We start from the raw sequence: 57,671 nt of genomic DNA, 5'->3' as shown, positions 1-57,671 counted from the left end.
AAATAACAAACGGTCAGCCTTCTGACACTACACTGCGCTTAGTTGGATATCCCGATGCTGTCGAGTTTGTTCATCCGCAACCCTTGATCATTACCACCCATCAAGGAAAAAATTTGAGCTTGTCAGATTTATTTGCGGAAAAATCCCCCGCCCCCAATGTCGGACAATATAGACTCAGCGAAATTTTACCCGATCTCCCCAGTGATTTTGTTACTTTTTCCATTCCCCTGAAAAAAGGCTCAGTGCACCTAAGAATACCGCCATTTGTCGTTGAAGATTGGCAGAAAATAGCCACAACCCAGCCAAATTAAAACAGAAAAGAAGGGAACTTTGCAGCAGACACAACAATCAAACCAACTTTAATTTTTACCCCTAGGAAATAACCCACCATGAAAACAGCAACCGCTTTTTCCTCAGTTTATGGGCCGGTGATCTCATGGAGATACGGCACATCTTTAGGAATTGACCCCATCGGGCCGGTTTCTACCTGTAGCTTTAATTGTGTTTACTGCCAGCTAGGAGAAATTAAACACCAAACGCAAGAGAGAAAAGTATATATTCCCACCGGCCACATTTTGCAAAACCTAGAAAACTTTGCCCCAGAGAAAGTAGACATCATCACCCTAAGCGGTAGCGGAGAACCCACCCAAGCAGCCAACTTAGGAGAAATCATAACATCAGTTAAAGCCCTAACAAACCGGCCCATATTAGTATTAACCAACGGCTCATTATTAAATTTATCCGCAGTCAGGGCAGCCTTAGCTTGTGCCGATAAAGTTTCTGTCAAACTCGATGGAATTACTCAAGATAAAATTAAGCGAATTAATAGACCCCTAGACAGCATCGAATTCCTAGGAATTTGGGAAGGCTTACAAGACTTTCGCAGCGAATACGAAGGAGAATTAGGCATTCAAACGATGATTTTAAGCGCCTGGGACGAAACAACCAAAGCCGAATATATTCGCGCAATCAAAGCCATTATGCCGGCAGAAATTCAACTCAACACCCCCACCCGTCCCAAACCCCTAAAACACCAACTAGACGGACGCGGAAACCACAGCCCAGACTGCCGAGACTATCCAGTGCAACAACTCAAATGCGTGCCGGTCGAAGTTTTGAAAGCCTTTGCCCAAGAAATCACTCAAGAAACCGGCATCTTAGTACGCTGTGCCCCCTTATAGATATCAGCCCCTCCCCAATTGTAAATTTTTGTTAAGCAAGATAGGGGGTGTCACCCCCCACCGTGCTATATTAATTTCATGTAGATGCACCCTGATGGACGCGCCCAAGTTTTGGGCGTTTTTTGTTTTCGGGGGGTACGACAAGGGGCCGGAGGTCAAAGTACCATAAAACAAAAGCCGCCCTATTCTGGCAAACCCAGACAAAAAGAACCCTCTGGAACCTCTGCGTTTTAAAAAAGCCACCCAAAAATATGAAAATTTTTACTAAAAAACATCTTTTAACATTCCTGCTTACCCTAGCCCTAGCCAGCCTGCCAAGCTGCCTAAGCCAAACCTCAACCCCCGCCACAACAGACACCGGCCTGCGCCTCAGCCTTCCCATAGACTGCACCCTAGGCAAAGACTGCCATATCCTCTCCTACACAGACAGAGATCCCAGCAAACAATTTATAGACTTTGGCTGCGGAAGGCAAACCTACGACGGACACGACGGCACAGACTTCGGCATACCCGACGAAAAAACCATGAAAAAAGGAGTAGCCGTCAAAGCAGCCGCCGCCGGCAAAATTCAAAACATCCGAGACGGCGTACCAGACAAACGCATCGAAAACCCCCAACAAGCCGAAGCCATCTCAAACATTGGCTGCGGAAACGCCGTCGTCATCGACCACCCCAACGGCTGGCGAACCTACTATTGCCATTTGCGAAACGGCAGCGTCACCGTCAAACCAGGAATGCAAGTCGAAAAAGGCACAACTCTCGGCATGGTTGGCTCCTCCGGTTTAGCCTCCTTTCCCCACGTCCACCTAGGAGTCCTCTACAAAGGCAAAGAAATCGACCCCTTTCTGGGCCCGGACGTCGAAAAAGGCTGCAACATCAAAGGCCGGCCCCTCTGGGAACAAGCAATCAGCTACACACCCACCGGCCTGATCAAAGCCGGCTTTACCAGCGAAAAACCAGACATCAACACCATCTGGCAAGGAAGCCTCACAGACAGCCAACCAACCACCCAAAGTCCCGCCTTAATTTTTTGGGTACATCCCTTTGGCATCCTCAAAGGAGACATGGAACAGCACCGGCTGATCGCCCCTGACGGCACCATCGCCGTCGAAAACAAAAACGAACTCAAAAGCCCCAACCGCATTAACGGCTTTAGCTTCATTGGCAAACGCAACACCGCCGACAAACCCCTCACCGCCGGCACCTGGCGCGGAGAATATCAACTCAGACGCGGCGAAAAAATTCTCATCGACATTCAGCAACAAATAGAACTGCGTTAAAAATCAGCTTTCTGGGTTTCCAAACGCTGCCAAGCATCACTAACAACCTCACTCAACCACCGGCGCTTCGACTTATCCAACAACTGATCATCAGCCAGCACCTCCGCTTTGAGATCCTCAAGCGACCGGCCCTGCTGACGAGTCACCATTACCACACCGACGATCACAGCCGCCACCAACTCTTCACTCACCGCCTGCTCTCGCAGGGCCACAAACTCTTGAGGCTTATTTGGGATGGGATAATTCATCACGACTTTACACCAATAGAATAAATAGGAGATTAGGCATAAAAAAGCTGTTGGCAACTTTTTTTTAGCTTTTTAAGGCAGTATAAATCAGAGGATAACTACAAAAACTCTGTTTTTAGGGAATTTATGAAAGACAACCCAACCGAGATCAAAGAACTGTTATATCTGGAAATACCCACCCCAGATAAAGATGCAGTCCGAACCTGGCTGCACCAACAATTCCAACCGAGCGTCGGCCATAAAATCCTCACCCCAGAGGGAATTCGCCTTTGCCTGAGCAAGCAAACCGAACTGAAAAACCCAACTAACCCAGACAGTGGAACTGCGACACCGGCACCAGGAGAAAACGAACTTTCCATATTTTTGTGGTCACTACAGCGAACCACCTACATCAAAGTTTTTCGCTGCTCCTCTAAACCGGTTGTTGCGGAAAAACAAATCCTCGACCAACTGACCACCGGCCTGAGAAGCAGGTTCCCTTATCAATATCCTGAACCCCCAGAAATTGATTTATCCAAACAATCAATTTTTGAAGCGTTGCATTCATCATACCCCCGCACCGTCGAATTTTTTAAAAAATTTCCCAACGGCGAATACGATCTAACACGCGCTTACTGGTGGGAAAAGCGCTGGCGTTCCTCTGTTCGCAACCCCACACAACCAAACCCAGTTGTTTTTTCTCGCACAGACGGGCCCCCTTCTTCAACCACCAAACCCACCTATGATTTAATTTACATTGGTGGCGCCTTAGGAGTCATTCATGCGGCTGTCATGGCCAAATTAGGCTATCGTGTTTTGCTCATTGAACGCTTACCCTTTGGCCGAATGAACCGCGAATGGAACATTTCCCGCACCGAACTCCAAAGCTTAATAGATTTGGGTTTATTCAGTTCCCAACAAGAAGTAGACAGCCTGATTGCCAGAGAATACAAAGATGGCTTTCACAAATTTTTTGATAGCAATAACCCCCCTTATGCCAAAGCAGCAATTCTTCACACCCCAACCGTGTTAAATATTGCCATAGATGCTGATAAACTTTTGCGAGTTTGCGGCGAAAAGCTAAAAGCAGCCGGCGGAGAAATTTGGGATGAAACAGAATTTAATTCTGTCAATATTGAAGCAAATCAAGTTATCCTTGACCTTAAACATTTACCAACAAACACTGAGCGGCAAGCCACCGGCAGGCTGTTGGTAGATGCAATGGGAACAGCTTCTCCGATTGCATGGCAACTCAATGGCGGCAGGGCTTTTGACAGTGTTTGCCCAACAGTTGGGGCTGTAATTTCTGGAGGTTTTGAGCCGGAAGTTTGGGATAAAAATTATGGCGATGTGCTGAATTCTCACGGCGATATTTCGCGGGGCCGGCAGTTAATCTGGGAATTATTTCCCGGCGCCGATGATGACCTAACAATTTATCTTTTCCACTATCATCAAGTGCATCCAGAAAATCCGGGTTCTTTGTTAGAAATGTATGAAGATTTTTTTACAATTCTCCCCGAATACCGGCGCTGTGATATGGAAAAATTGGTGTGGAAAAAAGCCACATTTGGTTATATTCCGGGGCATTTTAGCAGCAACAAAAGTGACCGGAAAATAGCTTTTGATAGGCTGGTTTGTATCGGAGATGCGGCTTCCTTGCAATCGCCTTTAGTCTTCACCGGCTTTGGTTCTTTGGTGCGAAATTTACCGCGTTTAACTCAACTTTTGGATACCGCCCTCAAACACGACTTATTAAAAGCCGAAGATTTAAACAAGATTCGCGCTTATCAAAGTAATGTAGCTGTGACGTGGCTATTTTCTAAAGGGATGATGGTACCAACGGGCCGGTTTATTGAACCCCAAAAAATAAACGCCATCCTAAACACATTCTTTGGAATTTTAGCAGAAACAGATCGAGGCATTGCCGAAACATTTATCAAAGACCGAGTAGACTGGCTAACATTCAACCGATTGGCCCTTGAAGCAGCCTGGAAAAACCCCTCACTTCTAGTATGGATTTTAGAATTTGTCAATCTGACAGATATGATCAACTGGCTGGGAAGCTACCTAACCTTTACCATTGCCTCTCTTAACAGTCTGCTTTGGGGATGGATACCCTCCCTAACTCGCAAGCTTCAACCTTGGCTAGAAACCCGCTATCCGGCTCTTTGGTTTAAGCTTTTAGCCACCTCCTATGACTTAACAGATGGAGTTGGAAAACCTCAACAAAGCTCCTAAGATCAAGGGTGTTTAATTAGGGTTAATTCTCTGATTTGTAGTAAGCCTTTCAGGGCTATTTTATTAGGAATAAGCTCTGAAGGGTTTACTACCGGCTTACTCAGACAGACGAGGAAAAGAGGGTAAATCAATCGCCGCCAGAGAAGAGCGTTTTTTAGCAAGCTGCTGGGGGTAAACTACAGGCGCCGGCCAGTTAGGCTTAGGCGTTGGGCTTTCTATGTTTTCAGAGTTGAGCGAGGGGGCCGGTTCTGCTGTTCTGGCTGTTTGAGTTGCATCAATAAGATGGGTAATGTTATCCCACAAAACAGCATCCCCTGATGGCACCGTGCTGCTGTCGGCACTTGTCATCTCATTGTTAGACTCGGCGAAAATCTCCAGCGCGTTTGTGGTGGCGGTTTCTGCGCTTGTCTGTGCCGGTGCTCCCCAAGGCTTGATCGGCTCTGTTTTGGGAGTTAGGCTTGTTGTGTCGGCATTTGTTGCCCCTATTCCAGAGCTTTCGGAAACCTCTGTTGCTACCAGAGTATTTTCAATCACATCTAATTTTTTATCTCTCATAGTATCTGGGATTTCCAGACATTTTTCGAGCGCCGCTTTAAATTGTAAGGTGTGACGCTGTTGCCGGTGTAGACGAGAACGCAAGTCTCGACAAGTGTTTTCTACTTGTAAGAGTTGCTGAGTTTGTTCGCTGTAGCGTTGTTGGGTAAGAGTGCATTCCCTCTCCATCTGCGCGAGCCGGTGTTGGCTTGTTTCTAACTCTTCGCTTAAAGTTTGAATTAAAATTTGCTGTCTTTGAGCGTTTTGGCTGGTGGCTTCCAGTTCGTGGGTGAGGCGCTGGTTTTTAGTTTGTACCGTTTCTAATTCTTGCGTCCGTTCCGCTAAAAGTTCTTCTTGTGTTTGGCTGCGGTTTTGGGTAATATCCAGGGCAATTTGACATTCGTGCAGAGCGTTTTCTAGGGTTGCAACCCGGTGAGTTAATTCGTTATTGCGCTGGCGAACTTGCTGGATTAAGGCAATTAGTTCGGCTATTTGCGAAATTCCTGCATTATTTCCTGGGGCTGAGGTTGGGGAGGGTTGGGGAGGTTGTGTTGGCGTCAGCGGCGCTTGGGTGTCTGGGGCTGATGCCGCAGCCTCAAGTTCTTTTATGCTTAGGGCATTAGGAAAATTGACTGTTTCCCATTCATCCTCATCAAACTCTGATGGCTGTTTGCCAGTGAGGGCAGAGTTTTCTCTTTTTTCTCCAGGCTCAGGCTTATGGGAGGATGGATTTTGGGCTGTTGGTTGGTTAGGGTTTTCAAGGGGCCGGTTTTTGTCCATGTCCGCTTCGCTCATTGCTTTAATGGGGAACGTTACAAATTTATCTAAAGGTTTTTTAAATTTTGTGAACTTTCTCAAGTTATCGTTGTTATTGAGAAAGGCTATCAAAACAAAAAATTTTATAGGATACAGTAACAATTGTTACTGGCTATGCCGCTTATGTGCCGGCCTCGCCTTGAAGGCTTAGGAACAATTTACATCATTTTCTTAATTGTTATGACATTAAATTTTCGTTTTGCAGTAGTCAGCGATCCGCACATTGCCTTGCCTCAAACCATCTGGGATCATCCGACAAGATTTCACTTAGTAGAAGTCAGTATCGAAGCCCTTGAGAAAGTTTTTGAACACTTAGCTACGCTCGATCTGGATTTTTTACTGCTACCCGGAGACTTAACGCAGCACGGAGAGCCGGTTAATCACGCTTGGTTGGCAGAACGCTTGACAAAATTGCCTTTTCCTGCTTACGTTATTCCGGGCAACCATGATGTGCCGGTGGTTTTGCCAAACGCGCAATCAATTGGATTTGCCGACTTTCCCAAATATTATCACCGCCAAGGATATAACGACAGCAGCCAACCGTATTACACTTGTGAAATTTTCCCCAATGTTAGACTTATTGCTTTAAACTCTAACCAATTTGACAATGCTGGAAAACAATTACCTTTTGGCCGGTTGGATGAAAAACAATTAACTTGGTTAGAGGATGTATTAAATAGCAGCAAAAATGAATTAACTTTTGTGATGGTGCATCATAATGTTTTAGAACATTTACCCAATCAATCAAAGCACAGTTTAGGCCGGCGCTATATGCTAGAAAACGCACCCATTTTATTAAAAATGCTGCGAGAAGCCGGAGTGCAGTTAATTTTCACCGGCCATTTGCACGTTCAAGATATCGCCTATCAAGACAACATTTATGAAATCACCACCGGCTCACTTGTTAGCTATCCTCACCCCTACCGCATTTGTGAATTTTCTCGTCAAAAAGAAGGCAAAACTAGCCTCAAAATAGAATCCCATCAAATCAAATCTGTTTCTAATTTTTCGCAGCTTCACGAACATTCCCGCGAGTGGATTGGCGAACGAAGTTATCCTTTTATGATGAAACTTTTAACGGAACCGCCTTTAAGTTTATCAGCCTCGAAAGCCGAGGAATTAGTGGGAAGTTTACGTTATTTTTGGGCAGATATTGCGGGGGGGGATGCTCGGTTTAATTTTCCTGATTTTCCCCCGGAGGCTCGCCGATATTTTGAGGCGTTTGGTTGTGGAGATACAAAGGAGGCTCAGGAGTTAATTGATAATCAGGCGACTTTGTTTTTTTAGCTAAGCAGATGATTAACAGAGGAGTGATTTTTTTTCAAGGCGAGGCTCCACAGTATGCTCAGAGGGACACAGGGGGTTTTTTCTGTGTTTCCTCTGGGTTTAAAAAAGCATTTTTTTATAAGAGAAGTTTGTTTTAAATTAATGGTTGATTCGCTCAACTTCTGTGAGTAAAATTTCTAGGGGGTCAACCATGAAAAATAAGATCAGGCTTGCTTTTGATTGGAGTTGTTCAATGTGAAATTCGGCTTTGCCAAATAAAACAGTGCTGTTTGGGTTGATTTCGTTGGCGTATATTAGGTCTTTAAGTGGGCCTTCTTTATAGCTAGGAGCCATGTAGGTTATACCGCCTTTAATGATGTTACTGAGGGAACCCATTAAGCCGTTTAAAAAGATGTTTCCGACTTCGCTTAGGGTTTTCATTTTTACGCTGTCTTGGTCTAGGGTTCTGCGTTGTTCGTCGGCGAGGGTTTCTACGAGGGTGGCGGCGGTTTTGGCGGGGAATACTAAGAGGGCAATTCCTTCAAATTCTCCTCGATAAATAAGTTCCATTGCTGCTACTTTGACGCTTCCGACGGGTTCTTCCATTTTTTTGTGTAGTTGTCGAGGCGTTAGCAGTTCTATGGGGGCCATTTGGACATAAACCGGCCATTCCGTGAGGTAATTTAACATGGTATTGGCTCGGTCTACCCCTGTGTCAAAGAGGGTTTGTAAGGCTTCTTTTTGTTCGGATGTTGGCTGAATAGTCATTGTCATGGGGTTGTTGAAGTTTGTTTTTTTTCGGTTTGGGGTTGGGAATTATTTTTAATAATTTAGGATGTTTGTTTGATGGGGTGTTTTGATGTTTTGGGGATGGTATGAAGCGGGTTTAAGGATGAAAAAGTTTTCTCAATTTGTCCCGCTTTCTTAGTTAAAAGTCTCCGTTTAGGGTTGCCGGCAAATGGCAAAAACAGAGGTGTATCCGTGTAAAAATGTTGTGCCGCCGACTGGGCCAATTTCTCCGTTACAGAAGAATCCACTGAGGGGGATGTTTCCTAGGTAGCTTCTAAATAAGGCTGAGTCAAAGTTGGCTTGCTCGTAGAGTCCTTGTCCTCGTCCCAGACAAGAGAACATTAAGGCGCCCATTGGCGGTGTGGAGATGTCGGTTTCGTTTTGATAGCGTTGCAAAAGCATTTCTAGGTCTTCGGCTGAGGTGTTGGCATCTCGAAGGTGAAATTGGATGCGCTGGCCTGTCCTCACGCGGTCGCCGATGGCGATGGCTCCGGCTTTGGGGTCTACTCCTAAGAGTTGGCGGATCAGAAAGTCTCCTTGGTTGAGGGTTTGTTGGAATTCGTCTCTGGCAATGCCTACAAAAAGTGAATGTTGAGCAAGCTGCCGGTCTTTTTCGCTGAGGGTTTGAATGAGTTCTCTTAATACTTCGAGGGGGGGACGGGATGTGCCGATGGGTTTGTTGGGTTCTTCAAGCCCGATGACGATGTTTCTCTCTCCTTCACTGATGCGGTAAGGTTCTCCTATGGGCCGGCATCCTTGGGCGACTATGGTTTCTAAGATGATGTTGCCGCTGAGGGCTACTCCGACGCTTCCTTCTCGGTACAGTTGATAGTTGCAAAATAGGCCGGTGGGGCTGCCGCCAAGGGTGGATGCTAAACCACCGACTTTCGGTGAGCCTGGGTAGGCGTAGTCTAGTCCTTGCAGCAGGTCGTTTATGGCGGTGCTAAAGGGGTCTGCTAGTAAGATAAATTGGGGATTTTCTGCTGGGTTGACTTGTAGCATTTCTACCCAGGGGCCGGGTGGCCCATCGAGGTCTGGTAAGCCTTGGCCGTTGATGTGGAAGGTTTGGATGTTGACTCCGGGGAGTTGCGCGACTGTGAGGCTGAGGGCGGGTTCTCCTTCAATTTCTTCTGTGGCTTCTCCGGAGTTGGTGCCGGTGATGCCTCCACCGCTACACCCAATTATGGCTCTGGCTTTTAGTTGTTCTCGCAATAGGGGCATTAATCGGCTATATTCGCTGGCAAAGGCTGATGAGATGAATACCATTGCTAGGTCTGCCGGTTCGTCTAGCCCGCAGTGGGCTTGCTCTACAACTTCTTTAACGGCGGCTTCTAGGGAAGCGCGTTTTGATATGGCGTTTGTCCACTTCCATTGCTTTGCCATCATCGTTTTTTAGATTTTATATTTTAGATTAAATAGTTTAAAGTCTTTACTGGTACTGGTTGAGGTCAGTTTCTTGTTGCTTTTATTTTGACAATTGTTCCTCCTTTATTAGTCAACTGAGTGGTTTTGGCCGATTGATTGCTTTTTTCGGCTTTGACGCTTTTTGTCTGAGTCTCTACTTTGCTGCTGTTTAGCTTTAGTCTACCTTGCCGGTGCATTCCCCGATGCTGTTTGAATGGTACAATCTTGCTGCACTGTGACATTACAGTTTCCTAGGCGGTATAAATCGCTTAACATGAGTTAACATGGTAGCGAGACTCAACGCTCAGGTGTGGGCCAGCGGCGTGCGTGCTGACGAACGACAAAACCTTTAAATATCCAGGGTGATGAGCGTCTGTATGCTGTAGCTTGGTGCCTTAATTATAGATAAGCACCCACTCAAACGTTAGTTGAAATGCCGGTGAGTTTGTAGGACGTGAGCGTTTAAAAAATGTCAGCGTTCTTGGTGGCAAACTTATCTGATTTTTTTAACAAATGTTGGGTAAACACCTGAGTGAACTTTCCAAACTTTTTAAAGTTGAAAAAGAGCCGCTACTAAAAAAAACGTTGTTCAAACCAGAAAATCCATGAGCGACATCCAAAAGCAAATTGAAGTTGAACGTGACGAAGCACGCGCTGTCTGTGATATCCAGGGCGCTACTTCTCCTGAGTGTGCGGCTGCGTGGGATGCGGTCGAAGAATTGCAAGCAGAAGCTTCCCACCAACGCTCTGTTAAGCCTAAGAATTCTTTTGAAAAATACTGCGATGATAACCCTGATGCCGCTGAGTGCCGGATCTATGATGAATAAGGCCGGTCGAGTAGGCATGAAATTTCCGGTTTGAGATTGTATCGAGATCAAAACCAGCTATTTCGCTTCTCTATCTCAAGTGTGTCAACCGCACCGGCAAGCAACTGGAATGCTAATTATTAAGTTTTCCAGTTGCTTGTATTTTTTCTATTATATTTAGGGGATGGCAAAGCAATTTTGCCGTTTTTTGCTTGGCAGCACCGGCTTCTATTTAAGTATTGTTGTGTTTATTGAGGATATTTTTTGTGGAACCTTGGTTTAAATCTCTTGTTTGGTTAGACTACCGCTTGGCAGTGTTGTTTACTGTTATTATTCCCCTGATTTTGTTGATTTGGGCCTTTGTTCAAAAAAATGAGCCGATCCAACGTTTATTAATTATTTATTGGCGAGTGGCTAGTTTGCTTGCTGTTACGCTTTATTTAATGATAGCAGCATTGCCCATTAGTTTTATTTCTAGTTTGATGGCGCGGGTTTTAATACCGCTCTGCTTATGGTTTTGGGTGGATATTAATGAAGAAATCGATGATATGTCGCCCACTCCTCTTAAGTATAGTTTAACATCTTGGCGCTGGGCAGTAACGATTTACAATCTTTTAGGGGCAATATTGTTCGTTCCTTTCCTACGCTGTGCCCTAGATTCGCAATTGTTAGCAAGCCGGTTTTGTCAGGTTTGGTTTGATCCGGCTCTGCTTTATAAGCAATATTTCCACGCTAATACGAGTATTGCTTTACTGGGTTTTTTGGGAGTTGTTGGTTTAATTGCTTATGTTCTTTGCATCGGCTATTTTACCTTTTTCCGTCTAGGCAAACAAGGACGCTCTGCCACCGGCCATTAGGGGTATTTTAGGACGGGGAATTGTTGAGTTGGCAATAAAATCTATGACAGAATTAATAACAAAACGTCTGGAAAAATATACCGAAAAATATCCTAAAGAAGTTTTACTCGTTACGGCAGAAATTAATGGGGAAGAAGACGAAATCGCCATTTTTAAGGGTTTTTCGAGTTCTTTGATGCGTTCAACTGCTTTTGATCCTGATGTGCCGGTGTTACCAGATACGGCTAAGATTATTAGCATCGACCGGCTCACCGGCCCCTATAATCCTGCTAATCCCCAATATATTGAACGCGGATTAAGTTGGGAAACTATGCAAGCTTTACTGCTCAAGTGCGGTGTTTAAATCATCTAAATGATAGCGTTTTTCTGATCGCTTGGTACTCTTAAAACCTCAAACCCGGTTTCTTTAAGGAATCGGGTTTTTAAGAAAGTTTTTAAAGTTGAGGCTGTGTATTTCAGCTAATCGAAAAGCGCTCGAAACCGGCCCCAATAATGTAAATTATTCTTTTAGTAAAGCTTCTGGCGTTTCATTTTTAGAGAAGCGGAAAAATGCTAAGAGATGAGAGAGAGAAGATCCGCGAGGTTCTTTAACAAAAATCAAAGGAAAAAGAGCCAGCAATCGCATCATTGCAGAGAGAGCAAAAAGTCCGCTAATTCCGCCGGTGAGAGGAATTTCTGCTAGGAAACCGCCGGCGGTGGTTCCCAGAGCACCTGTTAAACCGGCAACAGCAGCAGCAACTCCAAAGTAAGTAGAAGGTTGTTGTTTGGCCGCAATTTCCATTTGGATATTATTGTTGCACAAATCAATAGCAGCCCAAGTGCTGCCGGTGAAAATATGAATTAAAGGCAGTAATAACCACACAGAAAGAGAGTAATTGCCGGTGCCTAACCAAAATAAAGGAGTAATAGCAACTAAAATCCCCACTAAAAGCAATAGAGGGCGATTGCCAATTCGGTCTGCTAATTTGCCCCAAAAAAGTAAAGCGACAAGGTTGGCGGCGGCGCTGAGACTGTTGTACACCGTAACTGAGCTAATATTAACGTCTAAGTTTTTTAATAAATAAATATTAAAATAAGGGCTGCTAAGATTGACAGCAAATGTCCAAAAACCAAAGTAAAGAAGAAACCTTAAAAAATTCTCGTCTTGGAAGACAGACATAAAATTTTTCGGTTGGGGAGGCGAGTCATCTTCGGGAGAGTGTTCGTCTGGTGTTTGGGGGTTAACATCAGCTTGGAAGCTTTGACAAACTAAACCCATAATGCCGGCAAATACGCCCACAAATAAAACAATGGCATAGCCTTTGAGGTCGGCACCGGCGCGGCTGACGGCTAACCCCATGAGGGGCACACAGAGTAAGCTTGTTAAACTGGCGGCGCTGTTGCGAAAGCCAAAGTAACGTCCGCGCAGCCGGTGGGGGACAATAAGCATCATCCAACTCAGCCAGGAGGCGCATCCGAGTGCTGAGAGTAGGTTGGCGGCGAAGACAATGCCAACTGTCCAAAAAATAAGCTGGTGGGAGTTGGTGCCAAACCAACTGGCAAGGGCGATACCGGCCACCAATAACAGCCATAACAGTCGGGAACAACCAAACATCAAAAGGTTGTAAGATTTGCGGCTGGTTTGCTGATCAGCAATGTAGGCTCCGACCGGCTGAAGAAAATTCATCATCATCGGCAAGGCTGACAAAAGACCGATTTCAACATTCGTGGCACCTATATGAAGTAAGAAATCGGTGAGTAAGACTCCGCCGGTGACGCAACCAAAAATGCTGGAAAAAATGCTATCTATAGTTGAGGCTTTTAGACTGCTGCGGATCGATTGTTTGGATAGTTTGTTAACAGCTATCGGGGCAAGCGATGCTTCGGAAGGGATATTTTCTTGAATTTTTATTGATGGCGGGGAAACTCTGACGGTGGAGGGAAAATCTAGCACAGGTTTAAACATATTCCAAAGGGATGTTGTTGAGTTTTTTTGGTTGCAAGGCGGTTGGGAAGAATCGGTTATTTGTCACAAGTTTAAAAGCTAAAAGTCTTGGAGGATAAGGCTTTTACCAGAGATAAATTTTTAAAGGGGCGATTTTAGGCGGTGTTTATTTTGGCGTGACAAGACTTTTCAATCATAAATTTTGAGGGCGGAATAAAGCTAACCTCAGTTTTCATAATCTTTATTCAGGCGAGCGTCGCATGAGTGGGTAATGATTTGTAGGATAAATACTGGAAGCCAGAAAAGTTATCACCCAGCGGGGAGATTCTCTTGAGGGATTTTTTTTTGATGAATGGCAAATTATATCTTAAGCGATAGGTTGAGTTTTAAGGAAGCTGGGTTTGAACTATCAACAGTTACAATAAAGACTTTGACGATAATAATTGATGAGAGTTGCTTGGGTTAGGAAAAGGAAATGCAATGGTGAACAGGTAATTGCCGGTTTTTATAAGGTCGGGATGGTAAAATCTTTGTCATCATTGTAGAAAAAAGTAGAAAATTTCTTTTTTCTCGATAAAAGCCTGAAGAGACCGCTGTGAGGGGCATAGCGTTGCCAGAGGCGCTAACGTCATTCAACGGAGATGCGTGTGGAGATGTTAGGACTGATAACCCTCTCCCCCTGTTGCTTTTCGGTGGTTATGATAGAGAAAACGCCTATCGACTTGTTTGAGACGAACCATCAGGAGAAGGATTTATTTTAAAGTTTCTGTTGCCAATATTAGCGCCGGCACTTAACCACCCCCCTATCACTGTATAATCCCTTGTCTAATTATGACTTATAAAGTCTACGCTCCCAATGTTCACTTGTTTGCTTTTCATCTGCGGACTCCTTTAGCTACAAGCCTTTATCGGGATGAGCCGGCAGACAATCTGTTGTGGCAAAAATGCGATCAAATTTTTGATAAACTTCACATCGACAATCTCAATCTCACTGATAAATTATCGCAAAATCCCTCAGATAGTCCGCGTGTTGATTTGCTGTTTGAAGAAATGAAGGAGAATAAGTTTTCTCTGCCTTTTGATAGCCATATTTCTCTGACAGAAAGCCAAGCATTGAAAATTGCTGGTTTTGTTTACCCGCTGCAAACTCACGATAGTTATGCACTGTGGTTAAATTTACGCCGGCCTGAACGGGAAAATGGCAAAAGAACCGATTATGTAGATATTTCTCTGCTGGGAAAACTGAACCCCGAAAACTGTTTATTGCCGGCTTTTGTAGAATCTTCTCTGGGTCAAACGCTGTTGATTACGCTGTGGCTAACAGAAGGGCAAAATTACCAAGATAAACACTTTTTAAAAGAGCTATCTGACCAATGTATTAATCATTTTATTTCTGACCCAAACTGCCGGCCAAAGTTCAACAGAGAGGGTTTATTATTCGGCAGTCCAATTTTTGAATATGGCATTATCAACCAGCCGCCGCCCTATCAGCATATCCTTGTTTGGTTATTTTCTCACAGTGTCACAGATACCAAGTTTGAAAAATGTTATAAAGAATTAATGGATTTATTTTATTATCGTAACAAAATTATCCAAGCTTATAAAACCAGCCGGGATGTGTACAATTTTCTTTATGAAGAATACACAAAAGTTGAGCAAGAAGTTCACAGCATTGAGGATTTGTCGGAAGGTAGCAATTTAAATTTAAGCGATATGAGGAAATTTAAAAAACTCCTCAAACGTCTTCCAAAAACAGCCCTTGAGTATTCCCGGTTGATGAGAGATTTAGATCAATGCCAGCATACAATTAGGCTGAATACCCAAAATTATGAAGAAAAAGTCGCCAGAATCCAAGCCAAACTGCAATCGGATAATTTAGTTTTTTTAGAGACTTTTAGCCAAAAAAATTGTGTTTATCTTCAAGAAGAAATTCAGGCAGATTTGAGATACTTGGGGCATGGCTCAAAGTTGCTGGAAAAAATGCTGAGTGCGATTAGAGGCATGGTTGAAATTGAACAAGCAGAACGATATGGCGACCGGCAACAGACAATTAAATGGTTAGGAATTGGCTTAGGGACAGCCGTTCTCACAGCTTCGAGTTCGGCACATATTACGCCGACAAATCCACTTCGTCCGCCTTTGAGTACCAAATCTTTGCATCCGTTTACGATAGCAGTTTTTACGAGTATTTTGGTAGGAATTTTGGCGGCCTTAACGGCTCGTTGGTTGTTGCAAAGGAGCCGAGATTAAAGGAAAATTGTCAATGAAAATTGAAAATTAACAATTGACAATTAACCCCATCTAAACCAAACTTACCTCCGGCACCGCACCCTGCATCTTGGTAAACCAATCAATCAAATAATCTAACTGCTGATTTGACTTCAAAACCCCCAAACCGCGAACTGTTACCCGACCGCGACTGTAAGCAAACTTGGAATGTAAATGATCAGGCAAATTACCCATAAGCAAATTCCAAGCCGGCTCCTCCATTGGAGTCTCTAAAACAATGTGCTGTTTACCTTCTGGTTTAATACGAGAAAAACCCAACTTTTTACCAAGTTGTTTAAGTTCCATCACCCGCAATAACTGATGCGCTGATACGGGTATGAGCCCATAACGATCTCGCCAGTCTAGCTCAATTTGTAACAATTCCTGCTTAGACTGCGCCGTTGCCACAGCCCGATAAGCACTCATTTTTTGATCTAAATCGGGAATATAATCAGCAGGGATAAACGCCACCAAATGTAAATCAATTTGCGTATCCTCAACTTTGGGAATTTCTTGGCCCTTAATTTCCCGAATCGCTTCCTCCAACATCTCCATATATAAATCAAAGCCAATTGCTTCCATTTGCCCCGATTGTTCGGCGCCCAAAAGATTGCCGACGCCGCGAATTTCCATATCTCGCACCGCCAATTGATAGCCCGAACCCAACTGCGTAAATTCTTGAATTGCTCGCAACCGCTGACGCGCCGCCTCTGAAAGCATATTTTGCTTGCTATAAAACATCCAAGCATGAGCTTGAATTCCCGACCGGCCCACCCGTCCACGCAATTGATACAACTGCGCCAAACCAAACCGGTGTGCATCTTCTATCAAAATCGTATTCACCCTGGGGATATCCAACCCCGACTCAATAATAGTCGTACACAATAAAATATCCGCCTCACCGCTACTAAAAGATAACATCGTTGATTCCAATTCCGAATCATCCATTTGCCCATGTGCCACCGCAATTCTTGCCCCCGGAATTAACAGCCGTAACATTTCTGCCGTTTCCTCAATTCCCTCCACCAAACGCACTACATAAAACACCTGTCCGCCACGATCCAATTCTTGCCGAATCGCACTTCTTATTGTTTCTGTATTGTATGCCGCTAAGTGAGTTTGAATCGGTCTCCGAGACGCCGGAGGTGTAGAAATTAAACTCATTTCTCGCACCCCAGAAAGGGACATATATAAAGTTCTAGGAATAGGAGTAGCACTCAGAGTTAGGACATCAACCAGAGTTTTCATGGCTTTAATTTTTTCTTTTTGATTGACGCCAAAACGCTGTTCTTCATCAACCACCAATAATCCTAAATTCCGAATTTCCATATTTTTGCTTAAAAGTGCCTGCGTACCCACAACGATATCTAATTCTCCGGTAGCAAGCCGGCGTTGAATATCGCGGCGTTCTTCAGCACTACGGAAACGGTTAAGCAAACCAATTTGAATGGGATAAGGGGCAAAACGTTCTTTTAAAGTGTGATAATGCTGTTGAGTTAAAATTGTAGTCGGAGCCATAAAAGCTACTTGTTTACCGGCAGTTACGGCTTTAAAAATTGCCCTAATTGCTACTTCGGTTTTGCCAAATCCTACATCCCCACAAACTAAACGATCCATTGGTCTTTCGCTTTCCATGTCGCGTTTAATATCTTGGGTTGCTTTTAGCTGGTCAGCGGTTGGTTTATAGGGGAAAGAATCTTCCATTTCTTGCTGCCAGGGAGAATCTGGGGGATAAGCAAAACCTTGTTGTTGGGTACGTTTTGCGTAGAGTTTGAGAAGGTCGAGGGCGAGTTTTTTAACGCTTTTGCGGACTTTGTTTTTAACTGATTCCCAAGATTTGCCGGTGAGTTTATGAAGTTCTGGCGGTTGGCCGTCGGTGGTGCGATAACGGGATAAGGAGCTTAGTTGATCTGCCGGCACTCGTAAGACGCCATCGGCATATTGCACAACTAAATATTCGCGGTTTTGAAATGGTTCAAGTTTGGTGAATTTGCCGACTCCGTGATGCCGGTGTACGACAAAATCGCCGGCTTGCAGTTTGTTGGGGTCAATTTGTTTGAAGGCAGATGAGCGGCGTTTGCGGACATAACTCGGTGTGGCTAAGGTGTGCTGACCAAAAAATTCTCGGTCTGTGACAACCATGAGCCGAAAAGTTGGCAAAATAAAGCCTTCGAGTTCTGCTAAACCGTTATATCTTAAGGCAACTGGGGTATGAGAAATGGCGAGTTTATCGATGGTTTTGAAGTCTCTGGGGTTGGCGACAAATTGTGCAGGACAGTCGTGTTCTTGTAATAAGGAAACGGAGCGAGATGGCTGTGCAGAAATGAGAAAAACGGCAAAGCCTCGGTCTTTTTCTGAGCGGGTAATTTCGGCAAGTTTGGCGAATTGATGGGGTGTGACCGGCACGCTGCGACTGGCTAAGTTTAGGGATGGGGAGGTAGCGCTTTGTTCGCTTTTTTGATGGGTGTTTTCTGTGCTATCGGTGAGTTCGGAAACAGCGAGGTATTCAAATTTTTGAATGTCTATAAAAGATTGGTTAAAGGGCCGGTGAATTTTAATTAAGTTTTGTTGTTTTCCTACGGTTTGCCAGTGTTGCTCTACTTGCTCCAACCATCTTTGACTGTGGGCTTTGCATTGTTCGGGTTCATCAATAACAATTAAGGTGTTTTCGGCGAGGTAGTCTAATAGGGAGGCCGGTTTTTCAAAGGCAAGTCCTAGATATCTTTTTACTCCTGTCTTTGGTTCGTCTTCTTGGAGGGGGAGGTTGTCTTGGAGGGCTTCGCGGATTAAGTGGCCGAAGTCTGTGGGGGTTAAGATGACGTGATCGGTTTTTTCGAGGGAGCGTTGGGTGGCTGGATCGAATTCGCGGATGTCTTCGAGTTCGTCTCCAAACCAATTGAGGCGCACTGGCAATTCTGCGGAGACTGCAAAGATGTCTACGATATCGCCGCGCCGGCTCCATTGGCCTTCCATTTCTACTTGGGGGACGCGCTCATACCCCATTTTGGCGAGTTTTTGGCTGAGTTGTTCTAAGTTCCAGGTCTGGTTGGTTTGTGTTTGCTCTTGGCTATGATTTTGCTTGTTGATGGTGAGGCAATAGGGTTTGAAGGTTTCGAGGGGGGGTAAATGGGGTTGAAGGGCTCGTTCGGTGGCGACGATGGCGATGTTTTTTTGGCTGGAGTTTTGGTTTTGTAAGAGGTCTGCTAGGGCTTGCATTTGTCCCCAGGTGGTTTCGGCTTCTGAGTCGAAGGGTTCGTAGGGGGAGGCTTCGGAGGTGGGGTAAAAGTGGACTGTGGGCCAGCCCATTGCTTCGAGTTGGGCTGCCCAGCGACCGGCTTCTTCAAGGGTGGCGGTGATGACGAGAATGTTCCGGTTTTCGGTTTGGGCGAGGGCGGTGGAGACTAAGCCTTTGGGTAGGCGGGGGATGCCGGTGAGGGTCAGTTGGCGGTGCCGGTGAAGTTTGGTGAGCAGTTCGCTGGCAAGCTGGGTTCGTCCGATGGCGCGTGTAATGGCAGAAAAAGACATGAGACTTTGTTGATTTTGGATGTAGGGGCGGGTTCTCCCATATTTACGCTTTTATCATAGATTTTGCTGAATCGGCGTTTATTTTTAGATGAGGTGGAGAGATTGTATTCGTTTGTCTGCTTTGATTTGGGGCTTTTTTTTTAGATTATACTCATGGTTGCTCTTGGGTGGTTGTGGCCGGTAGGGGCCATAAGTTGAGATATTCAATTTTTGAGAAAAAATGTTAATTTAGTGTCAATTGTCCTTTGTACGATTGTCCTTTTTCTTTGGTCTGCCTGTTTTTTGTCTGTGGCAAATGACAGATGACAAATGACAAATGACAAATGGCAAATTCCTAATTCCTAATTCCTAATTTCTAATGTCTCCACCTGTTGAAATTTTAATAGTTTTTCTGCTGATTTTGGCAAATGGTGTGTTTGTGATGTCCGAGATGGCGATTGTTTCGGCGCGGAAGGCCCGCCTACAACAATTGGCGAATCAAGGGGATAGAAAGGCTCGTTGGGCTTTGGAGTTGGCCAATGCTCCGAATATGTTTTTGCCGACGGTTCAGGTCGGGATTACTTTGTTGGCGATTTTGTCGGGTGCGTTTGGGGAATCGACGTTTTCAAAAATGGTTTTGCCGGTGTTGAAGCGGATTCCGGCTCTGGAAAAGTATAGTGAGACAATTGCGACGATTATTGCGGTTTTATTGATTACTTATTTAACGTTGATTGTTGGGGAGTTGGTGCCAAAACGTTTGGCTTTGAATAATGCTGAACCGATTGCTTCTGTGGTGGCTTTCCCGATGCGAATGTTGGCAAAAATTACTTCGCCGGTGGTGAAATTTTTGGGTTATTCGACGGATGTGGTGGTGAAGTTGATGGGGATTAAACCTTCTACGGAACCGCAGGTTACTGAGGAGGAAATTAAGGTTTTGATTGAGCAAGGTACGGAGGCGGGTACCTTTGAGGAGGCGGAACAGGATATGTTTGAGCGGGTGTTGCGTTTGGGTGATAGGCCGGTGAGTGCTTTGATGACGCCCCGCCCGGAAATTGTCTGGTTAGATTTGGAGGATTCGGCGGAAGCAAACCGGCAAAAGATGATTACGAGTGCTCATTCGCGTTTGCTGGTTTGTCAGGGTGAGTTGGATAATGTTTTGGGTGTGGTGCAGGTGACGGATTTGTTATCGCGGGCTTTGTCTGGGGATTCTTTGGATTTAACTACTCTTTTGCGTCGGCCTTTGTTTGTGCCAGAAAGTACGCGGGGTTTGAAGGTTTTGGAGTCTTTTAAGCAGTCGAGTACGCATATTGTTTTGGTGGTTGATGAGTATGGGGTAATTCAAGGTTTGGTTACGGTTAATGATATTTTGATTGAGTTGGTGGGGGATATTCCTTCGATTTATGAGCCGGAGGAACCGATGGCTGTTCAGCGGGATGATGGTTCTTGGTTGCTTGATGGGATGTTGCCGGTTGAGGATTTTTTTGAGTTGTTTGATAGGTCAAAAATTGGTGAGGCACACGAGCGGAATTATAATACGATGGGTGGTTTTGTGATTACGCAGTTGGGTAGAATTCCTACTGCTGCTGATAATTTTGAGTGGAATGGGTTACGGTTGGAGGTGATGGATATGGATGGTAATCGGGTGGATAAGGTGATGGTTAGCCGGTTGCCTGATGATTCTGTTGAGGATGTTAAGGGTGAGTGATTTTTTAACCGCAGATATAAAGCAGGCAAGATGCCTGCTCCACAGATGAATAGGATGGGTTTATGAGTGGTGTTTCGGATGGTGAGCGTGAGGTTTTGTTGGGGTTGGCTAGGGATGTTTTGGGTAAGGCTTATGCTCGGTATTCTGGGTTTCGGGTGGGGGCTGCTATTTTGACTGAGGCTGGTAATTTTTTTGTGGGTTGTAATGTTGAGAATGCTTCTTATGGGTTGACTATTTGTGCGGAACGTGCTGCTATTTGTGCTGGGGTTGCTGTTGAGGGTGAGGGGTTACGTTTGCGGGGGGTTGCTGTTGTTAATGAGCGGGGGGTTGCTTGTTCTCCTTGTGGGGCTTGCCGGCAGGTTTTGTTTGAGTTTGGTAAGGATGCTGTGGTGTTTTTTTTGGGGAAAGATGGGGTTGAGGAACGGTTGGTTTCTGAGTTTTTGCCGGCTGGGTTTGAGTTGAGGGATGGGTGTTGATATAACCTAGAAGGATTAGTCAAATAAATTGCGAGAGTTTTTTAAACAAATTACTCCCTATTACTCCCTAACAACCTCTGACTTCAGCGAGTCTTTGTCATGCTTGCATTTCACTAAATTAGGGTAGTCTTTATTGTCCAATCCCCCCGACCGGATTTGTTACAAACCGGCCACCTATCCAGAGCACCCTCTACAGGTAAACATCGCAAACCACCTCGCCCCCTTAGTCCACCGGCCTCAAAAAACTGTTGACAAAACCCAACGCTTGGGTTAGACTAAAAGAAGTAAAAATATTAATCGGCAGTAACCGAATAGACACTATGGTGCGATTCAAAAAGGTTTTGCGAAATTCGCTGGCCCGTAAGAGGAGCCGGCGTAAAGCGATTTATCGCCCTACTACTAGATAAATCTCTTAAAAATTTGCCGTTTTTTTTATTTTTATATATAAAGCCCTATAATTAAAACCTAACAAATATGCCCAAAGTTCTCGAAGATTTGGAAAACAATCTTTTTGTATATATTTACACAAATGACCATGTACCGGCTCATGTTCATGTTTTTAAAGGTAGGAAAAATGATAGCAATCAAAAGGAGGTGAAGATAAATATCGGCAATCAAATGGAAATACCTTCTGTAGTGAATGACAGGGACGATATGGAAAATAAACATATCATACCGGCGGCACTCAAGTTAGTAACGGCACATCGAGAAACTTTATTGAGGAAATGGCAAAAAATACATGGCACATCCTAACTGGGAATTTGAGTTTACTGAGGAAAATTTAGCTTCAGAAATTGCTAGAGCTAAAAAAGCCGGCAAAGAAGTCGATGCTACGGAAATTCGCGCCGAGTCTGCCGGTTATGATGTGGCGAATGATTTAATCGTTATTCGCCTAAAAAATGGAGCTATTTTCAGCTTTCCACCTCGACTTGGACAGGGTTTAAGAGATGCGACTCCTGAGCAATTAGCTGATATTTGGATATCGGCTTCTGGGAGTAGCATTCACTGGGAAAGTTTAGATGTTGATTTCGGTATTCCTGAATTGGTAGCCGGCATTTTTGGAACAAAAGTTTGGATGAGTGAGCTAGGGAAAAAGGGAGGAGAAATAACTTCTCCTGCTAAAGCAAAGGCGGCGCGGGAAAATGGTAAAAAAGGGGGAAGACCTAAAAAAATGCTCATGTAATCTAACAAGAAAGATTATGAGACCAGAAACCGGGTTTTTCCCTATTACCGCCCAATAGGATTTAGCCATGAAAAACCCCGTTTCTAACCTCTCCTTTTGTCCTGAAATACCCAACCTATTTTTTAATATTAAAATTGCTAAAAAACTCCCATTAAAAAATATCTAAGCTTCAGGCAAAAATTAGAAAAAGCAGAAAAAACCCAAACCCTAAAGCCCTATTGCAAACGCACAGACGTCGGCAACATAGTCCGCTCCAAATTTGCCCCAGCCAACGTTTCTCGCACCACATCCGCCCCCCGTAAATCTGCTCGCAACAAATTAGCATTTACCAAACTTGCTCCGCGTAAATCTGCGCCACTTAACAAACTAAATGCTAAATTTGCATTCGTCAATTCTGCACTATTTAAATAACTATTGCGTAAATTTGCGCTCTCTAAATTAGCCCCGCGCAGATCCGCACCTTCTAAATTTGCAGATTCCAGATTAGCCCCTGCCAAATTTGCACCCCGCAGATCAGCCCCAATAATATGAGTGCCTTTCAAATTAGCACCGGCCAAATTACACCCAGCGCAAAGATTCGTTTCTAGCAACCTTTTGACATCAGCAGGATTTTCTGCCAATGCCGGCACCGACAACCACCGGCACCCACAACCACCGGCACCCACAACCACCGGCACCGACAACCACCGGCACCCACAACCACCGGCATCCACAACCACCGGCACCCACAACCACCGGCATTCTTAACCCCCGCCGTCACCGGTTAAAACCGGCGTCTACACGAAATAAACCCCCTTGGTAGTTGAGCTTGTCGAAACTCCGGGGGTTATGAAACTTTAACAAAAAACCCCAACCATCCCAACCCCACACAAAACCGGCAACCCTCCTAACCCCGGAGGGGTTTTCTTCATGTAATCACCGATTTTAATCGGTGCTATAATCATCCAAAAAACCACCCCCCAAACCCCCGCAATGTTTCGCAAAATTTGGCAAAAAATCCTCACATTCATCCGCAACCTTTTCGGCAAAAACCAAACCCCACCGCCACCCCCAGCCAAACCCAAAACCGAACTACCACCCCTCACCGACATCGAATACGAAACCCAATTTTTAGAAACACTCGACGGCGTAAACCGAGGAATGGGACGCGGGTATATTAAAGCCTATTTAACAACCGTCAACAAACAACATTTAACCGCCTGGTTACAACGCTTTGGCGAAAGATTATTAGAAACCCCAGAAAATCATGCAGAAATTGCGGGCCGGTTGCTAAAATTTGGCAATCTTTGTGATGATGAAATTGGACAAATTGCCCTAAAAATTGGCCAGAAAATTACGGGACAATTACCCCCGCCGCCGGAGGAAGAGTGGCCGGTGATTGATGCAGAATTTAGAGGAAATGGGTTAGAAACTGGCGGAAAAAATGCTGAGGTTAAAGCGTGGTTAGTGCGAGGTTATGATGAATTTAGGCGGGGAGAGTATGAAGAAGCCATCGAGTCTTTAAACCAAGCCATTGCTATTCAACCTGACAATTACTTAGCCTTTTCTTTGCGGGCTGTTTCGCAAGATAAGTTAGGCCGATATGAAGAAGCCATCGAGTCTTTAAACCAAGCCATTGCTATTCAACCTGACGATCACGAAGCCTTTTATAACCGGGCTATTTTGCAAGCTAATTTAGGCCGGTATGAAGAAGCCATCGACTCTTATAACCAAGCCATTGCTATTCAACCTGACTTTCACGAAGCCTTTTATAACCGGGGTGTTTCGCAAGCAAAATTAGGCCGGTATGAAGAAGCCATCGACTCTTTTAACCAAGCCATTACTATTAAACCTGACAAACACGAAGCCTTTTATAACCGGGGTATTTCGCAAAATAATTTAGGCCGATATGAAGAAGCCATCGACTCTTATAACCAAGCCATTGCTATTCAACCTGACAAACACGAAGCCTTTAATAACCGGGGTAATTTGCAAAATAATTTAGGCCGGTATGAAGAAGCCATCGACTCTTTTAACCAAGCCATTGCTATTCAACCTGACTTTCACCAACCCTTTAATAACCGGGGTGTTTCGCAAGCAAAATTAGGCCGGTATGAAGAAGCCATCGACTCTTTTAACCAAGCCATTGCTATTCAACCTGACTTTCACGAAGCCTGGCTAATGCGAGGTCAAGTTGTCGGCCTTATAAACCGAGAAACCCTATTAACTTTCACCACAAATATTGGATCAAACGCACTCTTTTATACCCATTACTCCCACCTCAACAAAGCCGGCTATGAGGGAGAAATAGCCAACTATCAACAAGGCATAAAAAACTGTCCCCAAGACACCCACCCCCTCGGCTGGGGAATGCTACATTACGCAATGGGTATTGCTCAATTTAATCGGGGACGCGAACTGCAACAAAAAACCTACATTCATCAAGCCAAAAACAGTTATGAAACTGCCTTACAAACCCTTACAGAAACCGGCTATCCCGAAGAACATTTAAAAGTCCTCCAAGAATTAATTCCCCTCTTATTGCAACTCCAAGAAACCACCCAAGCCGAAAAATACCAACTCCAAGGACTACAAGTTTTGCAAACCTTACTCAATCAACCAATTTCCTCCTACAAAAAACAACAACTCTACGAAAAATTCTGGTCAATACGTCAACTCCGCGTTGATATTCTCATCCAAAAAAACCTCCCCATCGAAGCCATCCAAACCGCCGAAACCGACAAAAATATTTACCTGACTTGGATACTCGACACCTACCAAGAAACCACCCTCAGTCCCACATGGCAACAAATGCAGCAAATGCTGACAGAAACCACCGCCATTATCTATTGGCACCAAAGCCAATACAGCCTCACCACCTTTATCCTCAAAGCCAACCAACCCGAACCCATCCTATTAGAAACAACCCCAGAAATTGACACCCTCGAAACCTGGATAAAAAACTGGAAAACCGAATATCAAAACTATTGCAACCTACCCAAAACTAAACAACAAGACACAACCGAAGAAGAAAACAAAAACCATCCCTGGCGACAACAAATGCCAGAAAAAATCAGCCAACTCGCCAACCTCCTCAACATCCCCACCCTCCTCAACCACCTACAAAACATCTCCAACCTCATCCTCATTCCCCACCGAGACTTACACAACCTCCCCCTAGAAACTCTCTTTCCCACCCCCTACCACCTTACCCGACTTCCCAGCCTCCAAACCGGCAAAAACCTCCGCACCCCCAACCCAAACCCCAACCATATCCTCTGTATAGAAAACCCCACAAAAGACCTCCGTTTTGCCCCCATTGAGTCCGCAAGCATTTGCCGAAAATTTCCCACCTCAAAACGCATTTCCGAAGCCAATGCCACCGCAAATAACATCATCCCAGAACTGCAAAAAAACCACGATATTTTACACTTCACTTGCCACGCAGGACACGACTTTTATCAACCCAAAAAATCCTGCTTATATCTCGCAGAAAACGACGAACTCACCCTGGAACAAATCAGCAAAATTCCCCTAGAAACCACCCATCTTGTTACCCTTTCCGCCTGCGAAACCGCCATCACCAAAGAAGAAATTAAAATTGACTATGTAGGCTTAGTCAGCGCCTTTTTAAAACACCGCATCCCCTACATTCTCACCACCCTTTGGCGAGTCCCCGAAGAAGCCTCAATGCTAATGATGGTTAAATTTTATGAACTGCGGGAAACCCAACCCGAAACCATCGCCTTAGCCCAAGCAAAAACCTGGCTGCAAAATCAAACTTGGCAAGACATCCACCAATTTTATCAAAGCCTAGAAACCGAATTAAAAACCGAACCCTACCGTACTCAGAAAGCCGTAGAAGATGCTATAAATAGAACTAGCAAACAACCGGCAAACATTCAACCTTACGCAAACCCCTATTATTGGGCAGCTTTTATCATCAACGGTTGTCATCCTACCGCCTAGAAATTTTCCAAAAAGATGAATAACAAAGACATCATCCAAGCCTTCCTCACCTCCATAAAACAACAGCAAAACCCTCTCCCCCCGGAAGAGCAAAGCAAACTCAACCAAATCGGCAACATTTTACGGGAAAACATCGATCTTGGTTTAGAAGAACTCGATAAATTTGCCCGTAAATCTTCAGTGCTGCAAGTTATCTATAGAAACGAATGCGCCAACCTTCAAAACGCCGCCGCCGAACGCCAAAAAAACCGAGAAATTGGTATTAAGATTACCGAGGATAATTTTGATAAAACCCTCATAAACCTAGCCTCCATTTGTCAAGCCACCGACTCGGTAAATGCTGCAAAAGCCCCCGAACAAAAAAACATCCTGCAAAAATTTCTCGGTATTTTTAACCGCCAATAATTCCTAAAAATTTTCCATGACTCCACCCATAAACAAACCCACAATTCAAATATTTCTCTATGACTTACAAGAAGGCTTAGGGCAAGATAACGAGGCTATTAATCAAAACCGCCTCAAATTTTGGCAAAGAATCAACAAAGACATCACCATCAAAGACATTGAAAACTACCAAGCCTACGAAAAACCAGAATCAACAAACTTAGTTAGCCTCGGTGGCGAAACACGGAAATCTTTTGAAAATAACCTCCTTGATGGTTGGTATGCCCCCTTTCAATTTGGCGATAATTACATTTTAGTTATCTCTAATTGTGGAGATGAAAAAAAAGAAAACTCCCTGGAAAAAATTAAACAACAAATCACCAACAAATTTGACATAGAAAAACCCACCCTTGGAAAAACCTGGTTAATTTTACGGCAATTGCCAGCGAATTTCTCAATCGAAGAAATTGCTAAAGATTGTTACACAAAAATTCAGCCAAACTACTCAGAAAACGACAAAGTAAAAACCGCAAAACCCAATCAACTTTTAGGCGGCTATCTTGTTGAATATTGGCGTCCGCCCCAAAACTGGCTATCCCTTGATAAAGAAACCGCCCGAAAACAAACAGAAATCCTTAAAGAAAAAGCACAACTCCACACTTTAGAAAACCACCATTATCTGATCTGGCTATTTCCCAACGACATCCCCACAAAGGACATTACCGACATTAATCAATATCTCATCCGCCTGTTGTGTCACCGGCACAAAATCATCTGGGCATATTATCAAAGCCGGCAACTTAAAGACAACCTCAAACAAAGCTACACCCAAATAGAAAAAATCATCGCCACCTTCATCGCTGACAAAAACAAGCCGCAAAAAATGCAACAAAACCTCACCACAACCCTTGACATTTTAGCCACTTTTGCGGTAAGACTAAATCAATTATTCCTGCAAAAAAGAACCGTAGAAATTAACCTAGAAAGCTACAAAGAACAACTACAAAAACTGATCAAAGAACTGCCCGAAGGATCGCCGCAGCCTCACCTCGAAAACTTCCAACAATTCAGCAAATTAGCCAAGGAAAAATATCTCCGACAAATCGAATCAGACTACACCAGTTTAAGCCCAGGAATGACCCTTTTAGAAAACCTGATTAAAACCATCGAAGGATTCAACCAAATAGAGCAAACGCGAACCGAACAAAACCTCACCCTAACCATCGGAATCACCGGCGCCGCATTAGCCGCCAGCGGAGTCACCGCCACCCTAATTTCAACGCAAATCCCTAACCCTCAACCACACACAAAAGAAGGCATTTCCTTAACCTCTGCCTTCTTCGGAAGCTTTAGCTTGGTAATATTGTTCGCCTTTGTAATAGGAGGAATTTTAGCTTGGAGGCGTCCATCAACTCCAAAAAAACCAAAAAACCGCTCCTAAATCTAAAGCCCTCTCCTCGCTCATTTTTAGACGGTTGGGGGGGTTTTAGACACCGGCTCACCCCAAAAAATCGGCAACTAACCGGCGTTCAATTTCCGAAGCATCCGCACATTCAAAAAACAACTCCAAAGCCTCAATAAGATTCCGCCGCGCCTCCTCCACAGTCTCACCCTGACTTGCGATATCAAGTTCAGGACAAAGCGCCACATAACCATCCCCTTCCTTTTCAATAATGCCAGTGAACTGTTGCCGCATCTTCCTACATCCCAAAAAACACTTCAAAAATTACCTTAACATTAACTTATTTTCTAGCCTTATTCACCCCATCAAAACCGGCCCCTCGAAACACCTTAGAACCCACATCACCCCCCTTTCTAACCGGCCTCCCAGACTCACGCAACAAAAGCAAAGGAACACTCAACAAACCCAAAACCATAACAAAACAAGCAGTCACCCAAACAAACAAACGATTAGGCCGGTAATCGTCCCTTTCAATCTGCCAAAAAACCTGATTATATCGCAACGCCCCCAAAGCAATTAAACTCACCCCAACCACAACCAAACCCACCCCCAAAGTCTGCGAACTCAAAAACGAACGATCCGGCAAACTTTCCCCCGTCACACTCGCCTGTAACTGACGCAAAAACAACCCAAAACGAGCAGTAGCAAACCCAAAACCAATCAAAGCAATAGAAGTCCTCAACCAAGCCAAAAACGTCCTTTCATTCGCCTGATGTTGCTGCTGCCGGTCTACCTTCTTCCTCCCAATTTCCTCATTATTACTCATCCCCAAAAACCCCACCGGCTAACCACAACATCTTTGCACCCACATCTTGCCACAATAACATCCTAATACCAAACTCCATTTAAAAAATAACCTATCTGTGGGGCAGGCATCTTGCCTGCCATACATCATCACCCCCTAGAAACCCCCCCAAAAAAAGCCCAATTCCCATCAGAAACCAGGCAAAAAATCAACCCAAACTAGAACGAGCCTCAGCCAACCCAGCCAAAGCCATCTCATTCTCAGAATCCAAAGTCAAAGCCACCTCAAAAGCCGTAATCGCCTCCTCATAACGACCCAAATTATTCAAAATAGCACCCCTACCCAACCAAGAAGGAAAATGAGCAGCACTCAAAGACAAAGCCTGATCATAACAACCCAAAGCCTCCTCATATCTCCCCAAAAGCCCCAAAACCTGACCCTTATTAAACCAAATATCCGCATCCCCCTTCTCAAACTCAAGAGCCTTATCATAACAATCCAAAGCCTCATCATACCGGCCCAAACCAACAAAAACATCCCCCTTATTCATCCAACTCAAAACAAAACCAGGCTCAATAAGCAGCGCCCGATCATAACAACTCAAAGCCTCATTCAACCGGCCCACCTTCATCAAAGCAACCCCCCGATTATGCCAAGCCGCAGAAAAATCAGGCTGCAACTCAATAGCCTTCTCATAAGAATCCAACTCCTCATCCCGCCGCTCCAAAGCAGACAAACACAAACCCCGAATATACCAAGCATTAGCATTATGAGACTCAAGCCCAAGAGCCACATCAAAACAACTAATCGCCTCCTCAAACCGGCTCAAATAAAACAACCCAGCCCCCCGATTCAACCAAGCCCCAGCAAACTGAGGATCTAACTCCAGAGCCCGATCATAAGAAGCAATCGCCCCCCCCACATCCCCAGAACCCAACTGCTGATTACCCTGCTCCCACCAACCCTGAGCATCCTGCGGTTGTGGAGGCGGCGGCGGTAACTCCCGCGCATAAAGCTGAGAACCAATCTCATAAGCCACATCCGACAAAACACCACAACCCATCTGACCCAAACCTAACAACTGCCGAGCCAACTCAGGATTAGGGGCCGGTGAAACCAAAAACCGATCCCCATACCGGCGCAACCACCCAGCCCAAAGATCATAACTTCCCCTCTCCCCCAAATCCTCAAAAAAACGCTGAACCCGCACCGCATCCCAACCCCGTTGAACCCCCTCCAACAACTGCTTAAACAACAACTGATAATCAGCATCCTCCAAAGGCGGAACAGGGCCAGCCGAAGCCACCGGCCTCACCACCACCTTCTCATCCCCACCAAACAACCGCCGAAACAAATCTTTAATCATTTTTCGCACCCGCGAACACAACATCTAAATTTTAGACACCCACAGGATCACTTAAACAAAGCCAAACCCAACATCTTCCCCTCCACCCCTCCTTTCCCACCCCACACCTTCGAGAAAAGCATTACCACAAAAAACCCCCAACCAGCAAAAAAAATATTCACCTTAAAAAAGCAGCTTATAAAACCTTCAAAACCTTACCCCCAAAGAAACCAACCAACAGCAAAACAAAAATAAAACATACTTTATCCACCCATCCAAAAACTAAAATAAAATAAGGCCGGTCAATAACCTACAATCAAAAACCCAACCCAAAAACAGCCAACATCCCCATGACCTACGAACCCCTACACCACAAATACCGGCCCCAAACCTTCGCCGACCTAATCGGACAAGACGCCATATCCACAACCCTAATCAACGCCATCCACACCGGCAGAATCGCCCCAGCCTACCTATTCACCGGCCCAAGAGGAACCGGCAAAACCTCCAGCGCCCGAATCCTCGCCAAATCCCTAAACTGCCAAAACAGCCCCAACCCAACAGACACCCCCTGCGGAACCTGCGAAGTTTGCCGAACCGTCACCCTCGGCAACTCCCTAGACATAATCGAAATCGACGCCGCCAGCAACACCGGCGTAGACAACATCAGAGAACTCATCGAAAAAGCCCAATTCGCACCCGTACAATGTAGAACAAAAGTATATATAGTGGACGAATGCCATATGTTGAGTACGGCAGCCTTCAACTCACTACTAAAAACCTTAGAAGAACCACCATCTCACGTCGTATTTATACTAGCCACCACCGACCCCCAAAGAGTCCTTCCCACCATCATCTCCCGCTGTCAAAGATTTGACTTTCGGCGCATCCCCCTAGACGCCATGACAAACCATCTCAAAGACATCGCCCAAAAAGAAAACATAGAAATTCAAAACGAAGCCCTCACCCTCATCGCCCAAATAGCCCAAGGTGGACTCCGAGACGCCGAAAGCCTCCTCGATCAACTCAGCCTCCTCATCCCCCCCATCACCCCAGAAAAAGTCTGGGATCTCGTCGGCGCCGTCCCCGAAAGAGACCTCATCACCCTCCTACAAGCCATCAACAGCCAAAAACCCGAAGACATTCTCACCCAAGCCAGAAACATAATGAACCGAGGAAGAGAACCCCTCATCCTCTTACAAAACCTAGCCGGCTTTTACCGCGACCTCCTCATCGCCAAAACCGCCCCCAACCGCAACGACCTCGTAGCCGTCACACCACCCACCTGGCAAGAAATCTGTCAACTTGTCCAAAACTGGACACTTGACAAAATCATCGCCGGCCAACAACACCTCCGCCAAAGCGAAACCCAAATCAAAAACACCACCCAACCCCGTCTCTGGTTAGAACTCACCCTCCTGGGACTCCTCCAAACCCCCACACCCCCACCCACCTACACACCCCAACCCCAACCCCAACCCCAACCTACCTACACACCCCAACCCCAACCTACCTACACACCCCAACCCCAACCCACAGAGTACAAACGTTCCGACGCAACCTCTCAACCACCTACACCCCAACCCACACCCACACCCCAACCCCAACCCACACCCACACCCCAACCCATACCAACAAACAGCAACCTCGATGAAGTATGGCATCGTGTACTCGCTCAACTAGACATACCAAAAAGATCCCTCCTTAAAGATCACGGATGCCTAATCAGCCTTGATCAAAATATTGCTTGTATCACCATCAAAAACCAAACATTACTCAGTATGGTTCAGCCAGGAATCCCCAACCTCGAACAAGCCTTCTCGCAAATCTTCCAACAAAAAATCACCATCCGCCTCAGCGTCGCCCGCGCCTCCACCACCACCACAAAGGAACCAACCCCCCCACCCGAAAACAACCAACCGCCCCCGCAAAGCCCACCCACACCCCAACCAAACCCCGTAAACACAGCCCCCCCTCAAAACCAAACAACCAGTAACTCCGCAGTTGCCAACAACATCCCCAGCGAAAAACCAACCCTAGAAACCGCCATACAAACCCTAATCCAAACCTTCAACGGCAGAGAAATTAGCAACCCCCTCCCCAAAGTAGCAGCCGTAACTACACCCATCCAATACACAACCACAACCGACTATAAGCCCACCGACCTAGAAAATAACTTTCTTGATGATGGAGAAGACAACGACGAAACAGACAATAACTTTGAATTAGATTTTTAATTAAAAAACCCGGTTCCTAATACCAACCGGGTTTCTTATCTCTAAGTTTTAGATTTAACTATATCTACCAATTAAACCTTTCCTTGGTGAACCGTCTTAACCCACTTCAAACGCTTTTGACGAACCGACATCCGAGCCGTCACACTCGCCATCACCACAATCCAATGCAGCATATAAATCATACCCCGCACAGTTTGCATCACACCAGAAAGCACATTAAAACGCAAATCCTCATCACCTATTGCCCTTTCACTCTTAGCAATACGACGAAGACCAGAGAACATCGCAAACAAAGACATCCCCAACATCAGCGTACTAATAGGGCTATAAACCGGCAACCTTGAATTAATAACAGCCATCAAAGAATCAGGAACAGCAGCCATCGGCAAAAAATATTGGATAATCCAAAACATCAACATATCCCAACTCTTGCGAAACCCTAAACGATTCCGAAAAAGCAAAGGCCAATAATCCAAATAACGCTGATGACCTCCCTCAGCCCAACGATTACGCTGATGCCATAAAGCCCGGACATTCGTAACGCCCTCCTCATAAACCGGCACAAGCGTAAAATCAATATCCCAACCATCGAGATGCAAACGCACCGTCAAATCTAAATCATCCGTAATCGTCTCCTCATTAAACCCACCACAGCGCAACAAAGCCGACCGGCGGATAAATTCACCATTTCCACGCAACTCACCAATCCCACCTAAAGCCGTGCGTTGTTGCTGGAAAAACGAATCAAGCGCCATTTCCGCCACCTGTCCCCGCGTCCAGAAATTCACACCCGGATTAGAAACCGCCTTTCGTACCTGCACAGCCCCCACCTGGGGACGTTCAAACAAAGGAATAACCAGACGTAAAAGATCAGGATTCACCGAAGCATCCGCATCAAAAATCGCCAAAAACTCACCCTTAGTAAGTGGAATCACCTGGTTTAAAGCCCCAGACTTCCCACCACTAGAACCCGCATTGCGGTGTAACACCTTAAGCTGAGGATAATCTTTTTGCAGTTTATCTAGCAATTCAGGGGTTGAATCGGTACTAGCATCATCGATTACCCATAACTCATAGAGATCAGGCGGGTAATCTAAATTGCATAAACCCTCAACAAGTTTACCAATTACCGCCTCTTCATTTTTGGCAGATACCAAGAGCGAAACAGAAGGCCAAAAATCGCGGGTATCATCCGACAAAGGCACCGGAACCGAAGCAGGTAAAGCACGCAAAACGCGCACCGCATGAATCACCATAATGCCGGTGAAACCGAGTACCAACCAGGTACCCCAAGATAACAAATGGAGTGCAATAGTCCCACTCCAAACCACCGTCAAAACTATAGCAGCCTTGCGTCTGCGCCCTTGATAAAAAGACTGAGGGGCATTACCAGGGTTAGGTACCAAGTTTTCCCCCTCATCCTCAGACGCCAGATCAGACCAAACTTCCTTGTAGGAATCGTTTTCGGGCCAGGAATTCGCCGGCATAGGTTACTTGATTTAAAAACCAATACTTATCAACACCCTTGAAGAAACTAGGGATCAAGTAACACCATACCGTACAACCCTCACAAACGGATAACTTCCCTTGAGATTGGCGGAATTTTTCCACTTCTTCCGACTCCCGGTAAAGTTCATATAACTTGCCATCAATAGGCACACCTTGTTGGGCAAAATGATAGCAAGGCAACAGCAACTTATTATCCGGTGAAATGGCAATCACCGCATCCACAGCCTTACAGCGAGGATTTTTCGTATCATTTCCCCCCGCCTCAATAAACGCCAGCGCTGCCTTGTTATAACCCAAACCAGAGTATTTACGCGCCCCCGCCTCAATCGCAGCCACCATATCCGGGGTAGGATTTTTCTTAGAATTGTAATTTTCGTGGGCCGTAAAAGCCGGATTCAGCCAAACCCGAACACCCAACTGCTTGCCCAGTTCGCCAACTTCATCAATACGGTTATAGTTTTGGGCCGTTACCGTATGATTGAGTACCGGATACTCACCCAAAGACTGAGCAAGTTTCACAGACTCTACCAAAGTATCAAAAATCTTCACCCCTCTCGATTGGTCATGGGTATCTGCATCCGGGCCATCCAAAGAGAAATTCAAAAAATCTACCAACCCTTGAATTTCTTTCGCTTTTTTCGGATATAAAATCGTGTTTGTCGTCATGCTAGTAACAAAGCCCTGACGTTTAGCCTCGGTGTAAATTTGGCCTACATCCTGACGCAGCAGCGGTTCACCACCAGTAAAATCGATATATTTAACACCCAACCGACGTAAATCTGTAAGATTTTGCTGGATAGTAGCAAAATCAGCCTCATTATTCGGTTCCAAAGCCCAAATGTTACAGAAGTGACAGCGGGCATTACAGCGGTAAGTCAAGTAATAATTTGCAACCAGAGGAGCCATAGGTTTCTATAGAGTTGTGCTGTACAGATCAAGTTATTGATCCATATTGAGCCGGTGATGCCAAACAGTCAACAATTTAATTGCCTCTGCCAAACGCCATCTCCCCCCAAACCACCCTCACTCCTCACCCCATCAACAAAAACACCACACGAGATCAAAACCTTGAAAAACTAAGATAGACGTAAAGTTAGGCCACTCCCACAACAAAAAATCTCTCCCCCAACCCCCTAAAAATTCTTATGGTTAAACTAGATAATTGAGTGATACAAAGTCCGAACCCGCAAAAATTTATGACAGCCCAACTCGACCAACTCGCACCGGCAGATCCCAAACTCGTCAATATCTATAACCCCTACTACCGCGATAACAAGCGCACGATGCTGCCGAAAGCCCTCACCCTTTACCAGCACAAAAGTTTAGAAGGCACCCGCAAAATACAAGGCGGCGATCCTATCCCTTTTGTAGCCACCTGGACAACCTCTGTGTTACCGGCAGACCAAACCCTCTGTCGAATGCAATTTGACAACAGCGGCGAACAGCTAAGTTATGAAGTACGCATGGAAAACCATGTTTTTGTGGACTTTTTAATTGAACTGCTCGACAACTTCCGCCGTTCGAGAACAGTAGATTTTCCCATTGGCTTTTATCGTAAACTCCTCAGCCGTGATTAAATCACAAATGGGGAAATTTGACTCTTAAGGGGGAAAGCGGCCAAAATGACTGGAAAACCGCTTAAACTCTTCAGCAAAAGCCGTAAAAATGCCTAATTTTTTGATTCTTTAGACAAATCCCATCTAGCTCCTCATTTTTAGCAGTTCCCCAATTACCGTTTCCCTTTTCCGACATCACCCTTTCCCCAAGGGACTTAAGCCGCTTTTTTTTGATGCTCGTGCCGGTGGAACTGCTAGACCAGTAGAGAGAAGTATCTTTTTTTGTTGGCAGTCCAAGCCAGCCTAAGCAATCCTCTGTCACACAAAATTGTTACTTTTGGTCTTTTTGGCATCCGCTCACATTTCCGATCACATTCCCTAGGATATACGAATGTGCCCGCCCTGATTGACCGCTAATCGCCTTAAAAATATGGGAGATGAGGGATTTGAACCCCCGACAGCCTGCTTGTAAGGCAGGAGCTCTACCGCTGAGCTAATCGCCCGTTTTTTTATCACAGAAATTTATTGTAGCAGAGTCTCAAAAAAAAGCAAGCCCTATTTTGCTAACTTTAAAAAGAAATTTCACCCCACCCGAAAATGCCCTCTGGTCGCACCCATGACCGCATTACCCTCTGGACATTACCGGCCATCACCGCACTCTCTTTCGCAGTCACTCGCAGCCCCACCCACACCTTACTCGTGGCCGGTGGCTTCCTGTTCAGCGGTCTGATGTTTGGCCCCGACTTGGATCTCCACTCCCGCCCCTTCACTCGCTGGGGCTTGTTCCGTTGGATCTGGATACCCTATCAACAAACTCTGCGTCACCGCTCAGTCTTCTCGCACGGCCCCATTATCGGCACTGTTTTGCGCGTCATCTACCTGGCCGGCTGGCTGGCAGTCTTTGCTTTATTTGTTTGGGTGGCCGGTCAATTTGCAGGATCGCCCTGGAATTGGCGAGAAACCTCCCAAACTCTCCTCGAAACGTTGCAACAATACTGGCCGGAATGCCTCGCCCTTTTCATAGGCTTAGAACTGGGTGCAATGAGTCATTCTTTAAGTGATGTAACTGGTTCAGCTTATAAACGCTTCCAACGCCAAGGCGTCCAAGGCTTACTTTCTCCCAAACGCAAAAAACGCCGGCCGGTTCGCAAAAAGAAATCTCAAAAACATAATAAATAAAGTGGCAAAAATTGCCAATAAAGTTAACAATTATCAAATAGTGATTCAGTAATTACAATGTCTAATCCTCACACCGGCACCCTCGAAGCTTTGCAAAAATTAATTGAAGTTGTAGCACAATTGCGTTCTCCCGAAGGCGGTTGTCCCTGGGATTTAGAACAAACCCCAGAAACCCTCATTCCTTATATTATCGAAGAAGCCTACGAAACCGTCGAAGCTATCCGCAGCAAAGATAAAAAAGCCATTACCGAAGAATTAGGAGATTTACTCTTACAAGTGGTATTACAAGCCCAAATTTTCAGCGAATATGGCGATTTTACGTTAGCAGAAATCGCCAATGGGATCTCCGAAAAACTTATCCGCCGGCACCCTCATGTTTTTGGCGATGTAACTGTCAACTCTGTGGAAGAAGTGCGGCAAAATTGGGAAGAAATTAAAGCCTCAGAAAAAAGCGAGCCTGCTTTACCTCCTTTGAGTGCTAAATTTAGCAAGTATGCTCGCACATTCCCCCCGTTAATGGCCGGCATGAAAATTTCTGAAAAAGCCGCCGCTGTTGGGTTTGAATGGGATAATGTCGAGGGAGTTTGGGCAAAACTGCATGAAGAACTAGAAGAGTTTAAATATGCGGTTGAACATGAAACAAAAGAACAACAACAATCGGAATTAGGCGATATTTTGTTTTCTTTGATCAACTTAGGCCGGTGGCATAATTTAGACCCAAGTGCTGCCTTACAAGACACCAATCAAAAATTTATTGCTCGCTTTTCCCAAGTTGAAACTTTTGCAGACCGGCCCCTCACAGAGTACAGCATCGAAGAATTAGAGGAATTGTGGAGGAAAGCCAAAAAGTTAATCGCTCAACAAAAACAAATGAAAGAAAAGCAAATATGATAAAATCGATATAAACATTGCTAAATACAATTTTCAATTTGTGAAAACCGATCCAATCTTCTACCGGCTATTTCAACTTTTCCCCAGCGCCTTATTAGAATTGATAGGGCGAGATCCGGCAGAAGCAAACGTTTATGAATTTACCTCTGTAGAAGTCAAACAGCTTGCCTTTCGTTTGGATGGATTATTTTTGCCGGCCACAGAAAGCCCAGAATTTCCCATCTATTTTGTAGAAGTGCAATTTTACAAAGAAAATGACTTCTACTTTCGCTTTTTTGGAGAAATTTTTCTCTATCTGGCGCAATACAAACCAAAAAGAAATCCTTGGTACGCTGTTGTCATTTATCCCACAAGGGATATGGAAGCAGAAGAAACCTTACAATATGGCATTCTTTTAGAAAGTCAGCGTGTAAGGCGGGTGTATTTGGATGAGTTAGAAGAATTGCCAGAAAATTCGATAGGTTTGGGAATTGTAAAATTAGTGATGACACCGGCAGAAAACACAACAGAACAAGCACGACAATTAATTGACCAGACAAGACAACAGTTAGCCGGTGAAGATATCCAGCGGGATGTCTTAGAATTGTTAGAAAGGGTTCTTGTCTATAAATTGCCACAGTTAAGCACACAGGAGCTTGAGCAAATGTTCACTTTAGAAGACTTAAAAAAGACCAGGGTTTACCAGGAAGTCCGGGCCGAAGTCCAGGTAGAAAATGTGCAGCGTTTGCTTCAGATTGGCCTGAGTTTAGACCAAATTGCTCTAGGATTAGATTTGCCAATTGAAGAAGTAAGAAAAATCGCTGAACAATCTCAATCTTAGCTTGTTTAGGTTGGGAGTAGCTTAACTATTAAGAGCATTTCCCAACCTGTAAATTTTACATAACTTGCCGGCCAAACAGTTACGATACCTCAGAAAAACTCATTTTTTTTCTTAAAAAAGAGCCGGGGCTACAAAACCTAAAAAAATAAACCCAACCCCCATAACCAACTTCCAAAAACGCGGATAACTGTTATACGTTTTCCCCGTATCTGTTTTAATTTTCAGCAAATCAACCCAAGGGCCAACCCCCCGCCGAAACCAACCAATTGCACTCACTTCTTCCCCAATCAAACTACTCGCAAGACCAGTACCAAAAAAGAAATTACCAACCGGCCCTAACCAAGAAGCATACCGCAAATACATCAAGCCTGTTTTATCTTTAATCTTCAGATCCGAACCGGCAATATATCCCGCATCTCCGCGTCCAATTAACTCCCCATCAAGCTGTACAAATTTGCCCCGCAATAAACTAGCATAGGGGTCAGACATCAAAGTTAAAACATCAGACTTTGGTGCAAGCGGCGGTTGCGGAAACATGAACGCCGCCTTAATAATCATTCCCAAGCCAATACCGGTAAACCACAACCAGAAAAACACCTTAAAATTGCCAGCCACAAACAACATTATCAACCCTAGTGCAAACCCAATAACCGCCACCAAAAAATCCGATTTAAACAGCAACAAATCTAAAGCAAAATCTCCGTAAAGTCGTTTCTTGCTCAACTTTTTGCCTTCTCGCACCACGCGAGCCATGTCAAATTCTGTTTCTAAACCTAACTGTTCCGCATAAGTTGTTAAGGCACGAATTCTTTTTCCTGTCAAGGGATGCGTTGAATTTAACTCCACCCACCAACCCCAAGGATTAAACATATCCCACAAGAAAACTTTACCAATTTGGGCCGGTTGTGCTGCAATACGATAAGCTGTTCCCGAAGTAGCTGCTGCCTTGGGATCATAAATTCCTAAAGCACGAGTTCCTTCAATTAATTGACTCGGTTCTTTTGCTTTTTGCCCTTCTTCTACAATGCCATAAGCAATTTTAATCAAAGCCCGCGATAACCCATTAGGATTGCCGGTGACTTCTGCTGCAAAACGATCTGCAAAATATTCCCGTGTCCGCGATAAGTACAGCGTTAAATACGTTCCTATCAAATAAAAAAAGTAGGCCATTGTTGCAGCCGTCTCAATACTATCTCGGATTTTTTTGTTGTCGATATAATTCTTCAACCGGCGCCCATAACTGTACACCAAATAAGTAATCTGTACCAGCGTTGCAGCCAAGGTCATCACGGCAAAATCCCAATGCACAATATGACCTAATTCGTGTGCGTAAACCGTCGCTATTTCGTCATCATCTAAGTAAGTAAATAATCCCTTACTAACCACCAGACGAGCCGTATTTGGCAAAGACCCATAAGTAAAAGCTGTTGGATTTTCGTCATCAATAATTCCTAATCGCGGTTGCTGGAGTTTTTTGTTTTGACAAACTTGGCGAATTACTTTAGCCGTCTCAGGGCTTTTTCGCTCAATTTCTGATAAATTTACCCAGCGCGTTCCATAAAGCCAATTTTGCGCTAAATCCATCAAAATCGGCGATAAGAAAAACATCACTGCATTGAAAACAATTGTAACTATAATTGCTAGTCCTAAACCCATTGAAGGATTATTACTTTGCCAAATAAGACCCAAATTCAAAAACAGCACCAAAACCATGCCAAAAAGCAACGACAGGGTAACACCACTCGCTAGTCCTAAACTGCCGGCAAACCCCACCATTGCCAGTTTGACACTTATTTTTGCGGCCCGTCCCGCCTTGGCAAAGCGATTTGTGTTTTCTGGTTGAGATATTTGCGAATTTTCTGCCGGCAGGCCGGTTTTTGGTTTCTTTAAAGAGGGAAGTGTTTGTTGTACCCAACTTTGAACTAAAGGATTTTGATTTTGTTGGAGTTGCTCACACAAAGCAAGCGCTTTTTCTAAATGGCCGGTGCGCTGATAAGCTTTTACTAGCCACATTTGGGCCTGGGAATAATCTTGAGAGTTGCTATCTTCACAAAGCTGTAAATATTCTTCCAACAGCGGAATCGCTTCCACATAACGCCGCTGTTTGATTGCTATATTTCCAGCCTGAAAAAGTTCGCCGGCTTGTTTTTTTGCTGGAGTTGCCGATTTTACTGTGGTTGACAACACCGCTGCTATTTTTTCTACCCAACTTTTTACCTGTGGGTTTTCATAAGTTGCCATTTGCTGACAAATTTCTAATGCCTTTTCTGGCTGTTTGTAGCCCTGATACGCCTTCACCAACCACATCTGCGCTTGAATGTAATCTTTTGAACGGGTATCCGCGCAACTCTGACAAAACATTTCCAGATGTTCAATAGCCTCAAAATAGCGTTTTTGACTTGCAGCTTCTATTCCTGCTGTCAATGTGACCGAATTGGGAGACATAAGCATTGCCTCAGTTTACAACTTTATAGAATCTTCGAGGTGAAAATTCCTGATTACGATAATAAAAGTTCCCTATTTGAGAATTTAAATATCACAGCGATTCCAAAAATTTAAAATTCTTAATATTCTCTCTCCAAAAAATAATCCTTTGTCGGCTCTGAACTCAATCCCCCCAAATTACCTAATTTTAAGGGAGAATAGGGGGAGTGAGGGGGATAAACTTTTGCTAGAAAAAAGTTAAGGCATTTTCTCGCGGAAAATCTCTAAAACTGCATCGTGAATCGCGCCATTACTGACGATAACTCCCTGATTATTCATCATTTTTACAGCCTCGGAAAAATTCAGGGCAATTCCGTACATATCGGTGACGCGACCCCCAGCTTCTTCTACTACAATAGCCCCCGCTGCATGATCCCAAATATTCTCTCGATAGTTCGGTGTTTTTGGAGAAGGTAAACGCATATAAAGTGCTGCCATTCCACAGGCAACTGCGCCATATTTTGCCTGCGAATCCATCCGCACGGAAGCTGATGTAAATCCTACTGCTTGTGCTACTGCATTTTGCCGGTCTTGATCGCCATGTGCTGCTTCTACACTCTCAACAAATCGCATATTTGTAACATCATCCACACTCACAACTTTGATGGGACGCAACTCGCCACCGGCCAAAGGCATCATTTCTGCACCTTCGCCACGCACCGCCACAAATAACGCCCCAACTTCGCCGGAATCAAGCTTGAAGGCGGGACAGGCCAAAACTCCAACCTTGACATCACCGGCCTCTACCAGCGCCAAGGCGACGGCATACTGGTCTTGCCGCAAAAAGCCTTTGGTGCCATCAATCGGGTCAAGTGTCCAAAAACGCGGCGCTACTTTGCCATTGCCTCGGTCGATCCAGTCGAGCACTTGTTCCGAGGTGGCATCAGGTAGGATTTCTTTAACATAGTTTGTTACTTTTGTCAAGTTTTCTGCCATTGCCGGCTCACGGAGTTGAGCGGCGTCTTCTTCTCCGACGATGGGATCTTCTGGGAAGGCTTCGCTGACGGCTTTGCAAATGATGGCTTGTGAGCCATAGTCTGCCACTGTGACGGGGCTTTTGTCGCTTTTTTCAATCGCGGGGGGTATGGCGGCGCGGACTTGTTCGCAGAGTTTGGCGGCGCTGATGGCGGCATCAATGGCGATTTGTTTTTCTTTTTGGTAGGACATGGATTTTTTTTTGAAGGTTGTTTTGAGGCTGATATTTTAGACTACTTTAGTGTGGGGTTTTTTTTTCAAGGCAAGGACGCAGATGTTGGCTATTAGGCCCACAGAGGCTTGTTTGAGTTTTTTAGATTGATGTTTAAGGCTTTGCTTAACGGGTTTTTTTTGGTGTCAGAAAGGTTTAAAATTAGGAAATAAGTTAATTTTTGCTGATGTTTTTGAATTATGACGGCGATTGAATTGGCTATTCCTTCTCTTGTGGAAATTGGGCGAGTTACTCGTGACAGCGCACGTCTGCTTGGGGTGCTTTCTTCTGAGGCAAAAAATGCCGCGCTTGAGGCAATTGCTGCTAGTTTGGAGGCTGAGGCGGAGGCGATTTTAGCAGCAAATGCGGCAGATTGTGAGGCGGCTGTTGCCGAAGGTATTGCTAAGCCGCTTTATAATCGTTTGAAATTAGATGAGACAAAATTAAAGGCTGCGATAGCCGGTGTGCGCGATGTAGGGCGTTTAAGTGAGCCTATCGGAGAAATTCAAATTAAGCGCGAGTTAGATGAGGGTTTAATTCTTAAACGGGTAACTTGTCCTTTGGGTGTTTTGGGGGTGATTTTTGAGGCGCGTCCTGATGCCGTGATTCAAATTACGAGTTTGGCAATTAAGTCTGGTAATGGTGTTATTTTGAAGGGCGGAAAAGAGGCTTTGCGTTCTTGTCAAGCAATTGTGAAGGCAATTCACGATGGGTTAAAAAATACGGATGTACCGGCAAATGCTGTGCAATTGTTGACGACAAGGGAGGAAACTTTGGGGTTGTTGCAGTTGGATCAGTATGTGGATTTGATTATTCCTAGAGGTTCTAATTCTTTTGTGCGGTTTGTTCAAGATAATACTCGGATTCCTGTTTTGGGTCATGCGGAAGGAATTTGTCATCTTTATGTTGATAAATTGGCGGATATAGAGAAAGCTGTGCCGGTGACGGTGGATTCTAAAACGCAGTATCCAGCGGCTTGTAATGCTATTGAAACGCTGTTAGTTAACCGGGAAATTGCAGCGAAGTTTTTGCCTTTGGTTGCTGAGGCTTTGCGAGAGCAAAAGGTAGAATTGCGGGGGGATGAGGCTACTTGTGAATTTATCGATGCTGTGCCGGCTTCTCAGGAAGATTGGATGACAGAATATAGCGATTTAATTTTGGCTATTAAAGTGGTGGATTCTGTTGAGGAGGCAATTAAGCATATTAATACTTATGGCTCAAAACATACAGAGGCAATTGTTACCGAAAATGCCGAAATTGCTAAGAAGTTTTTAGCCGAAGTTGATGCGGCGGGGGTTTATCATAATTGTTCGACGCGCTTTGCTGATGGCTTCCGTTATGGTTTTGGTGCCGAAGTGGGAATTAGTACACAACAAATGCCTCCCAGGGGGCCGGTGGGTTTGGAAGGTTTGGTAACTTATAAATATCAGGTGGTAGGTGCCGGTCATATTGTCGCTACCTATGCCGGTAAGGATGCTAAACCTTTTACTCATAAGGATTTGTAAAAATCGATTTTTTTAACCCGGTTACTTTTAAAAAACCGGGTTTTTTTGTAATATAATAATCAAGGCTATAAAAAAACACCGGCCCGCTTGAGGAAACAACAAAATGGCAAGAACCGAAACAATAGAAATACTATCCAGCCGCGAATTAGACAAAATGCGGACGGCGGGAAGATTGGCGGCGGAATTGTTGGCGCATCTTGAACCAATGGTTAAACCAGGAGTTAGCACCCTCGAACTTAATGACGAGGCAGAACGTTGGACAAAAGCTCATGGTGCAACGAGCGCACCCTTGGGTTATAAAGGTTATCCCAAGTCGATTTGTACGAGTGTTAATGAAGTGATTTGTCACGGTATCCCAAACGCTAAAGAAGTTCTTAAAGATGGGGATATTATTAATATTGATGTTACGCCTTTAGTTGATGGTTATCATGGCGATACATCAAAAACTTTTTTTGTCGGTACGCCTTCACCTTTGGCGAAAAAATTGGTAGAGGTGACGGAAAAATGTTTGATGTTGGGAATAGCAGAAGTTAAACCGGGTGCTCGCACCGGCGATATTGGGGCGGCAATTCAAGAGTATGCTGAGGCAATGGGTTTTTCTGTGGTGCGGGATTTTTCGGGTCATGGTGTCCACCGCGTTTTTCACACCGCGCCGGAGATTTTACACTTTGGAAAACGCGGTACTGGAAAACGTTTTCGTGCGGGGATGGTTTTTACGATTGAACCGATGATTAATGAGGGTACTTGGGAGGCAGAAGTTCAGGCGGATGGTTGGACGGCTTTAACAAAAGATCGCAAGCTTTCTGCTCAATTTGAGCATACGGTGGCGGTGACGGAAGATGGTGTGGAAATTTTGACTTTGTTGCCTTAAAATTGGTAGGTTGGGTTTAGCAACCCAACCTACATAAGTTTAGTTTGGCGAAAAATTATGGATTGTATAAAGCTTACCGATATTCGTTGTTATGGTTACACCGGCTATCTGCCAGAAGAACAAGTTTTAGGGCAATGGTTTGAGGTCGATTTGACTTTATGGTTAGATTTAAGGGCGGCTGGAAAAAGTGATGCAATTGAGGATACTTTGGATTATCGTAAGGTGATTTCAACCACGAAAAATATAGTAAAAAATTCCAAATTTGCCTTAATTGAAAGGCTGGCTGAGGCGATTGCTGAGGCGATTTTGGAGTTTGCTGAGGTTGAAAAAATACAGGTTTGTATGACTAAGCCGGCTGCGCCTATTCCTGATTTTGGCGGGAAAATTACGGTGGAAATTTTGCGAGAAAAATAAGGGGAAAAAAGGCTGACAAGTTGCCGGCCTTTTTTCGTAGGTCAATTTTTAATCATCAGGGGTGCTTGATGTGGCGCTATCATCTTGCATCCAAGCGAGGCATTTTTGCATTTGTTGACGCATTGTTTCTGGGTTTGAATGATACCGGCGTCCGTGTCCGGGGAGTACCCATTCAAAGTTATATTCAGCTAATTTTTGCATTGATTTAATTTGTTCGGGCCAGGAATACCAGCAATAGCGGCGAAAGGCATAAAGTTGGTGCAAATAAGTTGACCAAGCGAGATGATCGCCGGTGAAAAGAAATTTGTTTTTGTAAAGCAAAACGGTGTGCCCTTTGCTGTGTCCTGGTACGGGAATAATTAATACATCTGGCAAAAATTCCACCGTCTCATTTCCGCTTAATTGCATTTCGACATCGCGGGTGTCGGCTGTAATATCGTCTTTATGCAATATTCTTTGGCAGTTAAAATGTGCTTTAAATTTGGCGTGATCGGCTACATCATCTCTGTGGGTGAGGTACATATAACGCACTCCTCCCATTGCTTCTAAACGTTTTACTAATGGCGCTGTAAATCGCGGGGAATCAATTAAAATATTGGCTTGATCGTGTACCATTAAGTAGCTGGCTGCGGCAAAGGAATCTTGGGAATGATAGCCGCAATGGTAAACATTTTCTTCGACTAAAAGGGGGAGGGTTTCTTGGGCTTTTTTGATGTCTTTTGGCTTTTCAATTGTGCCGATGGATGCGGTGGGACAAGATAAAAGCGCTTGCATGGCTTGCAGTCTTTCAAGTTGGCTGGCCGGCTGGTTATAGACTGCGGACTGTTCATTTTCTCTGTGGAAAGTGGCCGGTGCCATCCACCGGCAAGTATCGCAGTCAATACAGGTATTATCTACATAAAAGTCGCCGGAAATATTTTCTGGCCGGCGTTGTTGTAATGTTGCCATATTTTTTTTCTAATAAAATTTTATTTTAACGCTTTCCCCTCCTGCCTGTAGGGGCAACCACAGCCAGCGTTTGTTTCGCTTCCTGTAGGGGGAATTGCCTACAGGAGGATTTTAGGTCTGACTAAAATTAGTTGTGAGTTTCGAGAAAAATTCGGATGGTTTCTAAGGCTTTGCAGAAGGTTTAATAATATTTAAAATCGCCTTTAGCATCGACAATAAAAGTTTCATTTTTGGTTTTTTAGTCTAGCGTTTTGATGCGAGATTAAAAAAGAGGGATTTTTCTAGGTGTTCGTATTCTCTCTAGGGGCCGTTTTTTGCTTCCCAGGTTGGGGGATCTTGGTTGAATGCGCTATAGTTTTCGCTGTATTCCTCAAGCATTTTTTCGATGCGGGTAATATCCATTTCCCTATCCGTTGAGTAGGTTTTCGGGAATTTATTGTAAAACTTGTTGGAGAGTTTTTAACATCAAATAGGCAGAAGTGGCGCCGGGATCTTGATGGCCGATACTTCTTTCTCCTAAATAAGTTGCCCGTCCTTTTTTGGCGATTAAGGGGATGGTATTTTTCATGCCTTGTTCGGCTGCAATGACGGCTTCTTTTAAGGCTTCAAGGGTGTTATTTCCTTCAGAGATGGCTTTTGTGAAGGTTTGAGAGGCTGGTTGTAGGGTATCTAACATTGTTTTCTCTCCCAAGTTGGCTTTGCCGCGTTCTCTGACTCCAGAAAGGCCGGTTTCTAAGAGTTTTGCTGTGTCTTCTGGGGTTAATTCTGAGAGACCGGTGACTGCATTACTTGCGCGTAAAAAAAAGGTTCCATACAAAGCACCGCTTGCTCCGCCTACGCTTGAAATAAGAGTCATGCTAACAGCTTTTAAGATGTTGCTGATATCTTTTTCAGCGAGGGTGGGAAGCTGAGTTAAAACTTTTTGGAAACCGCGATTCATGTTAATGCCGTGATCGGCATCTCCAATGGCGGCATCGAGTTCTGTGAGGTAGTCTTTATTTTGCTCGATAACGGTTGCGTAGGTTTGCAACCATTGGAGAATTTGCTGTTTTGTAGTCATGCTTTTAAACTCCCCAGCGCAAGCTGGCTGTTTTCACCGGCGCATCCCAAAGTTTGATCATTTCTTCATCTAATTTTAGCAAAGTTATTGAGACTCCTTGCATTTCTAAGGAAGTGATGTAAGGGCCGATTAAGTTGCGGATAATTGTGATGTTTTTCTTTTCACAAATTTGGGCTAATTGGCGATAGATGATATAGAGTTCGGAAAGGGGAGTTCCACCCATGCTGTTGACAAATGCTAAGACAGAATCACCCGATTGAAAAGGCGGGGTTGTTAATTCTAATTCTTCCCATTCTTGGCTTTCTAAATTCAATTCGCGGATGGTGCGTATGTAGGGGGGATCTTCGAGAATGGAAAAAGTTAACATTTCGCTTATTTGATCGGCGGTTTTGATTTCCATGCGTTGCCGGCCTGGTTCGCCGTGTATGCCTATGCCAAATTCTATTTCATTGTCTGCTAATTCAAAGGTGGGGCTACCTTTGGCGGGAACGGTGCAGGATGTAAGGGCAATTCCGATGCTGCGTCCGTTGAGGTTTACTTTGCGGCAAAGGTTGGCAAGTTGTTGTAAATTGTAGCCTTTTTCGGCACCGGCACCGCAGATTTTTTCTGCTAAAACAGTTGTGCCAACTCCGCGCCGGCCTTGGGTATATAAACTGTCTTTTACGGCGCAATCATCATCGATTAAAATGTTGATCATGGGGAGGTTTTCGGAGGAGGCAATTTCGGCTGCCATCTCGAAGTTCATCACATCGCCGCTATAGTTTTTAACGATGTTTAAAACGCCGTTGCCGCTGTTAACTTTTTTGGCTGCTTCTAACATTTGATCGGGGGTGGGGGAGGTGAAGATTTCACCCGGACAGGCGGCATCTAACATTCCCATTCCAACAAAGCCGGTGTGCATGGGTTCGTGTCCGCTACCGCCGCCAGAAATGAGGGCGACTTTGTTTTGAATGGGGGCATCTTTGCGGTAGACAAAGGTGGGATCAAAGTTAATTTTGATGAGGTCGGGGTGTGCTAATGCCATGCCTTCAAGGCTTTCGCGGACGACATTTTCGGGAGAGTTGATGAGTTTTTTCATGGTTTAGTAATCGCCATAATTGATGAGGAGGTTAACAGTAAAAGGTAAGAGTTAAGTTAATTTTTTTCCACCCAAACTGTAACGGCTGCATTGGCAATTAACATTTCATTATTTTTATCATTTAGCCCTTCAATTGCCCGCCCTTGAACCACCATGCCGCCTTGCTCAACTTTTAGGGTTTTTTGACCAAAAGGTAAGACTGCCAAAACTTCATCTTCTCGCACTTGTTCGGGATAGGGGACTGCAACTTGTACCTCTACGATCATTTGATTTGGATGGCTTAATCCTGCGACTTCCCAAATTCCAAGTAAGGCGTTATTTGCTATCGCATTGCGGACGGCTCTTGCGGCTGCAACCGTCGGTTCTTGTCCGTGCTGATCAATTCCCATTCCCATTTCAATGATAAAGCATTTGCGTGCCATAGTCACCTCTTTTTTTTTGATTTTTCTAGTTTAGTTTGAGTTCAAATTATAAGCAATTTTGGGCAACAAATAGAGCTTTTAAAAAAGTCATTCGACCCAGAAAAGACTGCCAACATATTCGCGTACTGCCGCTGCTGAATCCAACTCTAACACATCTTGAGCAATAATCTCGGCTTCTGCCATACTTAACTCGGAAATTATTTTTTTCACTTCCGAAATCATCGACACATTGACGCTCAATTCATCCACTCCTAATCCTAATAAAATTGGAATAGCTAAAGCAGACGATGCTAACTCTCCACAAACTCCGACCCAAATTCCGCTTTCTTTTGCGGCTTTTACGGTTTGTTGAATCATTCGCAAGACTGCCGGTGAAAAGCCATCTGCAAGCGTCGCCACTTTGGGATTATTTCGATCCGCTGCCATCACATATTGGCTTAGATCATTGGTGCCAATACTAAAAAAATTAACCTCGCCTGCTAACCGTTCGGCCATCGCCACCGCCGCCGGCACTTCTATCATTATCCCCACTTCTATTTTTTCATTAAAAACGATTTTTTCTTGCCGTAATTCGGTCATTGTTTCGGCTAAAATTTCTTTGGCGGCGAGAATTTCCATAACTTGCGAAATCATGGGAAACATGACCTTAACTGCATACCGGTCACTCACCCGTAAAATTGCCCGTAGCTGAGTTTTAAATAATTCGGGATGCTCTAATAAAACCCGAATTCCTCGCCATCCTAGAAACGGATTTGTTTCGGGGGTGAAATTTACATAAGGCAAGGGTTTATCTCCGCCAATATCTAAGGTTCTGATAATCAAAGGATAAGGGGCAATTGCTTTAGCAATGTCTTCGTATATTTTGACTTGTTCGGCTTCTTTTGGGGCCGTTTGTTTGTTAAAATAAAGAAATTCACTCCGCAATAAACCTATGCCATCAGCACCGGCCAGCCCTGCCATTTTTGCTTCTTCTATTCCGCAAATATTCGCCATGACTTCTATTAACCGGCCATCGCGGGTAAGGGTGGGTTCATTGGCTCTGGTATTTGAGAGCAATTGCGGCAATTCGTTATCTTTTTCAAGTTGCAATTCTTCTAGCTGTGTCGCGTCAGGATTGATAAAAACTTCGCCGGTTTCTCCATTTAAAGCAAGAATTGTACCTGGTTCTAAACTTAATAATTCTGGGCCGACAGCCATCACGGCGGGAATGCGAAGAGAACGGGCTAAAATTGCCGCGTGAGAAGTCGCTCCACCGGCAGAGGTACAAATTCCCAAAACTTTTTTGAGGTCAAGTTGTACGGTTTCCGAAGGGCTGAGATCCGGGGCAATTAAAATAACAGCTTCTTCTAATTGAGGCGTTTGATTTTCTACCCCTGTCAACAATCGCAAAACTCGTTCTCCGACATCCACCACATCGGCGCCACGAGCTTGAAAATAGGGGTCTTTTATGCTGTTATAATCGTAAATTGTTTCATCGATAACTGTTTTCCAAGCCGCCGCCGCACTATACTTATCTTGAAAAATTAATCGCCTGGTTGTTTCTAACAAAATTGGGTCCTCTAAATAAAGTAAATGGGCGGCAAATATTGCCGATTCTTGTTGGCCGGTTGGGGCCAAAGTTTTTTGCCACAAACTTTCTAAGTCATTTTTGGCTGTAGAAATCGCCTGTTGTAAATTTTCCCATTCTCCTAAAGAATTTTCTGCTTTTTGCTCGATTTTAAAATGAAGAAATGGCTGGTATAAAAACACCGGCCCAATAGCAATGCCCGGAGAGGCCGGTGTGCCGCGTAAATTGCCTAATAATGCCTTTTCTTCTGCTTTTTCTTCTGTTTTGCTCTCCGGCGAAGTTGTGGGTATTGAAAGCACTTCTTCCCCAAAATTTGAGGCAATTAAGGCTTGCAATGCACTCAAAGCTTCACCGGCATCAACGCCGACAGCGGAAATCAAAATTTTATCACCTTGCCTTACCCCCAAGGTAATGACTTGATTGATGCTTTTTGCATTGACGCTGTTGCTATTCTGGCTAATATTTTTGAGGGTAATTTCACATTCAAAACGGTTCGTCATCGTTACTAACTGGGCTGCCGGTCGAGCGTGTAATCCCATCAAATTTTGAATCGTAAATTCTCTGGTTTCTCTCAGTTGCCCGTTATTTTCTAAAGGGGAAATTGCAGAAAATTTCTGTAAATTAACCCCTAAGAATTGCGCTTTAGCAAGCATTGCTCCCCGTGCTTCTAGCAAAACTTTTTCGATATCTCCACCGGCAGAAGCAGCCACCACCGCCGCCATCGTTCCTTCCACCAATGGAGCCTCACATAACCGGACGTTTGATCGCTTTTCTTCTGATAGAAACTCCAGCGCCATTTCCGCACTCATTAAAGCGCTTCCTAAATCCATCAAAACTACCACCCCACCCCCATCCCAAACTGACTCAATTGCTTGATAAACTTGCATAGCATCAGTACCCAATGGATTATCAGGATCATCAATGCCGGCAGCAACCGCCAGTCGCACACGACCTTGAGCCATTTGATTTGCAAGCTCTTGGACACCTTCAGCCAGCTTTTTACTGTGAGATACGATAACAATTCCTATCATTTTTTTGTAATTTCTGTAACGAAACGAAAGTTAAAATTGAAAAGCTTTCCTCACCCCAACGGACAGCCACTGGCAGCCCCAGCTTGTTTGTGCTGTTGCTTCCCATTTATAATTTAAAATCTACCTTGTAAAATTGATATCAGCCGCTCAAATTTTAAGGAGAATATTCTGAACACCTCCGATTTTGCCCTCATTCCCGCCGCTCCCGATGGCTTTAAATCGGGTTTCACCGCGATTATCGGACGTCCTAACGTTGGCAAATCTACCCTGATGAACCAGCTTGTCGGACAAAAAATCGCTATTACATCGCCCGTAGCCCAAACAACTCGTAATCGCTTGCAAGGCATTTTAACAACTCCAGAAGCGCAAATTATTTTTGTTGATACTCCGGGGATTCATAAACCTCACCACCAACTCGGAGAAGTGCTGGTAAAAAATGCTCAAAGTGCGATTCATTCAGTTGATGTGGTTTTGTTTTTAGTGGATGGTTCTGTGCCTTCTGGTGGGGGTGATCGCTACATTGTTGATATTCTCAAAAATGTGCAAACGCCGGTGATTTTTGGATTAAATAAATGTGATCAACAACCTCCAGATTTTCAAGGCATTGATGAGAGTTATCAGCAAATTATCGCGGGCAAAGATTGGCCTGTTATGAAATTTTCTGCCCTCACCGGCGAAGGGATCAAAACTCTCGAAAAATCCCTGAGCGAATATCTCGAACCGGGCCCCTATTATTATCCCCCAGATTTAGTTACAGATCAACCGGAACGTTTCATTATGGGTGAGTTAATTCGTGAGCAAATTTTGCTGCTTACCCGCGAAGAAGTCCCCCACTCGGTTGCTGTTATTATTGAGCGGGTGGAAGAAAGTACAGATATTACTCGTGTTTTGGCGACGATTTGTGTTGAGCGAGATTCGCAAAAAGGAATTCTGATCGGCAAAGGGGGAACAATGTTAAAAACAATTGGCACGGCTGCTCGCCAACAAATGCAAAAATTAATTGAGGGAAAAGTTTATTTAGAATTGTTTGTAAAAGTGCAACCAAAATGGCGACAATCTCGCAATAAGTTAAGTGAATTGGGATATCGAGTTGAAGAGTAAATGTCATAGTCAAAGTAGGGGCCGGTGTGCGCTCCCGTACTTTGTCATTGCTGGAAAAAGAAAAAACAATTTTTAATGAGAGACAGGCATCACGCCTGTCTTTGCATCCTTAAAAAGGCAGAAAAAGGCTAATTAAACTACCGGCTCTAAGGCAAAAAATGTCTGGAAAATTTTGTTGCCGGTGCCGTTAAGGTGAATTTGAAAATCGGTTAAAAATTCATGTAAACCTTTGTCCATGATGTCTTCAATGGTGAGATAATCCAATTCGGAACGTAAGCGACCTAATGATCTTTCTACAGGATCTCGCCAGGTTCCTGGTTGGGTGCCGGTGATCTTGTGCAAGGCGCTTTCTGCTCGCGTTATACAAAAGCGAATTGCACGCGGAAAATCGCGGTCTAAAATTAAAAAGTTGGCGACTCCTGAAGGGGTGATGCGGTGCTGACATTTGCGATACATTTCATAAGCACTGGCGGAACGAAGTAATGCTATCCACTGAATTTCATCAAAGGTGGTTCCCACATATTGCACGGAAGGTAACAAAATAAAATACTTGACATCCAAAATGCGAGCGGTTTTGTCGGCGCGTTCTAAAAGCCGGCCCATGTGCCCAAAATTCCAGCCTTCATTGTGTGTCATTGTGCCGTCCATGACGCCGGCAAATAAATGACTTGCCATTTTTACTTCGCTATAAAAATCATGCAAGTCTAAGACTGATTGTTTGGGGGCTGCTTCTTTTACCATCATGTAAAATGAGTTGAGTTGTTCCCACATTTCTGAGGAAATAATTTCTCGAATTGAGCGAGCGTTTTCTCTGGCAATTTGTAAGCAAGAAAGGATTGAGTTGGAATAGTTTCTGTCGAAGGTGAGAAACTGAATTACATTTTCTGCGGTGGCTTCGCCGTAGCGTTCTTTAAAGGCCGGCATATCGCCAGCGGTGATAACTAAAGGCTCCCATTGAGTACGCGAACCGGGGGGAGAATCTAGCAATAAATTGAGGTTAACATCTATAAAACGCGCGATGTTTTCGGCTCGTTCGACATAGCGGTTTAACCAATAGATTGAGTTGGCGACACGACTTAACATTTTTGATTTATCCTCCTAAGTTTTGGGGCTATTAAGGTGTTAAAACCCAGGTATCTTTTGAGCCGCCTCCTTGGGAGGAGTTGACGACTAAGGAGCCTTTTTTAAGGGCAACACGGGTTAATCCGCCTGGGTTGACATAGATTTCTTTGCCATACAAAATATAAGGCCGCAAATCAACGTGACAGCCGGCAAATTCATTGTCTATGAGTGTAGGAACTCGTGACAAACATAGGGTAGGTTGACCGATATAATTGCGGGGGTTGGCTTTTATTTTTTCGGCAAATTCTTGACGTTGTTCTGGGGTGGCGTGGGTTCCTACAAGCATTCCGTAACCTCCGGCTTCGTTGGCGGCTTTTAATACCATTTTATCGAGGTTTTTTAGGACGTGCTGGCGGTGTTTTTCTTCCCAACACATATAGGTAGGAACGTTGGCAATAATTGGTTCTTCTGAGAGGTAATAGCGGATCATTTCTGGTACATAGGCATAGATGACTTTATCATCGGCTATGCCGGTGCCCATTGCGTTTGCAATTCCAACTCTACCGGCTTGATAAACTTCTACTAAACCGGGTACTCCTAATAGTGAATCGGGACGAAATGCTTTAGGATCAATAAAGTCATCATCAATGCGCCGGTAAATAACATCAACTCGTTGTAAGCCTTTGGTTGTCCGCATTTGTACATAGCCGTCGGAGATGACTAAATCGCGTCCTTCTACGAGTTGAACTCCCATTTGTTGAGCGAGGAAGGAATGCTCAAAATAGGCGGAGTTGTAAATACCTGGACTGAGAACAACAACGACTGGATCGGGTAAATTGCTGGGGACAAGATTGAGGAGGGTTTCTAACAGGTGGCTGGGGTAATCATCGACCGGCTGCACGTTCATTGTGCGGAAAACTTGGGGAAAGGTGCTTTTCATTACGCGCCGGTTTTCTAGCACATAGGAAACGCCAGAAGGAACGCGGAGGTTATCTTCTAAAACATACCAGGTTCCGTCTTTGTCGCGTACTAAATCGGTGCCGGTGATGTGACACCAAATGCCGGCCGGTGGTTTTAAGCCGATGCAGGGTTTTAAAAAGCCTTTTGCTGAGTTGATGATTTCGGCGGGAATTATGCCGTCTTTGATAATTTTTTGGTCGCCGTAAATGTCTGCAATAAAGGCATTGAGGGTAAAAATTCTCTGTTTGAGTCCGCGCTCAAGTTTTGCCCATTCTTGGGCTGAAACTATGCGGGGGATGATGTCAAAAGGAAAGATGCGCTCGGTGCCTTCGCTGTCGCCATAAACGTTGAAGGTGACTCCGAGTTTAAATAGGGCTATTTGTGCGGCTTGTTGCCGGCGTTTGAGTTCTCCTTCAGGTAGGGAGTTTATTCTTTCTATGAGGGGTAAAATTTCGGGGCGTGGTTTGCCCTTGGCGATGAATAGTTCATCATAAAAGTCACCGGGATCGTAAGTTTCAAAACGCACTTTTTTTGCTCCATTTTTTTAGTTGTTTTACCGGCTTTAGGGTGGCTATTGTCTCCTTACTCTGGTATAGAGTGTGGGGGGATTTTATAACTGTAGCCGGTAATACCGCGAGAAGTTGGACAAGGATAAGTTTTTTAACAAAATTGGCTGGGGGAATGGGGAGAAATAAGTCAAGCGTATTTTTGCGGAGGTTGATAAGAAAGTTTGAGCCGGTGGAGGAGGGTTACAAAGTCGGCAAATATGGGGCAGGTGTTTTCTTTGGTTAAAACCGGCACATGGACAAAGATACAGGGGGTAGATGGGTGTTTTTGCAGTTCGTTTAAGGCTGAATAATAAAGGGCTTCACAAACAAATTTTCCGGCTTCGTGGCTAATTTCTGTGGAGGGTAAATCTGCTACTAATTGTTCAAGATTGACGGCGGTTAACAGCACGTTGTTTTCGTTGGTAGCACGCGATTCTACGGTTAGTTTGGTGCGACTTTCTGCCATGCCGCAACAGACTACTATATCGGGGGTGGTTTGTTTAAGTTTGGCGATAAGTTTAGCGGGGGCTAGGTCAAAATCAACGGGTAATTTTCTTAAGAAAATGGCTTTGATAAAATCGGGGTGTTGGGAAATTAATTCTAATAAATCATCGGAGGCGTTAGATTTATGATGTGTAAGCCAAATATCAAAGGAGGTTAACAAAAGCTTGGGGTTCATAAGAAGGCTGATTAGGTAGTATAATAGTTGGAGGTTCTAGTAATAGTATAAGGGAAAAAAGGCTATGCCTGTGATTGCGGTGATTGATTACGATATGGGAAATTTGCACTCGGCGTGTAAGGGTTTGGAAAATGCGGGGGGAACTCCAAAAATTACGGATGTGCCGGCAGAAATTGAGCAAGCGGATGCGGTGGTTTTGCCTGGGGTGGGGGCTTTTGATCCGGCAATTCAACATTTGAGATCGCGGGATTTAATTGGGCCGGTTAAAGATGCTATTGCTTCGGGAAAACCGTTTTTAGGAATTTGTTTAGGGATGCAAATTTTGTTTGATGGTAGTGAGGAAGGCAAGGAACCGGGCTTAGGTATTATTCCGGGTGAGGTTCGCCGGTTTAAGCCTGAACCGAATCTCACAATACCTCACATGGGCTGGAATCAATTGGAGCTAAAACAGCCTGATATCAAGCTTTGGGAGAATTTAGGGATTGAGCCTTGGGTATATTTTGTGCATTCATACTATGTAGAGCCGGCAGACCCAGCGGTGAAAGCGGCAACGGTGACACACGGCAGCCAAACGGTTACGGCAGCAATTGCGCGAGATAATGTAATGGCGGTGCAATTTCACCCAGAAAAATCATCGAGTGCAGGGTTACAAATGCTGGCAAATTTTGTTCACCAATTGAATAAACCCGAATAATAAACCTTTGCCGGTAGACCGTTAATTTTAGCGGTTTGATTATGCCAGTGAGGCCCGAAAAACCCGGTTTATTAAATAAACTGGGTTTTCAATTGTGGAGGTTTAGATAACAATTAAAAGCCCAATTGGTGTATAATTAATTCTTAAGAAAATATAGTTAGGAAAGCCTCAATGACACGCTTTCTTTATGACCAATTTGCCAAGGATCTACTGACGGAACTTTTAAAACCTTTTGGAACGGTTCAAACCGGCAAGAATTTGGCAGGAGAAGTGAGACAAATTGATGTATTATTTTCGCCTTCAGCAGAGCCGGTGGATACAACTGATCTGGGACTTTTGGCAATTTTGGCGGCAAAAAGTGCCGTATTTGAGCCGTTTCGCAATGCGATAAATGCGGCGGATATCCGCAGTTGTATGAGCAAAGTCTTTGATTTGTTTGCCGATCAAGAGCGAGTTGCTAACCGTGAAAACCGTCGCTTAAATGAGGCTGATTTACCTCAGCTTTGGATACTTTCGCCAACAATTTCTGGGTCTTTGTTAGAGAAATTCCGCGCCACCCCCGATGAAAATTTACCAGCGGGTATTTATTTGATGGGGGAGGGTTTAAAAACGGCACTTGTGGCGATTCACCAATTGCCGGCGACACCTGAAACTTTGTGGTTAAGAATTTTAGGCAAAGGAACTGTGCAAAAACAAGCGATTGCTCAGTTAGTCGCTCTTCGAGAAGATAATCCTTTCCGGCAAAACGCGCTAGAATTGCTGTATAACTTACGGACAATTTTAGAGATACGTCAAAATATTGATCGAGAAGATCAGGAGTTGATCATGGAACTTTCACCGATTTACTTGGAACGGCTAGAAAATGCTACTCAGCAAGGAATTCAGCAAGGAATTCAGCAAGGAATTCAGCAAGGAATTCAGCAAGGAGAACGGCAAATGGTTGAAAGTTTACTGGAAATAAAATTTGGTTCAATTGATGAAGAATTATCCCAAATTATTGAGCCTTTAATTAAACTTCCAGCCCGCGAACGCAGCTTGCTGATTATGCAATGTTCCCGCGATGAATTGTTAGCTAGACTGAGCCAGTCTTGATAAGTATTGACAGCCGGCAATGCCGGCTTTTTTTATTTTAGGCTAAATAATTTATCTTTTCTTGGTGGTTAAAACGCAAGCGGTGATGAAAAGAGTAAAGCTGATATAGCCTATCACCGTCAACCATTCTTGCCAACTGCCGGAAAGAGTCATAAAGGAATCACTCATTATCTCAACCTAAAAATTCACGCAACTTTTAGATTTTAACTCTATCCGTGAAACCCAAGAAAGCCGCTTTTTTAAATAAACCGGCTGGGTGCATCTCACTTTTGCAAATGGTTCAAAAAATGTTAAGCTGAAAAAGCCAGTAAAAACCTCAAGAAAGGATAAGATGAAGAAAATGACACCCCAGGAAGAACAACAGCTAAAAGCCCACTTAAAAGCCGCCGCAGAAATTCTTTACAAGAATACAGATCCAGACGCGCTGAAAAGTTT

Annotated in this window: 49 protein-coding genes and 1 tRNA gene (1 of these 50 running past the window's edge); 27 read left to right on the top strand and 23 right to left on the bottom strand. The window is 44.5% G+C overall.

The window, feature by feature from the left end; genetic code table 11:
• The 3 genes from NG798_RS21910 to NG798_RS21900 form a co-directional block, all read left to right on the top strand.
• Positions 1 to 311, top strand: the 3' portion of a protein-coding gene (locus NG798_RS21910) for a DUF3122 domain-containing protein (protein ID WP_261225834.1). The gene continues 223 nt to the left of window position 1, outside the view; 311 of the gene's 534 nt are visible here — the last part of the coding sequence; the start codon falls outside the window, past its left edge; the stop codon is at positions 309 to 311.
• A 78-nt stretch (positions 312 to 389) separates the two neighbouring features.
• Positions 390 to 1,181 (top strand): radical SAM protein, encoded by a 792-nt coding sequence (locus NG798_RS21905; RefSeq protein ID WP_261225833.1) that lies wholly within the window; start codon positions 390 to 392, stop codon positions 1,179 to 1,181.
• A 251-nt stretch (positions 1,182 to 1,432) separates the two neighbouring features.
• Complete coding sequence (locus tag NG798_RS21900) at positions 1,433 to 2,461, top strand: M23 family metallopeptidase (protein WP_261225832.1); 1,029 nt, start codon at positions 1,433 to 1,435, stop codon at positions 2,459 to 2,461.
• Here the strand turns inward: NG798_RS21900 and NG798_RS21895 are convergent.
• Entirely contained in the window at positions 2,458 to 2,709 is a 252-nt protein-coding gene (locus tag NG798_RS21895; RefSeq protein ID WP_261225831.1) for a hypothetical protein, read from the bottom strand. The two genes, NG798_RS21900 and NG798_RS21895, sit on opposite strands and share 4 nt — an antisense overlap.
• Positions 2,710 to 2,856: 147 nt before the next feature.
• On the opposite strand from NG798_RS21895, the gene NG798_RS21890 reads away from it, so the two are divergent.
• Entirely contained in the window at positions 2,857 to 4,926 is a 2,070-nt protein-coding gene (locus NG798_RS21890) for an NAD(P)/FAD-dependent oxidoreductase (RefSeq protein ID WP_375338993.1), read from the top strand.
• Between the two features lie 96 nt (positions 4,927 to 5,022).
• On the opposite strand, the gene NG798_RS21885 is transcribed toward NG798_RS21890, so the two are convergent.
• The gene (locus NG798_RS21885) at positions 5,023 to 6,255 is read right to left on the bottom strand and encodes a hypothetical protein (RefSeq protein WP_261225829.1); all 1,233 of its coding nucleotides are present in this window, start codon (positions 6,253 to 6,255) and stop codon (positions 5,023 to 5,025) included.
• A 201-nt stretch (positions 6,256 to 6,456) separates the two neighbouring features.
• On the opposite strand from NG798_RS21885, the gene NG798_RS21880 reads away from it, so the two are divergent.
• On the top strand, positions 6,457 to 7,563 hold the full coding sequence (locus NG798_RS21880) for a metallophosphoesterase (protein WP_261225870.1): 1,107 nt from the start codon (positions 6,457 to 6,459) through the stop codon (positions 7,561 to 7,563).
• Between the two features lie 138 nt (positions 7,564 to 7,701).
• Here the strand turns inward: NG798_RS21880 and NG798_RS21875 are convergent, their stop codons facing one another.
• Together NG798_RS21875 and NG798_RS21870 are read right to left on the bottom strand one after the other, a co-directional pair.
• On the bottom strand, positions 7,702 to 8,316 hold the full coding sequence (locus NG798_RS21875) for a hypothetical protein (protein WP_261225828.1): 615 nt from the start codon (positions 8,314 to 8,316) through the stop codon (positions 7,702 to 7,704).
• A 168-nt stretch (positions 8,317 to 8,484) separates the two neighbouring features.
• Positions 8,485 to 9,714, bottom strand: coding sequence for an FIST N-terminal domain-containing protein (locus NG798_RS21870; protein WP_261225869.1), 1,230 nt, complete (start codon positions 9,712 to 9,714; stop codon positions 8,485 to 8,487).
• A gap of 626 nt (positions 9,715 to 10,340) precedes the next feature.
• Here NG798_RS21870 and NG798_RS21865 point away from each other — a divergent pair.
• The 3 genes from NG798_RS21865 (at position 10,341) to NG798_RS21855 (ending at position 11,741) form a co-directional block, all read left to right on the top strand.
• Entirely contained in the window at positions 10,341 to 10,562 is a 222-nt protein-coding gene (locus tag NG798_RS21865) for a Calvin cycle protein CP12 (RefSeq protein WP_261225827.1), read from the top strand.
• Between the two features lie 245 nt (positions 10,563 to 10,807).
• On the top strand, positions 10,808 to 11,398 hold the full coding sequence (locus tag NG798_RS21860) for a DUF3177 family protein (RefSeq protein ID WP_261225826.1): 591 nt from the start codon (positions 10,808 to 10,810) through the stop codon (positions 11,396 to 11,398).
• A gap of 43 nt (positions 11,399 to 11,441) precedes the next feature.
• A complete protein-coding gene (locus NG798_RS21855; RefSeq protein WP_261225825.1) occupies positions 11,442 to 11,741 on the top strand; it encodes a hypothetical protein in 300 nt (99 codons plus the stop codon).
• A 156-nt stretch (positions 11,742 to 11,897) separates the two neighbouring features.
• Here NG798_RS21855 and NG798_RS21850 read toward each other — a convergent pair whose 3' ends face one another.
• The gene (locus NG798_RS21850; RefSeq protein WP_261225824.1) at positions 11,898 to 13,343 is read right to left on the bottom strand and encodes an MFS transporter; all 1,446 of its coding nucleotides are present in this window, start codon (positions 13,341 to 13,343) and stop codon (positions 11,898 to 11,900) included.
• 810 nt (positions 13,344 to 14,153) lie between these two features.
• Between NG798_RS21850 and NG798_RS21845 the strand changes: the two genes are divergently transcribed.
• Positions 14,154 to 15,572 carry a hypothetical protein gene (locus tag NG798_RS21845; RefSeq protein WP_261225823.1) on the top strand — a complete coding sequence of 473 codons (1,419 nt, stop codon included), beginning with the start codon at positions 14,154 to 14,156 and terminating at the stop codon, positions 15,570 to 15,572.
• Positions 15,573 to 15,623: 51 nt separating this feature from the next.
• On the opposite strand, the gene mfd is transcribed toward NG798_RS21845, so the two are convergent.
• Positions 15,624 to 19,115 carry a transcription-repair coupling factor gene (mfd, locus tag NG798_RS21840; RefSeq protein ID WP_261225822.1) on the bottom strand — a complete coding sequence of 1,164 codons (3,492 nt, stop codon included), beginning with the start codon at positions 19,113 to 19,115 and terminating at the stop codon, positions 15,624 to 15,626.
• Positions 19,116 to 19,473: 358 nt separating this feature from the next.
• On the opposite strand from mfd, the gene NG798_RS21835 reads away from it, so the two are divergent.
• The 4 genes from NG798_RS21835 (at position 19,474) to NG798_RS21820 (ending at position 22,458) form a co-directional block, all read left to right on the top strand.
• Positions 19,474 to 20,799 carry a hemolysin family protein gene (locus NG798_RS21835; RefSeq protein WP_261225821.1) on the top strand — a complete coding sequence of 442 codons (1,326 nt, stop codon included), beginning with the start codon at positions 19,474 to 19,476 and terminating at the stop codon, positions 20,797 to 20,799.
• 62 nt (positions 20,800 to 20,861) lie between these two features.
• Positions 20,862 to 21,275, top strand: coding sequence for a cytidine deaminase (locus NG798_RS21830; protein ID WP_261225820.1), 414 nt, complete (start codon positions 20,862 to 20,864; stop codon positions 21,273 to 21,275).
• A gap of 474 nt (positions 21,276 to 21,749) precedes the next feature.
• Entirely contained in the window at positions 21,750 to 22,028 is a 279-nt protein-coding gene (locus tag NG798_RS21825) for a DUF4160 domain-containing protein (protein ID WP_261225819.1), read from the top strand.
• Positions 22,015 to 22,458 carry a DUF2442 domain-containing protein gene (locus NG798_RS21820; protein ID WP_261225818.1) on the top strand — a complete coding sequence of 148 codons (444 nt, stop codon included), beginning with the start codon at positions 22,015 to 22,017 and terminating at the stop codon, positions 22,456 to 22,458. The genes NG798_RS21825 and NG798_RS21820 overlap by 14 nt, the downstream gene beginning before the upstream one ends.
• Positions 22,459 to 22,673: 215 nt before the next feature.
• Here the strand turns inward: NG798_RS21820 and NG798_RS21815 are convergent, their stop codons facing one another.
• Positions 22,674 to 23,183 carry a pentapeptide repeat-containing protein gene (locus tag NG798_RS21815; RefSeq protein ID WP_261225817.1) on the bottom strand — a complete coding sequence of 170 codons (510 nt, stop codon included), beginning with the start codon at positions 23,181 to 23,183 and terminating at the stop codon, positions 22,674 to 22,676.
• Positions 23,184 to 23,430: 247 nt separating this feature from the next.
• Here NG798_RS21815 and NG798_RS21810 point away from each other — a divergent pair, with 247 nt between their 5' ends.
• Genes NG798_RS21810 through NG798_RS21800 form a run of 3 tightly spaced genes read left to right on the top strand, consistent with a single transcriptional unit; the run spans position 23,431 to position 28,231 of the window.
• A complete protein-coding gene (locus tag NG798_RS21810; RefSeq protein WP_261225816.1) occupies positions 23,431 to 26,406 on the top strand; it encodes a tetratricopeptide repeat protein in 2,976 nt (991 codons plus the stop codon).
• Positions 26,407 to 26,421: 15 nt separating this feature from the next.
• A complete protein-coding gene (locus NG798_RS21805; RefSeq protein ID WP_261225815.1) occupies positions 26,422 to 26,811 on the top strand; it encodes a hypothetical protein in 390 nt (129 codons plus the stop codon).
• A gap of 16 nt (positions 26,812 to 26,827) precedes the next feature.
• Positions 26,828 to 28,231 carry a hypothetical protein gene (locus tag NG798_RS21800; protein WP_261225814.1) on the top strand — a complete coding sequence of 468 codons (1,404 nt, stop codon included), beginning with the start codon at positions 26,828 to 26,830 and terminating at the stop codon, positions 28,229 to 28,231.
• A 57-nt stretch (positions 28,232 to 28,288) separates the two neighbouring features.
• Here the strand turns inward: NG798_RS21800 and NG798_RS21795 are convergent, their stop codons facing one another.
• The 3 genes from NG798_RS21795 to NG798_RS21785 form a co-directional block, all read right to left on the bottom strand.
• On the bottom strand, positions 28,289 to 28,486 hold the full coding sequence (locus NG798_RS21795; RefSeq protein ID WP_261225813.1) for a type II toxin-antitoxin system HicB family antitoxin: 198 nt from the start codon (positions 28,484 to 28,486) through the stop codon (positions 28,289 to 28,291).
• 46 nt (positions 28,487 to 28,532) lie between these two features.
• Positions 28,533 to 29,018 carry a YidH family protein gene (locus tag NG798_RS21790; protein ID WP_261225812.1) on the bottom strand — a complete coding sequence of 162 codons (486 nt, stop codon included), beginning with the start codon at positions 29,016 to 29,018 and terminating at the stop codon, positions 28,533 to 28,535.
• 187 nt (positions 29,019 to 29,205) lie between these two features.
• Positions 29,206 to 30,363 carry a tetratricopeptide repeat protein gene (locus tag NG798_RS21785; protein ID WP_261225811.1) on the bottom strand — a complete coding sequence of 386 codons (1,158 nt, stop codon included), beginning with the start codon at positions 30,361 to 30,363 and terminating at the stop codon, positions 29,206 to 29,208.
• Positions 30,364 to 30,692: 329 nt separating this feature from the next.
• On the opposite strand from NG798_RS21785, the gene NG798_RS21780 reads away from it, so the two are divergent.
• Entirely contained in the window at positions 30,693 to 32,579 is a 1,887-nt protein-coding gene (locus NG798_RS21780) for a DNA polymerase III subunit gamma/tau (RefSeq protein ID WP_261225810.1), read from the top strand.
• Between the two features lie 71 nt (positions 32,580 to 32,650).
• Here the strand turns inward: NG798_RS21780 and NG798_RS21775 are convergent, their stop codons facing one another.
• Together NG798_RS21775 and NG798_RS21770 are read right to left on the bottom strand one after the other, a co-directional pair.
• Positions 32,651 to 34,066: a glycosyltransferase family 2 protein gene (locus NG798_RS21775; protein WP_261225809.1), complete on the bottom strand. Its 1,416-nt coding sequence runs from the start codon at positions 34,064 to 34,066 to the stop codon at positions 32,651 to 32,653.
• Positions 34,014 to 34,994 carry a radical SAM protein gene (locus tag NG798_RS21770; protein WP_261225808.1) on the bottom strand — a complete coding sequence of 327 codons (981 nt, stop codon included), beginning with the start codon at positions 34,992 to 34,994 and terminating at the stop codon, positions 34,014 to 34,016. The genes NG798_RS21775 and NG798_RS21770 overlap by 53 nt, the downstream gene beginning before the upstream one ends.
• Positions 34,995 to 35,284: 290 nt before the next feature.
• On the opposite strand from NG798_RS21770, the gene ebsA reads away from it, so the two are divergent.
• Entirely contained in the window at positions 35,285 to 35,665 is a 381-nt protein-coding gene (gene ebsA / locus NG798_RS21765) for a type IV pilus biogenesis protein EbsA (protein WP_261225807.1), read from the top strand.
• Positions 35,666 to 36,075: 410 nt separating this feature from the next.
• Here ebsA and NG798_RS21760 read toward each other — a convergent pair.
• Positions 36,076 to 36,147: transfer RNA gene (locus NG798_RS21760), tRNA-Val, on the bottom strand.
• 94 nt (positions 36,148 to 36,241) lie between these two features.
• Here NG798_RS21760 and NG798_RS21755 point away from each other — a divergent pair.
• Genes NG798_RS21755 through NG798_RS21745 form a run of 3 tightly spaced genes read left to right on the top strand, consistent with a single transcriptional unit; the run spans position 36,242 to position 38,534 of the window.
• Positions 36,242 to 36,823 carry a metal-binding protein gene (locus tag NG798_RS21755; protein ID WP_261225806.1) on the top strand — a complete coding sequence of 194 codons (582 nt, stop codon included), beginning with the start codon at positions 36,242 to 36,244 and terminating at the stop codon, positions 36,821 to 36,823.
• A gap of 57 nt (positions 36,824 to 36,880) precedes the next feature.
• Positions 36,881 to 37,714 (top strand): nucleoside triphosphate pyrophosphohydrolase, encoded by an 834-nt coding sequence (gene mazG / locus NG798_RS21750; protein WP_261225805.1) that lies wholly within the window; start codon positions 36,881 to 36,883, stop codon positions 37,712 to 37,714.
• A 40-nt stretch (positions 37,715 to 37,754) separates the two neighbouring features.
• Positions 37,755 to 38,534, top strand: a complete 780-nt coding sequence (locus NG798_RS21745; RefSeq protein WP_261225804.1) for an Rpn family recombination-promoting nuclease/putative transposase — start codon at positions 37,755 to 37,757, stop codon at positions 38,532 to 38,534.
• 111 nt (positions 38,535 to 38,645) lie between these two features.
• Here NG798_RS21745 and NG798_RS21740 read toward each other — a convergent pair whose 3' ends face one another.
• Together NG798_RS21740 and NG798_RS21735 are read right to left on the bottom strand one after the other, a co-directional pair.
• Positions 38,646 to 40,979 carry a zinc metalloprotease HtpX gene (locus NG798_RS21740; RefSeq protein WP_261225803.1) on the bottom strand — a complete coding sequence of 778 codons (2,334 nt, stop codon included), beginning with the start codon at positions 40,977 to 40,979 and terminating at the stop codon, positions 38,646 to 38,648.
• A gap of 237 nt (positions 40,980 to 41,216) precedes the next feature.
• Positions 41,217 to 42,185 carry a 3'(2'),5'-bisphosphate nucleotidase gene (locus tag NG798_RS21735; protein ID WP_261225802.1) on the bottom strand — a complete coding sequence of 323 codons (969 nt, stop codon included), beginning with the start codon at positions 42,183 to 42,185 and terminating at the stop codon, positions 41,217 to 41,219.
• Positions 42,186 to 42,404: 219 nt separating this feature from the next.
• Here NG798_RS21735 and NG798_RS21730 point away from each other — a divergent pair, with 219 nt between their 5' ends.
• The 3 genes from NG798_RS21730 (at position 42,405) to folB (ending at position 44,994) form a co-directional block, all read left to right on the top strand.
• On the top strand, positions 42,405 to 43,709 hold the full coding sequence (locus tag NG798_RS21730) for a glutamate-5-semialdehyde dehydrogenase (protein ID WP_261225801.1): 1,305 nt from the start codon (positions 42,405 to 42,407) through the stop codon (positions 43,707 to 43,709).
• Positions 43,710 to 43,812: 103 nt separating this feature from the next.
• Entirely contained in the window at positions 43,813 to 44,580 is a 768-nt protein-coding gene (gene map / locus NG798_RS21725) for a type I methionyl aminopeptidase (RefSeq protein WP_261225800.1), read from the top strand.
• Positions 44,581 to 44,637: 57 nt separating this feature from the next.
• Positions 44,638 to 44,994 carry a dihydroneopterin aldolase gene (folB, locus tag NG798_RS21720; RefSeq protein ID WP_261225799.1) on the top strand — a complete coding sequence of 119 codons (357 nt, stop codon included), beginning with the start codon at positions 44,638 to 44,640 and terminating at the stop codon, positions 44,992 to 44,994.
• Between the two features lie 48 nt (positions 44,995 to 45,042).
• On the opposite strand, the gene NG798_RS21715 is transcribed toward folB, so the two are convergent.
• The 5 genes from NG798_RS21715 to ptsP all read right to left on the bottom strand — a co-directional run bounded on the left by NG798_RS21715 (position 45,043) and on the right by ptsP (position 51,100).
• Entirely contained in the window at positions 45,043 to 45,942 is a 900-nt protein-coding gene (locus tag NG798_RS21715) for an MBL fold metallo-hydrolase (RefSeq protein ID WP_261225798.1), read from the bottom strand.
• A gap of 433 nt (positions 45,943 to 46,375) precedes the next feature.
• Complete coding sequence (gene dhaL / locus NG798_RS21710) at positions 46,376 to 47,002, bottom strand: dihydroxyacetone kinase subunit DhaL (protein WP_261225797.1); 627 nt, start codon at positions 47,000 to 47,002, stop codon at positions 46,376 to 46,378.
• 4 nt (positions 47,003 to 47,006) lie between these two features.
• Positions 47,007 to 48,080, bottom strand: a complete 1,074-nt coding sequence (dhaK, locus tag NG798_RS21705) for a dihydroxyacetone kinase subunit DhaK (protein ID WP_261225796.1) — start codon at positions 48,078 to 48,080, stop codon at positions 47,007 to 47,009.
• A gap of 56 nt (positions 48,081 to 48,136) precedes the next feature.
• Positions 48,137 to 48,502 (bottom strand): Lin0512 family protein, encoded by a 366-nt coding sequence (locus NG798_RS21700; protein WP_261225795.1) that lies wholly within the window; start codon positions 48,500 to 48,502, stop codon positions 48,137 to 48,139.
• A gap of 87 nt (positions 48,503 to 48,589) precedes the next feature.
• Positions 48,590 to 51,100, bottom strand: coding sequence for a phosphoenolpyruvate--protein phosphotransferase (ptsP, locus tag NG798_RS21695; protein ID WP_261225794.1), 2,511 nt, complete (start codon positions 51,098 to 51,100; stop codon positions 48,590 to 48,592).
• A 168-nt stretch (positions 51,101 to 51,268) separates the two neighbouring features.
• On the opposite strand from ptsP, the gene era reads away from it, so the two are divergent.
• Positions 51,269 to 52,201 (top strand): GTPase Era, encoded by a 933-nt coding sequence (era, locus tag NG798_RS21690; RefSeq protein WP_261225868.1) that lies wholly within the window; start codon positions 51,269 to 51,271, stop codon positions 52,199 to 52,201.
• A 132-nt stretch (positions 52,202 to 52,333) separates the two neighbouring features.
• Here the strand turns inward: era and NG798_RS21685 are convergent, their stop codons facing one another.
• The 3 genes from NG798_RS21685 to NG798_RS21675 form a co-directional block, all read right to left on the bottom strand.
• Positions 52,334 to 53,284, bottom strand: a complete 951-nt coding sequence (locus NG798_RS21685) for an alpha-E domain-containing protein (RefSeq protein ID WP_261225793.1) — start codon at positions 53,282 to 53,284, stop codon at positions 52,334 to 52,336.
• A 31-nt stretch (positions 53,285 to 53,315) separates the two neighbouring features.
• A complete protein-coding gene (locus NG798_RS21680) occupies positions 53,316 to 54,749 on the bottom strand; it encodes a circularly permuted type 2 ATP-grasp protein (RefSeq protein WP_261225792.1) in 1,434 nt (477 codons plus the stop codon).
• A 170-nt stretch (positions 54,750 to 54,919) separates the two neighbouring features.
• Positions 54,920 to 55,450: a peptidase C15 gene (locus tag NG798_RS21675; RefSeq protein WP_261225791.1), complete on the bottom strand. Its 531-nt coding sequence runs from the start codon at positions 55,448 to 55,450 to the stop codon at positions 54,920 to 54,922.
• Positions 55,451 to 55,514: 64 nt separating this feature from the next.
• Between NG798_RS21675 and hisH the strand changes: the two genes are divergently transcribed.
• Positions 55,515 to 56,144, top strand: a complete 630-nt coding sequence (gene hisH / locus NG798_RS21670; protein ID WP_261225790.1) for an imidazole glycerol phosphate synthase subunit HisH — start codon at positions 55,515 to 55,517, stop codon at positions 56,142 to 56,144.
• Between the two features lie 171 nt (positions 56,145 to 56,315).
• Positions 56,316 to 57,236, top strand: coding sequence for a hypothetical protein (locus tag NG798_RS21665; RefSeq protein ID WP_261225789.1), 921 nt, complete (start codon positions 56,316 to 56,318; stop codon positions 57,234 to 57,236).
• The last annotated feature ends 435 nt before the right edge of the window (positions 57,237 to 57,671 follow it).

It is taken from the genome of Ancylothrix sp. D3o, assembly GCF_025370775.1.
GTDB lineage: Bacteria > Cyanobacteriota > Cyanobacteriia > Cyanobacteriales > Oscillatoriaceae > Ancylothrix.
The sequence above is the reverse complement of the archived record's forward strand: the minus strand, read 5'-3'. Positions and strand labels throughout refer to the sequence as shown.

Coding starts and splice junctions, on each gene's coding strand:
- NG798_RS21905 (WP_261225833.1), top strand. CDS start 390: ATGAAAACAGCAACCGCTTTTTCCTCAGTTTATGGGCCGGTGATCTCA.
- NG798_RS21900 (WP_261225832.1), top strand. CDS start 1,433: ATGAAAATTTTTACTAAAAAACATCTTTTAACATTCCTGCTTACCCTA.
- NG798_RS21895 (WP_261225831.1), bottom strand. CDS start 2,709: ATGAATTATCCCATCCCAAATAAGCCTCAAGAGTTTGTGGCCCTGCGA.
- NG798_RS21885 (WP_261225829.1), bottom strand. CDS start 6,255: ATGAGCGAAGCGGACATGGACAAAAACCGGCCCCTTGAAAACCCTAAC.
- NG798_RS21880 (WP_261225870.1), top strand. CDS start 6,457: ATGACATTAAATTTTCGTTTTGCAGTAGTCAGCGATCCGCACATTGCC.
- NG798_RS21875 (WP_261225828.1), bottom strand. CDS start 8,316: ATGACAATGACTATTCAGCCAACATCCGAACAAAAAGAAGCCTTACAA.
- NG798_RS21870 (WP_261225869.1), bottom strand. CDS start 9,714: ATGGCAAAGCAATGGAAGTGGACAAACGCCATATCAAAACGCGCTTCC.
- NG798_RS21865 (WP_261225827.1), top strand. CDS start 10,341: ATGAGCGACATCCAAAAGCAAATTGAAGTTGAACGTGACGAAGCACGC.
- NG798_RS21855 (WP_261225825.1), top strand. CDS start 11,442: ATGACAGAATTAATAACAAAACGTCTGGAAAAATATACCGAAAAATAT.
- NG798_RS21850 (WP_261225824.1), bottom strand. CDS start 13,343: ATGTTTAAACCTGTGCTAGATTTTCCCTCCACCGTCAGAGTTTCCCCG.
- NG798_RS21845 (WP_261225823.1), top strand. CDS start 14,154: ATGACTTATAAAGTCTACGCTCCCAATGTTCACTTGTTTGCTTTTCAT.
- mfd (WP_261225822.1), bottom strand. CDS start 19,115: ATGTCTTTTTCTGCCATTACACGCGCCATCGGACGAACCCAGCTTGCC.
- NG798_RS21835 (WP_261225821.1), top strand. CDS start 19,474: ATGTCTCCACCTGTTGAAATTTTAATAGTTTTTCTGCTGATTTTGGCA.
- NG798_RS21830 (WP_261225820.1), top strand. CDS start 20,862: ATGAGTGGTGTTTCGGATGGTGAGCGTGAGGTTTTGTTGGGGTTGGCT.
- NG798_RS21825 (WP_261225819.1), top strand. CDS start 21,750: ATGCCCAAAGTTCTCGAAGATTTGGAAAACAATCTTTTTGTATATATT.
- NG798_RS21820 (WP_261225818.1), top strand. CDS start 22,015: ATGGCACATCCTAACTGGGAATTTGAGTTTACTGAGGAAAATTTAGCT.
- NG798_RS21810 (WP_261225816.1), top strand. CDS start 23,431: ATGTTTCGCAAAATTTGGCAAAAAATCCTCACATTCATCCGCAACCTT.
- NG798_RS21805 (WP_261225815.1), top strand. CDS start 26,422: ATGAATAACAAAGACATCATCCAAGCCTTCCTCACCTCCATAAAACAA.
- NG798_RS21800 (WP_261225814.1), top strand. CDS start 26,828: ATGACTCCACCCATAAACAAACCCACAATTCAAATATTTCTCTATGAC.
- NG798_RS21795 (WP_261225813.1), bottom strand. CDS start 28,486: ATGCGGCAACAGTTCACTGGCATTATTGAAAAGGAAGGGGATGGTTAT.
- NG798_RS21790 (WP_261225812.1), bottom strand. CDS start 29,018: ATGAGTAATAATGAGGAAATTGGGAGGAAGAAGGTAGACCGGCAGCAG.
- NG798_RS21785 (WP_261225811.1), bottom strand. CDS start 30,363: ATGATTAAAGATTTGTTTCGGCGGTTGTTTGGTGGGGATGAGAAGGTG.
- NG798_RS21780 (WP_261225810.1), top strand. CDS start 30,693: ATGACCTACGAACCCCTACACCACAAATACCGGCCCCAAACCTTCGCC.
- NG798_RS21775 (WP_261225809.1), bottom strand. CDS start 34,066: ATGCCGGCGAATTCCTGGCCCGAAAACGATTCCTACAAGGAAGTTTGG.
- NG798_RS21770 (WP_261225808.1), bottom strand. CDS start 34,994: ATGGCTCCTCTGGTTGCAAATTATTACTTGACTTACCGCTGTAATGCC.
- ebsA (WP_261225807.1), top strand. CDS start 35,285: ATGACAGCCCAACTCGACCAACTCGCACCGGCAGATCCCAAACTCGTC.
- NG798_RS21755 (WP_261225806.1), top strand. CDS start 36,242: ATGCCCTCTGGTCGCACCCATGACCGCATTACCCTCTGGACATTACCG.
- mazG (WP_261225805.1), top strand. CDS start 36,881: ATGTCTAATCCTCACACCGGCACCCTCGAAGCTTTGCAAAAATTAATT.
- NG798_RS21740 (WP_261225803.1), bottom strand. CDS start 40,979: ATGTCTCCCAATTCGGTCACATTGACAGCAGGAATAGAAGCTGCAAGT.
- NG798_RS21735 (WP_261225802.1), bottom strand. CDS start 42,185: ATGTCCTACCAAAAAGAAAAACAAATCGCCATTGATGCCGCCATCAGC.
- NG798_RS21730 (WP_261225801.1), top strand. CDS start 42,405: ATGACGGCGATTGAATTGGCTATTCCTTCTCTTGTGGAAATTGGGCGA.
- map (WP_261225800.1), top strand. CDS start 43,813: ATGGCAAGAACCGAAACAATAGAAATACTATCCAGCCGCGAATTAGAC.
- folB (WP_261225799.1), top strand. CDS start 44,638: ATGGATTGTATAAAGCTTACCGATATTCGTTGTTATGGTTACACCGGC.
- NG798_RS21715 (WP_261225798.1), bottom strand. CDS start 45,942: ATGGCAACATTACAACAACGCCGGCCAGAAAATATTTCCGGCGACTTT.
- dhaL (WP_261225797.1), bottom strand. CDS start 47,002: ATGACTACAAAACAGCAAATTCTCCAATGGTTGCAAACCTACGCAACC.
- dhaK (WP_261225796.1), bottom strand. CDS start 48,080: ATGAAAAAACTCATCAACTCTCCCGAAAATGTCGTCCGCGAAAGCCTT.
- NG798_RS21700 (WP_261225795.1), bottom strand. CDS start 48,502: ATGGCACGCAAATGCTTTATCATTGAAATGGGAATGGGAATTGATCAG.
- ptsP (WP_261225794.1), bottom strand. CDS start 51,100: ATGATAGGAATTGTTATCGTATCTCACAGTAAAAAGCTGGCTGAAGGT.
- NG798_RS21685 (WP_261225793.1), bottom strand. CDS start 53,284: ATGTTAAGTCGTGTCGCCAACTCAATCTATTGGTTAAACCGCTATGTC.
- NG798_RS21675 (WP_261225791.1), bottom strand. CDS start 55,450: ATGAACCCCAAGCTTTTGTTAACCTCCTTTGATATTTGGCTTACACAT.
- hisH (WP_261225790.1), top strand. CDS start 55,515: ATGCCTGTGATTGCGGTGATTGATTACGATATGGGAAATTTGCACTCG.
- NG798_RS21665 (WP_261225789.1), top strand. CDS start 56,316: ATGACACGCTTTCTTTATGACCAATTTGCCAAGGATCTACTGACGGAA.